This window comes from Sphingobium sp. (assembly GCF_035511395.1).
GTDB lineage: Bacteria > Pseudomonadota > Alphaproteobacteria > Sphingomonadales > Sphingomonadaceae > Sphingobium.
Genome location: NZ_DATKFP010000042.1, coordinates 1 through 56,338, shown reverse-complemented (window position 1 = coordinate 56,338; position 56,338 = coordinate 1). Strand labels below are relative to the sequence as shown.

Genomic DNA, 56,338 nt, shown 5'->3' with positions numbered 1-56,338 from the left:
GCGCTGGTGGATCATGCGGGCGACCAGTTCCTTGCCGGTGCCTGTCTCACCCTCGATCAATATGTCGATATTGGTGTCGGCCAGTGTCGCGACCATGTCGCGCAGCCGCTCTATTGCCGGAGAATGGCCGATCAGTGGCGATGGGACGGCATTGTCCACCATCGCGCGCAGGCGCCGATTTTCGATCACGAGCAGCCTTTTCTCGCTGGCGCGCCCAACTGATGAGATCAGGCCGTCGGGATCGAACGGCTTGGTAAGGAAGTCCCAGGCGCCCGCTTTCAGCGCATCGACCGCCATCGGCACATCGCCATGGCCCGTCACCAGTATCACCGGCAGTTCCGGGTCGCGGGCCTGCAATGCCTGAAACAGATCGATGCCCGACATATGCGGCATACGGACATCGCTGACCACAATGCCGGGGAAATTGCCGTCGACAGCATCCAGTACGTCGACGGATCGGGCGAAGGAGCGGACCTGATAGCCGGCCAGCGCCAGCGTCTGGGCCATGGCGGCGCGCAGATCATCATCATCGTCGACCAGGACGATCTGGCGCGGGGGAACGTCGTTCATGCGCGTTTCAAGCTCAGCTGAAAATGGGCGCCCGTTTCAGAGGGCAGAAGGCGTAGCGACCCGCCCATGTCGGCCATGATGTCGCTGGCGATGACGAGTCCAAGCCCCAGGCCGGACGGGCGGCTGGTGACAAAGGGGGTGAAGAGCTGATCATGCACCGATGGATCGATACCCGGACCATTGTCGATCACCGAGAGCAGCACCGTCTCCGCGTCCAGTGCGACGGCCAGGCGAATGGCCGGTGTGGCGCTGCCATCCAGCGCTTCCAGTGCATTCTGCAAGAGATTGACCAGCACCTGCTCCAGTCGGATCGTGTCGGCCATGACGCGCAACCCGGCAGGCAGGTCGGGCAGTTGCAATTCGACCCGTGCCAGCCGCGATCTGAGAATCAGCAGGCTGCCCTCGATCGGCCCGGCGAGCGGGATGGCGTCGATCGCACCGGTGGCCTTGCGGGAAAAGCCGCGCAATTCGGCGGTGACTTTGCCGATCCGGTCGGTCAGCCGCTCGATCGCCGCCATATTCTCGGCCGCTGCTCCCGTATCGCCGCGCGTGATCAGCAGCCGGCCATTGGCGGCATAGCTGCGGATCGCGGCGACCGGCTGGGCGGTTTCATGGGCAATCCCGGCCGTGATCTGGCCCAACGATGCCAGGCGATTGGCCTGGCGCAACCCTTCGCGCAGCGTATCGGCGCGCGTTTCGCTGGCGGCGTGCTCCTCCATTTCGCGGCGCAGTTCCTGCGTCCGGGCAGCGACCATTGCTTCCAGCTCGATGGTCCGCGCCGCAGCCGTGGCGGCATGTTCGGCCCGGCGATGGGCGCGTTCGCGCAGAACCCAGATACCGCCCGCCAGCAGCAGCAGCAGCAGCAGTGTCGCCAGCCGCACCGTGCGCACGATGCTTTCCACGCCATGGAGCGGCGTCAGCATGTTGAGCTGCCAGCCCGGTTCGCCAGCGGGTACCGATTGCCACAGCAGGCGGCGGCGCGGATCATCGGCTGGGCTGACGATCTGACGGCCGTCGGCATCGCCCATACCGTGCAGCGAAACGGGCAGCAGCGATCCACGCCCGGACTGAAGTTCGGCCCGGAAGCGCTGCTTCGACTGGGGCGAGAGCGGATGAATGGTGGTGAAGCGCCAGTCGGGCCGGCTGGTGATGAGGATAATGCCTTCCCGACTGGTGATGAATGTGATCTCGCCCAGCCGCGCCCATTGCTGTTCGATCCCGTCAAACTCCAGCTTTACCACGACATAGCCGCCGCCACGCGAGCGCCGGGACAGATACATTCCGGGCCGATCGCTGATCGTGCCGAGGGCAAATTGTGCGCCCGATCCATGGGCGGCGGCGAGCTTGAAATAGTTGCGGAATGAATAGTCCTGGCCGACGAAGCTGCGCGCGCTGTCCCAGTTGCTCGATGCGACGGTGCGGCCCGATGCATCGAGCACATAGATTTGGGCGGCGCCGGTGGTGCGCGCCAGCGCCTCCAGCTTGTGGTCCAGAGCCCGCAATGCCGTCTGCGATCCGGTCAGGCCAGCGACCAGATCGCTATCGTCGGACAGGGCGACGGGCAGCAGGCGAAAACGTTCGATCTCGCTCTTGAGATAGGCCTGGCGCAGGATCGCGGCACCGCGCGTCTCCGCGCTCAGACGGGCGATGGCGTTGCGCTCGGCGACCTTGCCCGACACCCATAAAAGGCTGCCGGCCACACCCAGGAACAGGGCGATCCACAGGATGCGATTCGGGAAACGGGCACCGTCCATGTGCGTCCATATCGCGACCAGGGGTTTTGTGCAAATTGTTGCACATGCATCGGCGCGGCTGGGCAGGAATATGCACTTATCGGGCGGTCAAAAACCAAGGGAAAGCATTTAAAATATTGAATTAAAACGATATAATTTAACTCCTCCTACAATTTGTTCCGTATTTGCCATGCCCCGATACTGGCCGCATCAATCCCCGACCCGCCCAATCAAGAAGGCGGGAAGGCTTTTGGCGAGGGCCAGAAAGACCTGTCATGCAGATTTCCTCTCTTTCAGATGCGTCCGCCGTTCGGCGGCCCTGGTATTTCCATCTCTATGCGCAGGTGCTGCTGGCGATCATCGCCGGCGTGGCGCTCGGCCATTTCGCGCCCCATCTGGGCGAGGCGATGAAGCCGATCGGCGATGCCTTCATCAAGGCGGTGAAGATGGTCATCGCCCCTGTCATTTTCCTGACGATCGTCACTGGGATAGCGGGCATGCGCGACATCGCCAGCGTCGGTCGCGTCGCAGGCAAGGCCTTTGCCTATTTCCTCTTCTTTTCCACGCTGGCTCTGGTCGTCGGGATGATCGTCGCCAATGTGGTGCGGCCGGGCGCTGGGCTGAGCATCGATCCCGCCACGCTCGACGCCAGCAAGGTCAGCGAATATGCGCAAAAGGCGCATGACAGCACGTTGACCGGCTTCCTGACCGGCATCATCCCGGACAGTTTCCTGTCCGCCTTCGTCAGCGGCAACATTCTTCAGGTGTTGTTCGTCGCGATTCTGTTCGGCGTCGCGCTGGCGCTGATCGGCGATCGTGGCGCGCGCGTGCTCGACCTGCTGGAAGATGTCTCGACCGCCGTGTTCAGGCTGGTCGCCATCGTCATGAAGGCGGCCCCGGTCGGTGCGTTCGGCGCCATGGCCTTCACCATCGGCAAATATGGTGTCGGCACGCTGGCGAACCTCGCCCTGCTGGTCGGCACCTTCTACCTGACATCGGCATTGTTCGTCGTCGTGATCCTGGGTCTGGTCGCGCGCCTGTGTGGCTTTTCCATCTTCGGCCTGATCCGCTACCTGAAGACCGAACTGCTGCTGGTACTCGGCACCTCCTCTTCGGAAAGCGCGCTGCCCGCGCTGATCGAGAAGATGGAGCGGGCCGGTTGTCCCAAGTCGATCGTCGGCCTGGTCGTGCCGACCGGATACAGCTTCAACCTCGACGGCACCAATATCTACATGACGCTGGCCGCATTGTTCATTGCGCAGGCGACTGGCGTCCATCTCTCTCTGGGAGATCAGATCCTGCTTCTGGGCGTGGCCATGCTGTCGTCCAAGGGAGCGGCAGGCGTGACCGGGGCGGGCTTCATCACGTTGGCGGCGACCCTCTCCATCGTCCCTTCGGTGCCCGTCGCCGGCATGGCCCTCATCCTGGGTGTCGACCGTTTCATGAGCGAATGTCGCAGCCTCACCAACTTCATCGGCAACGCGATGGCGACCATCGTCGTGTCGCGCTGGGAAGGAAAGCTGGATCAAGCGCAATTGCAGGCCGCGATGCGAGGCGAGGGCAGGGCGTCATCCCCGGCCGCGCCCGCCATCGCCCGCGCCGTCCCGGCGGAATGAGGCGCAGCCACCATGGTTCGTTTCTCCCGCGCGGCCACGCGCCGCCCCGTCGCCGTCTCCGCTCTCACCCTTGCTACCCTGTGCGCCAGTCCCGCACGGGCGGACGACATGCCCGCTGAGCCCGCCAGCCTCTATCCCGCCGATGCCGTCGGCGAAGGATCGGCGTCGGGTGGCTATGCCCTGTCGCGCTGGGCCGAGGACTGGCGTGGCAAGGCCGATCCCAAACAGCGCGACGACCTGTTCGATCGTCTCAAATATCTGCCGCTGGACGATGATGGCGACATCTACCTGACGCTCAGCGGCGAGGCGCGGGTGCGGGTCAATTACACCACCAACCTCAACCTGCGGAATGCCGGTAGCCAGCGGCAGGACATCAACCGGCTGGTCGGCGGCGCCGACCTGCATGTCGGGCCGCATCTGCGATTCTATGGTGAACTGGCCCATGGCGGCATTTCCGGCGATAATATCGGCGCGCCGTCGGGATCGCTGCGCAACGATCTGGTGCTGCTCCAGTCCTTTGTCGAAGCGAAGGGGCGCGTCGGCGGCATGGACCTGGGCCTGCGCTATGGGCGGCAAGAATTCACCGATGGTCCCAATCTGCTGACGTCGCAGCGGGACAATAATACGATCCGCTATGCGCTGAACGGCGTGCGTGCCTGGGCTCGGACGGGATCGCTGCGCATCGACGCATTCGATTTCAAGCCGACCGCGCTCGGCAATGGCGGCACCGGTGACGACAAGGTCGAGCAAGGACGCCGCTTTTCCGGCTTCACCGCCGGCGTCCGGATTCCGGAAAGGGCGCTGGGCGGATCGGAACTCTATCTCGATCCGTTCTTCTGGCGGCTGCGCACCAGCGAAGCGCTGTGGGGCGGCGTGACCGGCCGGGTCGAGCGCTTCTATGCCGGCGCGCGCCTGTGGGGGGAGGTTGGCCCGGTCAATCTCGACTGGACCGTCAACCACCAGTTCGGCGATTTCGACGGTCGCGACATCAGCGCCTGGCAGCTGTTCTTCAGTCAGAGCTACAAGCTGCCTGGCGACCTGCCGATGGCGCCGCGCATCGGCTTCCACGCTGACTATGCGAGCGGCGGCGGGACATTCGCGGGCGGCACGCTCAAGGCCGCCTACGCCCCGTTCGGCAACAACGTCTATTACAGCTATCAGCTGTGCATGACGCCGACCAACCTCAAGACGCTGGCTCCCAGCCTGACCCTGTCGCCGCTCAAGGGCGTGAAGGCGACGATGGAATATCAGTTCGCCTGGCGCGCCGCTGAAAATGATGCGGTCTATCGCGCCAACAAGTCGATCTTCGCCGGGACCGAGGCTGTGCCGGGGTACAAGATCGGCGAATCGATCCGCGCGCAAATCAGCTGGTCGATCACCCCGCGCCTGTCCTTTATCGGACGTTACGAGCATCTGGATGCGGGACCGGTGCTCAGCCGCGCCGGCTATGGCAACAGCGATTATCTGGCCGGCTGGCTGAGCTTCCGATTCTGATGGCGATGGGGTGGTGCGCATGACCTGACGGACGAGATTGGCGAACGCGTATCCGGCCGCCCGGCCCCTTTCCACGCATATTTGGAATCCAAGATCATGACCTCCTCCTCCAGTCCGGCGGCATCGCGCCGCCGGCCTTTGTTCAAGAAGATCCTATTCGCCCTTGCCATCCTCCTCCTGGTGCTGGCGATCGCCGCTGCTGCCTTCCTGTTCCGGCCGATGGCCTCGCCCGCCGGCAAGGCGGCCGCCAATGACAAGCCGGTCGATGTTCTGGTGATCGGCGGCGGCATCATGGGCGTGACGCTGGCCACCTATCTCCAGGAAATGGAACCGGGCTGGCGGATCGATATCTATGAGCGGATGGACAAGGTCGCGCAGGAAAGCTCCAACGGCTGGAACAATGCCGGCACCGGTCATTCGGGCTTTGCAGAGCTGAACTATACGCCGGAAAATAAGGACGGCTCGATCGCGACCGAAAAGGCCGTCGATATTGCCGAGCAGTTCGAAATTTCGCGCCAGTTCTGGTCGCATGAGGTGACGCAGGGCCGTTTGCCCAAGCCGACCGACTTCATCAATGCGACCCCGCACATGAGTTTCGTCTGGGGCGACGACAATATCGCCTATCTGCACAAGCGTCGCGATGCGCTGGTGAAGAATCCACTCTTCTACGGGATGCAATATTCGCAGGATCCCGCACAGATCCGCCGCTGGGCGCCGCTGGTGATGGAAGGCCGCAACCCGAAGCAAAAGGTGGCGGCGACGTTCATGCCGCTCGGCACCGATGTCAATTTCGGCGTCATCACCACCCAGTTGACCAAGGCGCTGACCCGCAACCCCAATTTCAATCTGCAATTGGGACAGGAGGTACGCGGCCTGCATCAGAATGCGGACAAGACGTGGAACGTCACCGTTCATGACCTCAAGACGAATAGCGACAATGTGGTCAAGGCGAAGTTCGTCTTCATCGGCGCCGGCGGCGCCTCTCTCAAGCTGCTGCAAATGTCGGGCATTCCGGAATCGAAAGATTATGCCGGCTTCCCGGTCGGTGGCCAGTTCCTGGCGTTCGAGGGACCAGCGGCCACCAGTCGCCATAATGTGAAGGTCTATGGCAAGGCGGAGGCCGGCTCGCCGCCCATGTCGGTGCCGCATCTGGATGCACGCAAGCTCGACGGCAAGTCGGTCACGCTGTTCGGTCCCTTCGCGTTGCAGAGCACGAAGTTTCTGAAGAATGGGTCGTCGCTCGATCTCTTCGCGTCCATCTACAAGAATAATGTCGGCGGCATGTTGAAGGTCGGTGCGGAAAATCTGGACCTTGTGCGCTATCTGGCGGAGCAGGCGACGCTGACCGATGGCCAGCGCCAGGCCGAACTGGTCAAATATTACCCCAATGCCAAGCGCGGCGACTGGAAGCTGATCACCGCAGGCCAGCGCGTGCAGGTGATCAAGCGCGATCCCAGGAAAGGCACGGTGTTGCAGTTCGGGACGGAAATCGTCACCGACAAGGATGCCAGCATAGCGGCGCTGCTGGGCGCATCGCCAGGTGCCTCCACTTCGCCGGCGATCATGCTGCAAGTGATGCGCCGGGCCTTCCCACAGCAGATGGCGACCAGTTGGAAGCCCAAGATAGCGGCAATGGTGCCTTCCTATGGCCAGAAGCTCAACGCCAGCCCGGAACTCACCAACCGCGTCCGCCGCATGACCAGCCAGACGCTGGGCCTGCCCTATATCGAGGTGCCTGCAAGGCTGGCCGGTGCGGCACCCGGCTCCGCTGTCGAGACGCCGGCCAAGCGCAACCTCAATCAGGAGCAGCAGGCGCTGTAAATATTGTCGGATAAGGGGGCGGGGGCCAAGTTTCCACGCCGGAGGGCTAGCGCCTTGCCCCCTTTGTCCGGATCAGGCCGCGAGCGCAGGTCAGCGATACTATTGCCATGAGCGCCGAAATTCACACCGGCCTGGACTGGCGGGAAGCCAAGGAAAAGGTCAGGCTGGATCACTTCGGTGTTCCGACCGACAAAAGGAGCCTGTCACGTCCGGATGGGCGGGGATGACTAGGGCATGATCCGATCGGCTTGGATCAGATCATGCCCTAATGTCCTTTCTGGCGGGGCCGAGGATGCCATGATCCAGCAGAGCGATCTTGCCGGAAAACCAACATCTACCTGCGTCTGTAACGGAAATACCAGACTTCATGGCCGATGCGGCGGGCCTTGGCTTCGTAGCGGGTTTCGGGCCATCCGCCGGGGCGGTTCTGGAAATCCGTCGGCTCGCTCGCCAGCCAGTCGAAATCGGGATGGCCGTTCATCACCATCAGCGCCCAGCGCAGATAGACCGGATGGTCCGTGCCGAAGCGGAATTCGCCGCCGGGCTTCAGCTTCCTTGCGATCATCGCGACCGGGCCGAGGTTCATCATCCGGCGCTTGGCGTGGCGCGCCTTGGGCCAGGGGTCGGGATGGAGAAGGTAGACGAAGCTGAGCGCCCCATCTGGAATGCGGGACAGGACGTCGAGCGCATCGCCCATGTGCAGCCGGACATTGCCCAGCGCCTGGTCGCGGACATGGCCGAGCGCCTGGACGACGCCGTTCAGGAAGGGTTCGCACCCGATGAAGCCATGGTCGGGCAGCATGTCGGCGCGATAGGCCATATGCTCGCCGCCACCGAAGCCGATCTCGAAATGGAGCGGGCGGTCGTAACCGAACAGGTTCGCGGCGGTCACTTCGCCTTCCGCCGGGACGGAGACGGCTGGGAGCAAGGTATCGACCAGTTCCTGCTGGCCCTTGCGGAGCTTCGGCCCCGACTGGCGGCCATAGAGGCGGTTGAGGGTCGTGGGATCGCCGGATTTATGCGCAGTCATGGGGCGCGCGCTTAGCGGGCGAGGCGGCGCGGGGCAAGCAGGACTATGTCAGAGGCTTAGCAGCGGCCACAGCACCATCAACAGGCCGATGAGGCTGGCGAGGAAGAAAAGGGTGCGCACGGCCGGCACGCCGAAGCCGTAGAGCGGCAAATAGACGATGCGCGCGGCAAGCCAGATCCAGCCGCCCAATGCCGTCCATTCGCTGGTCCGGGTGGTGATCACCACGCCGATCAGCGCGACGATGGCGATCGGCAGCGTCTCCATATAATTGGCCTGCGCGCGGGACAGGCGTCCGGCGAGCGGGTTCATCGGCGGCAGATGTTCGTCGCGCGCGCCCATGTTCCACCTGGCGCCATATTGTTTGGTCTTCACATGGGCGGCGGCGAAGATGTGGACGAGGAGCAGGATCATGCCCCAGGCGAGAATCGTCAGTTCCACAGGCATGCGTTGCTTCCCCCTCCGGTTAGAGGGGGAAGCTATGCCAAGACGGCAAAGGCAGCAACAGATGTCCGTTCAGAGAGTGAAGCCGACCCTTGCGATCAGGCTGGCGCCCGCATGGGCGCTGTCGGGTGCGTCGATGTCGGTGTCGGCATAGCGCAGGCCTGCGGACCAGCGGCCCTGATACCAGTCGAGCGCGACGCCATGGTCCCAATAGGCGCCGTCGGGACGCAGGCGCGCGGCACGGAACGTATCGCGCACGTCGCCCGACGATCGGCCGACATGGCCCGACAGGGTGAAGGGCGTGCCGGGAATGGCGAGCGCGCTGCTGGCCGAGACATAGAGATTGTCGCCGCCGATGGCGGACTGGCGCGGGGCGTAGCGAGCGCCGAGGTCGATACTCGCCGGGCCGAGCGCGAACCCGGCGATCGCGCCGACTTCGCCATAACCCTGATGAGAGGCGCCGGGGAAGAGATGGTAGCGGCCCTCTGCGGTCAGGCGCCAGCCGCCGAGTTGCTTTGCATAGGTGGCGCCAAGATCCAGCACGGCGTCGGCGCCGCCATGGCGGTCGCTGCCCCAAAGGGTGGTTGCCGCCCCGTCGAGGCTGAGGCCTTGCGCGACGGGTACGGAAACGCTGCCGCGCAGCACCGGGTCGCCGTCGCTCCAGCTAAGGCCGCGGCGGCGGTCTTCGCTGGCAGCTTCGAGGGAAATGGTCGGGCCGGCCGCATATTGGGCGGCGGCCGGAACGGCATGGCCAGCGAGCAGAAACGCTCCCAGCCATGCCAGGCGGCAGTGACGATCAGTTGGATGCAAGATTACGTACCGAGTCCAGTTCAGCCAGAAGGGGCGCGCGGTCGGCCTGCGCCACCGCGACCAGATGCGCCTCTATCTTTTCCTGATGCTGGGCAAGGTTACGCTCGCCCGAATTGCGACCGGGCGTGCAGGCACCGGCTTCGCTGCCCGAGAAGCGCTTGTCGGTGGCGATGGTGCGGGCCAGGGCCGGGCCATGGTCCAGCTTGCGGTCGACGACGATGGTCGCCGTCCACTGGCACCGCTGGGCATCCATGCGGTTCGGGGTCTTTGCGCCGATCGTCTTGGTGCGCATTTCCGCGCGGGCGGTGTAGGTCGCGCCGACCTGCTGGCCGTGATGTTCCATGGAAACGCTGTGGGTCGCGGCGGCGGCCGCGAGGGCGATGATCAAACTCATGTCATTCTCCTGCTATGACGCCGCACTTTGCTGTCCGGTCGTCACGCACGGATTTAGGTTTCCACTGTTGCTGGTTGTTTTCCGGATGATGATGAATGGCGACATGAAGGTCGGTTGCGGCAATGCGCCGGCCTCATTCCGTGGGAGCGCGGGTCACTACCATCATCGGCAATTCGGCCCTGACCTCGAAGCCCAGCGTCCGGTAAAGCGCGATCGTCCTGTCATGCGCGGCATAGGCGTGAAGGAAGGGCGCCTCACCCCGCTCCAGCATCGCCTGTATCACGACGCGCATCAGCGCGCCGGCAAGTCCGCGGCCGCGCCAGTCGGGATGGGTGCAGACGCCGCTGACTTCGGTGAAGCCGGGCATGCGCATCCGCTCCCCCGCCATGGCGATCAGTCGGCCGCCCTCACGCACGCCGATGAAGCGGCCGAGCCGGTGCGTCCGGGTGCGAAAGGGGCCGGGCTTGGTCAGCAAGGCGAGGTCCAGCATGTCGGCTGCGTCCGCCTCGCCAAGCTGAACCCAATTGGGCGAGGGACTCTTCGACGGGGACAGGCTGGACGCCACCATTTGCGCCAGCAGGGCGCTGCGCGTCACGGACAGGTTAGGCGGTGGTGCGCCCGCTGCATCCTTGCCGATCAGCCATAGCTCGCCATCCGGTGGGATCAGGTCGTGCAGGCCCGCTCCATTGCCATCGACGGTCGCGGCGAACGGGCCATGGTCGGGATCGAGGCGCATGGCCTGATCGTCGCCTTGTGCCAGCGCGGACCAGCCGGAGCGCAGCGCGTGCCAGATGGGTTGATCGAGCGGGTGGATAGGCGCCTCCGGTCAGGGTTGGGCATCGGCCATAGACCGGACGCGCGGCGACAGGCAATCGCCGATGCAGGACATGATGCTGTCATGATGCCGGGCGAGTTTGGGAAAGGGGCTTGGGACGGCCAGGCGATCTTGCGGGATCGATGCCGTCCATTCATGGTTGACGGGATAAGGCATTGGCTAGGACATGGAGCGTGAATGGCTGATCTGTTCGGGGCGTTCATCAAGGCCAGCAAACTGGTGCGAAAGCGGCGACCCCTGTCGGCCGCCCTGGCTCTCCAGAAAGCGCTGTCGCCGGCTCCGGCAAAACGCAGTCGCGCGAAGACGGCAAGCCCATCCAAGGCGGCCAGCGCATCCGGGAGGAAAGGGACGGCGCGGAAGAATTTGCCCAGGCCCGCACCGGGAACGTTTCTGAGCGACGAATATCGCTGCCGCCATGGCACGATCGAATACCGACTCTATACCCCCAGGGGGAGCGACCGCCGCCGGTTGCCTCTGGTAGTGATGCTCCACGGCTGTTCGCAGACGGCGACGGATTTTGCCGCGGGTACCGAGATGAACAGGCTGGCGGACGAACTGGGCGTGCTTGTTCTTTATCCGCAGCAATCGCCCAAGGCCAATCTGGGGCGCTGCTGGAACTGGCACGACCCGGTCAATCAGGAGCGGGGCAAAGGCGAGCCGGCGATCATTGCAGGCTTGACGCGCCATGCCATCGCGCTGGGCCGCGCCAATGCCTCACGCGTTTATATAGCGGGCATTTCCGCCGGCGGCGCGGCGGCGGCGATCATCGGGGCGGCCTATCCCGACCTCTATGTCGCGGTCGGCGTCCATTCGGGCGTGGCGCGGGGCAATGTCAGGTCGCTGAGCGGCGCCATCGCCGCCATGAGGGGCCGCAATGGCTCCGGCCCGACGGGCAAGCTGCCGCGCCAGTTGCCGACCATCGTCTTCCATGGCGACAATGACCGGGTCGTCCACCCGTCCAATGCCGGTGGCTTCCTGACCAATCTGGAACGATCGACCGCAGGCCCGCTGATATCGCGCGCCCATGCCGGTGTGTCGCCGGGAGGCCGCCATTATTCGCGCCGTATCCATCGCAGCCATGCGGGCGAGATATTGCTGGAGGACTGGACCATCCATGGCGGCGGCCACAGCTGGTCCGGGGGGAGCGCGGCCGGATCGCATACCGATCCGGCCGGGCCGAGCGCATCGCGGGAGATGCTGCGCTTCTTCCTGTCGCGCAGGCGTTTCCTCTGAAGCGCGCTTACGCCTTGGTCAGATAGAGCTGGCGTAGCTTGGCGATGTCGGCCTCCGACAGGCCCATCTCGTCGCGCAGATAGCCGCGCGCGCCATCGGGATGCGCGTCGATCCTGTCGAGAACGGCGTCGATATAGAGGCGGTCGGCCTTGCCGAAGGCCTGGAGCACTGGCGCGGGCAGCGACATCCACGGCTGGGCGGCGGGGGAATTGGCGCTCTTGGCCATCATGGCGCTGGCATCGAGATATTGGTTGGTGAGCAGGTAATCCTGCTCGATCGTCGCGCGGGGCACGCCGAGGGCGGTCAGGATCAGCGCGGCCGCGACGCCGGTGCGGTCCTTGCCCGCCGAGCAGTGGAAAACCAGCGGCGCGTCGCCCGCGAGCAGTTGCTGGAACATCCGGCGATATTGCGAGGAAAAGGTCGCCATGATCTTGGGATAGCTGGCTGCCATCACCTCCTGCGCCTGATCAACGGTCCAGTTCTTCATGTCGGCGTTCGGCATCAGACCCATGTCCTTTGCCGCATAGTCATCGGCAAGCATGGTCGGGGCATGATCGCCCTGCCATTTGGTCGGTTCCGCCTGGCGCTCCTCGGTCGAGCGGAAGTCGACGACGGTCTGGATGCCGACCCGGTTCAGATAGACATAATCCTGCGCCGTCAGTTGATACATGGTGCCCGAACGGAACAGCTTGCCCCATTTGACGCTGTGCCCGTCGGCGGTGCGATAGCCGCCGAGGTCGCGGAAATTGCGGCTGCCGGCGAGGGGCAGAAGGCGCGGATGCTGTTGCGTGGCGGCGGTGCTTTCCGCCAGCGCGCCGGTGGGCAGCAGCGGCTGCGCAACGAGGGCGAGGGCGGAGATCGCAGCGAGGCGGTGGAACTGAAGATATTTCATCATGCTCTTCCTTTGGCTGGCGTCAGAATTTCACGGTGGCGGAGACGCCCACGGTGCGGGGATCGTTGAAGATGCCGTAATAGCCGAGCGACGAACCGCCATTGGCCTTCACGAATGTATATTCCTCGTTGAACAGGTTGCGCGACCAGAGCGCCAGTTCCATCGACGGGCCGCCATGGGGCATGCGGATATCACCCAGCGAGATGCGTCCGTTCACGATGAAGGACGAACCGGTCTTTGTCGGATCGCTCGCCATCGAATATTGAGACGCGGAGTAATTTCCGTCTAGGTGGAAGTGCAGCGTCGCGTTCGGCAGCGGCACCTCATAGTCGATGGCGCCGCTGGCGGCATGTTTGGGAGTGTAGACGGTATAGACCTGGACCAGTTTGTCGGCCTGGAACGGGTTGGGCGCCGGCGGCAGGTGGACGTCGGTATAGGCGTAGGATCCGGTCAGCGTCAGGCCTTCCAAGGGTGTAACGGTCAGGTCCGCCTCGATCCCCTTGATGCGGCCATTGCCCTGCGCATTGGTCGTTTCGATCGTGGTGCGGGTGCTGTTGAGGACCGGCGCGATGAAGTCGATCTGCATGTCCTTGTAGGACGAGGTGTAGGCCGCGATGTTGAAGCGTGCATGGCGGTCGAAAAACTCCGTCTTCGCGCCGATTTCGAAGGTCGAGACCGACTCCGGACCGAAGTGTCGATAGGTGAGCGAACGGCTGTTGGCGCCGCCCGCCTTGTAGCCGGTGCTCCACTTGCCATAGACATGCATGTCCTGCGTCAGGTCGACCGCCAGGTTCACCATCGGGTCGAAACGATCCCAGGAAGCATCGAGCGGATAGTCGACGCTGACGCCGTTGACCTTGTCCAGCGAGCCCGTCTTCTTGTCATGGGTAAAGCGGCCGCCCGCGGTCAGGTGGGCGATGTCGTTCAGCATCGCCGGAGTCCAGGTCGCCTGACCGAAGACGCCGATGCTGTCCGTCTCCGCATGGCTGGCGCGATCGGGGAAGGGCGAGGCGGCGGTCGGGTCGGGCAGGATAGTGTAGCTGGTGCCGTCCGCATTCCACTGGTTGGTGTAGGGCGTCCAGGCGTTGTCGTTCACGTCTTCATGATAATAGAAGCCGCCTACCACGAAATTGACCTGCGGCAGTGTGCCGATGACCTGCACTTCCTGACTATATTGCTTCTGCCATACGTCGGCGAGGCTGAAGCGGCTGAATTTGCTGTTGTTACTGTAGCCGGGAATGAAGACACCCATATTGGCCGCGCCATTGTCGTTCTGGGTCTGGCTGAGCTTGCGGAACGAGCTGATCGATTTGAGTTCGATCTGCGGCGCTACGGTCCAGTCGAGGGTCAGCAGATGGCCATGGGTCTTGCCGACGGCCCATGGCTGGGGCACGCCGATATTGGCGACCCTGGCCCGGCCGGGCTGCATCTGGAGCAGCGGGCCGGTGGTCTTCGTAAGCAGCTGAACATAATAAGGTGTGGTCTGGTCGCGCGAAATGTCGAAGGAATAGAGCGCGTTGAAATTGCTGGTCGGTTCCCACAGGACACCGGCATGCAGGCCCTTCTTGTTATAGGCGTTGAAGTCATGCTCGCCCGCCAGTGGATTGTCGACCGTGCCGCCGCGCCTGGTGATGAGGCCGTCCAGCTTGATGCTGACATTGCCGATGCTGGGCAGGTCGAGGTGGGCGCTCGCCTCGCGGCCCTCGAAGCTGCTGGCGCCGACGCTGGCGCGCAGGCCGAATTCGCCGCTGGGCTTCTTGGTAATGATGCTGATCGCGCCGCCTTCGGTGTTGCGGCCGAATAGAGTGCCCTGCGGCCCCTTCAGCACCTCGATCCGTTCGACATCGTAGAGCGCCGAACCCAGGCCCTGGGCGCGGCCCATGAAGACGCCGTCGATATAGACGCCGACGCCCTGGTCGCGGCTCGGCTGGTTGGCGTCACCCAGCGTGCCGATGCCGCGCATACCGACCGTCAGCGCCGAACTGCGCGAGAACATGGGGGCGATACGCAGCGTCGGGATCGACCCGTCCGCCAGCGATTCGAGCGATATGACATGACGATTTTCAAGATCGGCGGCATTGAGCACGGAAATGGAGATCGGCGTCTTCTGGAGATTGGTTTCCCGCTTCTGCGCGGTGACGGTGATTTCGCCCAGCCCCGCGCCCGCATCGTCGAGCGGCGTGGGCGTTTCCGCATAGGCCGGCGAGGCCAACATCGCGCCGCAAAGGGCCGAACCGGCCAACAGCATGGGAAAGTGACGTGGGCTGAACTTGATGGACATTGAAAGGCTCCCCGAACTTGGTCGAGCGGGCCTCTAGAACGGTTGTATTTCATGTCTGTGACGTTTGTAACACGCCTTCGCTGGGTTGAAATACTGGCCTGTATCAAGAAAAATGCCGCTATGCTGGCTCTCCATCGTTCAATAACGATGGTCCAGTGCGAGAATATTTTTCTGAACAGCGACCGTCAGCGCCATAACTGGTGCAAGGCACATTGAACGGATTCACATCCGTGTAACAATTGTATCCTCATCACCATACAGTCTGTCGATGCAGGAAGAAGTCACTACACCGGTCGGGCGCGGACTGACGGCATGGCGTGAAGACGGTGGCTGCGTGCAAGCAAGCCCCGTCTATCAAGGCGTCAGGCCCTGCGACAGCGGATGATCGGACCGCGTGCTCGACCCTGAAATGGTCCGGGCCGGCCGACAGGCCAGCAACGCTCAGCGCGAACGCGGGGTGCGCAGCGCGGACAGGACTCCGCGTAGGGTGCGGACTTCCAGATGGTTCCAGCCCGGCTTGGTCAACAGATTGCGCAACGTGCGCTTGGTCGCGGGCGCGCGGTCGGGCGGGAAGAAATAGCCGGCATTCTCCAGCAGCGTCTCGAACTGGACGATCATGCCCTCCAGTTCCTCCTGCGGCGCGGGTTCGCCAAGTTCCGTGACGGTGGGCTGTGCCAGGTCCGCCTGTTTCGACCATTCATAGGCGCACAGGATCACCGCCTGCGCCAGGTTGAGCGACCCGAACTCCGGATTGATCGGCACGGTCAGGATCTTGCGGGCGAGCGCGACATCGTCGGTTTCCAACCCTGAGCGTTCGGGGCCGAAGACGAAGGCGCTGCGCCCTTCTGCGGTGTGGATTTCGCGGGCGGCTTCCTCAGGCGTGACGACCGGCTTGGTGACGCCGCGCTTGCGCACGGTGGTGGCGTAGACATGGGCGCAGTCGGTCACCGCGTCGGCCAGCGTCTCATAGACCTGCGCGCCGTCCAGCACCCCGTCCGCGCCTGCGGCCGCCGGGCCAGCATCGGGATTGGGCCAGCCATCGCGGGGCGACACCAGCCGCATTTCGGTCAGCCCGAAATTCAGCATCGCGCGCGCCGCCTTGCCGATATTCTCGCCCAGTTGCGGGCGGACGAGGACGATGACGGGGGGGAGGGGGGTGGTTTCGGTCATATTTCCGTTCGTCCTGAGTAGGGGCTGAGCCTGTCGAAGCCCCGTATCGAAGGATTTGCGCGCCGCCAACCGGATGGCATCCCAATCGCCAGCGATCAGCGCTTCCTTTTTCCTCCGGGACCAGCCCTTGATCTGCTGTTCAGAGGCAAGCGCTTCATCGCGTGTGCCGAACTCTTCGCTCCAAACCAGCGTGATTGGCCTGCGATTTTGCGTATATCCTGCGATTTCGCCCGACTGGTGCTGCGCAATGCGTGCCTCCAGATTGTCGGTGTGGCCCAGATAATAACTGCCGTCCGCACAATGCAGCATATAGGCATGAAAGCTCATCGCGCAGTCCTTCGATACGCCATTTCGACTTCGCTCAATGGCTACTCAGGACGAACGGCTGTGGGAAGAGCGGGTGCGGTGGGATAGCTTCGCTCAGGCCGCACGGGCTGGACGGAATAAGCTCTCGCTCACTCCCGCCCGACTTCCTTCACCGTGCCGGCGAATTCCTCGAAATCCTTCGCGTCGGCGAAGTCCTTGTAGACGCTGGCGAAGCGGATATAGGCCACGCTGTCGAGGCGTTTCAGCCCCTCCATCACCATTTCGCCGATCGAGCGGGCGGGGACTTCGCCGTCGCCGCTGGTTTCCAGCTGGCGCTGGATGCCGGAGATCAGCTTTTCGATCCGGCTGGGATCGATCGGCCGCTTGCGGCAGGCGATGCCGATGGAGCGGGCCAGCTTGTCACGGTCGAAGGCTTCCTTGCGCCCCTCGCTCTTCACCACCCAGATGTCGCGCAACTGGATGCGCTCGAAAGTGGTGAAGCGCGCGCCGCAGGCTTCGCACTGGCGGCGACGGCGGATGGCGGCGCCATCCTCCGTCGGCCGGCTGTCCTTCACCTGGCTGTCTTCATGGGCGCAGAAGGGGCAGCGCAAGCGGGCTTACCCTTCGTAGATGGGGAAGCGGGCGCAGAGCGCCGAGACGCGCTCGCGGACATTGGCTTCCACGGCGTCGTCGCCATGCTCGCCCCCAGAGGCCTGGCTGTCGCGCAGACCTTCCAGCACGTCGGCGATCATGTCGCCGATCGCCTCGAACTCCGCCACGCCGAAGCCGCGGGTGGTGCCGGCGGGCGAGCCGACGCGGATGCCGCTGGTCTTGGTCGGCGGCAGCGGGTCGCCCGGTACGCCATTCTTGTTGCAGGTGATGAAGCTGCGCTCCAGCGCCTCGTCCGCATCCTTGCCCGAAATGCCGTAGGGGCGCAGGTCGATCAGCGCCAGATGCGTGTCGGTGCCGCCGGAAATGACGGCCAGGCCGCGCTGCTCCAGCCTGCCGGCCAGCGCCTTGGCATTGGCGACGATCGCCTGGGCGTAGGTCTTGAACTCCGGCTGGAGCGCTTCGCCGAACGCGACTGCCTTGGCGGCGATGACGTGCATCAGCGGGCCGCCCTGAAGGCCGGGGAAGATGGCCGAGTTGATCTTCTTCGCGATCGCCTCGTCATTGGTCATGATCATGCCGCCGCGCGGACCGCGCAGGGTCTTGTGCGTGGTGGTGGTCACGACGTCGGCATAGGCGAAGGGCGAAGGATGGGCGCCGCCGGCGACCAGCCCCGCAAAGTGCGCCATGTCGACCATGAACAGCGCGCCGACCTTGTCCGCGATCGCACGGAAGCGGGCGAAGTCGATCGTGCGAGGATAGGCGCTGCCGCCCGCGATGATGAGCTTGGGCTGGCATTCGATCGCCTGCGCCTCGACCGCGTCATAGTCGATCAGGTGGGTGTCTTCGCGCACGCCATATTGCACGGCGTTGAACCACTTGCCCGACATGCTGGGCTTTGAACCATGGGTCAGGTGGCCGCCGGCATCCAGCGACAGGCCCATGATCGTCTCGCCGGGCTTGACCAGCGCCAGCATCACGCCGCCATTGGCCTGCGCGCCCGAATGGGGCTGGACGTTGACGAAGTTGCAGCCGAACAATTGCTTGGCGCGGTCGATGGCGAGCTGTTCCACCACGTCCGACGGGGCGCAGCCCTGATAGTAGCGTTTGCCCGGATAGCCTTCGGCATATTTGTTGGTGAAGACGCTGCCCTGCGCTTCCAGCACCGCCTTGGAGACGATGTTTTCCGACGCGATCAGTTCGATCTGGTTCTGCTCGCGCTTCAGTTCCTGCTGGACGCCGCCGAACACGGCGGGATCGGCATCGGCCAGGCCGCGCGTGAAATAGCCTTCGGAACGGATGTCCGACAGGGTGGGCTGGGTGAGGGTCTGGGTGCTCATCTCAAGTCCTTTCAGAGCGCGGGCTGGGACAGTTTATCGACGCGGCCGGCATGGCGGCCACCGCCGAAATCGGTGGTGAGGAAGGCGGTGACGCAGGCCTTGGCCATATCGATGCCGGTCAGGCGTGCGCCCATGGCGAGGACGTTGGCGTCATTATGCTCGCGCGACAGGGCGGCCGATAGCGGCTCGCCGACCAGCGCGCAGCGGCAGGCGGGATTGCGGTTGACCGCGATCGAGATGCCGATGCCCGAACCGCAAAGCGCAATGCCGCGCTCCGCCGCGCCGGATGCAACGGCTGTCGCGAGCTTGTAACCAAAGTCGGGATAATCGACGCGGTCGGCCGTCGCCGGACCCAGATCGTCGACATCATGGCCTTCGTCGCGCAGCCACTGGGCAAGTTCCGCCTTCAGGTCGACGGCGGCATGATCGGAAGCGATAGCGATTTTCATGTGAGAAGCGTCCCTTCACCGAAAGGGTGATTCGTTTCTGCGCGCCTCATAGGGGCAAGGAACGCCAATTGCCACAGTCCAGCTTGATCCCTATGGCATCCTTATGGCTGGCACCATTTTATCCATCCTGATGCTTGCGGGCGTGTTGCTCACCGGCGGCGGTATTTACACCATCGCGAAGAAGCGCGACCGAAAGCGCGGTGCGCTGATGATCTTCGCGGGGCTGGTGATGTTCGCCAATGTCGCGATCACTGCGATACCGGGACCGGACCTGCCGGTGCTGGAGCAGCGCTAAAGCGTTTTCGAAGCAGGTGGAGGCACCTGCTGACTCGGAAAACGCGTCAAATCACTGCCAGAGCGGATTGCCAGCGAGGCCAGCAGGTCGGTCTGGGTGATCAGGCCCTGTAGCCGCTGCTCGGCGTCGACCACGATCGCGGCGCGGCGGGTGCCGCTGCTTAAAGGACCGATCAGGCGGGCGACGGGCGTGTCGGCATGGACCAGCAGCGGGCGGCGGGCGATGTCGCCGGCCTGCATACCATCCCTGCCAAGATCGAGCGCGCCGATGATGCCCTGCACGCGTCCGGCATCGTCGAGCACCGGCAAAGAGAGCAGGCTGCGCTCCTGCATCAGCATACGCACCTGCGCGATCGGCTGGTGCGAGGGCACATGGATCACGTCGCGCGACATTATCTCGGCGCAGGGCACGGTGCCGTGCAGCCGCTCGGCGGCGCGCAGTTCTGCGTCGGCCAGAAACTGACGCAAATCGGCTTCATCGACATCGAGGGTGTCGCCGAAGCCGTGCAGGGCATCCGCGATATCCTGCACGGAGGGGCCGGCGCGCAGCAGCGGGGCTGGGTCGGTCGTGCCATGGGGGGCGGGCGCCCTGGGCGCGGCATGGGGATAATTATGGCCGGCGATCCGGTGGAAGAGGATGGCGACCACGAGCAGCAGCAAGGTGTTCACGCCCACCGGCACCAGTGCGAACATGTAACTGCTGGCGACGCCCTTGGCGCCCAGTGCTGCGGACAGCGCAACCGCGCCGCCGGGGGGATGAAGGCAGCGGAGCAGCGACATGACGGCGATCGCCGCTCCGACCGCCAGCGCCGCGGCGAGCGTCGGATCGGGCACGGCCTTCGCCACGGCGATGCCGACCAGGGCGGAAATGACATTGCCGCCCAGAACAGGCCAGGGCTGAGCCAGCGGACTGGCCGGCACCGCGAAGAGCAGCACGGCGGACGCGCCCATCGGCGCCACCAGCAGCGGATGAGCAAGGCCATTGCCCAGCATCAGGCCGCAGAGCAGGCCGGTGACGGCAATGCCGCCGATCGCGCCGCTGGCTGCCTTGAGACGGTCGAACAGGCTGGGGCCGGCCGGGCCGGCGGGGATGAAGGCGCTGTAATAGCGGCTCCAGATCAGGCGGCCGTGTTTTTGCGGGGCGTCGGACATGGCGCTCCGCTAGAGGTGCGCGGGCGTGGGGCCAAGCGGGAAAATTCTCGGCCCGTTCAAGCCCCGCTATCGTCCCGTCATCGCCCGCGCATTGGCGAGGAAGGTGCGCCCGATGCGGATTTCGCCGCCATCGGCAAGCGAGGCGAACCAGACGCCGCTGCCATCATGGCGCAGCCGTGCGATATGTTCGCGCCGGACGATGTGCGACCGGTGCAGGCGGACGAACTGCTGCGGGTCGAGCCGCTCCTCCAGCGAACTGATCGTCTGGTGGAGAAGGTAGCTGTGCTGGGCGACATGGAGACGCATATAGTCGCGCTCGGCCTCGATCCGGTCGATCTGGTCGGTGGCGATGCGGATCAGTTCGGAGCGGTGCGGCACCCAGAATTCCTCGGCCCATTCCGGCTGCGGCTCGCTGGTCGTCGCAGCGGCTTCGGGCAACTGGTTGCGCAGGGCGATTTCCACCCGGTCGATGGCGCGGGTCAGCCGGTCATGGGCGACAGGCTTCAGCATATAGTCGACCGCGGCCAGATCGAACGCCTCGACCGCAAACCCCTCGAACGCGGTGACGAAGATCACCGCCGGGCGGATGCCCAGCCGCCCCACGGCGCGCGCCACGCCGATGCCGTCGAGCAGCGGCATGGCGATGTCGAGCATGACGAGATCAGGCTTCAGTCCTTCGATCAGGCGCAATGCCGCTTCGCCATCGGTGGCGGTGCCGACCAGCGCGATACGCGGTTCGCGGGCGCAGAGCATCTGGAGGCGCTCGATCGCGAGCGGTTCGTCATCGACGATCATGGTGCGGATGGACATGGGCGGTCAGCAACCCCGGCGGATGATGGGAAGGGTGAGGAGGACGGCGAAGCCGGCCTTTTCGCGCGGACCATAGACGATGCGGCCCTGATCGCCAAAGCGCGCGGTCAGCCGGTCGCGCACATTGGCGAGGCCGATGCCGCTGCCCCGATCCCCATCGCTGGGCGGGTTATTGCCATTGTCGGTGACGTTGATGTGCATCAGGTCGCCATCCTCGCGCGCGGTGATACGGATTTCCACCGGGCTGGAGGTGCGTGAGACGCCATATTTGATCGCATTTTCGACCACCGGCTGGAGGATGAGGCCGGGCACGCAGGCGTTGAGCAGGGAAGGCGGAATGTCGATGACTGTGGTCAGGCGTTCGGGAAAGCGGACCGCCTCAATATCCAGATAGAGTTTCTGAAGATGCACTTCCTCTTCCAGCGGCACGTCGTCCAGCGGATCGCCGGTCAGGCTGGTGCGGTAGAAATTGGACAGCGACATGATCATCTGCTCGGCTTCGTCGGGGCGGTTGCGCATGACCAGCGTCGACAGGGAATTGAGCGTGTTGAACAGGAAATGCGGGTTCACCTGATAACGCAGCGAGCGTAGCTCTGCCTGCTGCGCCGCCTGTTCCAGCTGCGCGGCGCGGCGCTCGGTGCTGCGGGCCTCGGCTGCGTAGGAGAGCGCGAGATAGAGGCCGGCCCAGGCCGACAGGAAGAAGAAGCGGCTCATCGCATCCTCGACGATGCCGATCAGGACGTAATTCTCCTCCTCAATCGCCTTCTTGTGCAAGTCCGCGTCGGAAAAGAGCGACATGGGATCGTAGACGTTGAACATATAGTAATTGGCCGCCGCCATGGCGAAGGCGAAGGGTATGGCGAGCGAGAAGGCCGCGATGACCCGTATCAGCAAAGGTCGCCGGTCGAAGCGGCGCAGCACCAGATAGAGGATCCAGGTGACGATGATGCCGATGACCGCCACCACCATCCGGCGCGCGGCCATTTCCATCTGCGCATCGAAGCCGACGACCAGCGCGCGCAGGCTCACAATCAATGTGTAGAACAGCCAGAAACCCAATATGGAATAAAGAGCGACCGCAGGAGAGACGCCGCGTTCGCCGTCTTCGGAAACATTTGTCATCCATCCTGTCTACGCGCGCCCGTGCCGCTTGTCGCCCTGTCTGACGGTAGCTGGTCGAACGGCTTTGCCTGTTGGTCGAACGGCCAATAGCGGAACCGCTGCTGACGCCTGCCCGTTGATCGGGTGAAGCGCCGTTTCATATGGCGCGGAAGGAGCGAGACATGACCGACAAAAGCGATATTCGCCCGCACAGCCGTGAGGAAGCCGGCGATGTGCGCGAGACCGATCGGCAGAACCATGCCGTCAGTCGTGAGGAGAAGTTGGAGGAGGGGCTGAAGGACTCGATGGACGCGTCCGATCCGCCCGCAACGACCAAGCCGGGCGACCATGGCGATCCGGTTCCTTCTTCGGGTTATACGCCACAGGATTGATGGCCGACCGGAAAATTTATGTTAGTCTGCAAGGGCGGAAGAGCAAAAAGGCCGCCGCATATGAGAGGAGCGATTGATCCATGCCCACATCCTGCACCCCAGCCGTCGAACGCATCGCCCGCGTGCTTGCCGGGCGGCATTTGAGCCAGAACGGCGAGGGCAGCGATCCCCATGCGGCCGGTGCGGTGGACGCTGCCTGGCCCAATCATGTCGATGACGCTTATGCCATATTGCATACGCTGCGGGAGCCGGACGCGGACATGGCCCAGGCAGGCGATGTGGCAGTATGGCGCAGCATGATCGGCGCGGTACTCGATCGGCGGCAGGGCGCGTAAGTCTTTTACTAACCATTTGAAGTCATTGGGGGCGGTCGGAGAACTCCCCCAATGCCCAATGCCCACTACAGTATAAATTTCCGCCATGACATCGGCCTGATGGATGTCGCCTGGCATCGATTTTTCACCGCCGATGATGTCGGTCCCTATGCCGACGAGTGCAAGGTGCGATTCGTCACCGAAGGGTTTAAGCCCGGCTATCTGCTGCGCATGGACATGAGCGAAAGCGCTGTCCAGCCGCAGGAGGCGGTCGCGATGTTCAGGACTCATTTCGACGGCTTTCCCCACGCCCGCCGGATCGCGGTCGTGACCGCCAGCGCCATTGCGCGGATGCAGGTCCGCCGGGAAATGACCCAGCCCTATCTGCGCATATTCGGTACCGCCGATGAGGCGATGGCATGGCTCATGGAAGACGGATGCGTTCCGGTCTGATTTCTGTCATCATCCTGTCGCACAAGGATGATTTTCATGTTGCGCTGCACAAAGAAATCTGATTCCTTGTGAATGACGATGGAATGGGCGCTTAAGCCTTGAGTAACCATGGGGGGCGCATGTTCCGTCGTACGACTTGAAGTCGGAGGGCAAGGACATGGGCACGAGTGCAAGACCGGCGGATGGGGCAGTAACCCTGGCGGAGTTGCGTGAATTCGCGAGCTTCCCGTCTGCCACGCAACGCTATATCCGCAGATCGCTGGACATAGGGCTGCATCGCCGCGACGCGATGAAGCTCTGGTCGCGCGACATGGTGGAGGAGGCGTCGATCCGGGCACAGGCGCGGATTTACGGCCGCCTCGACGAGATCAAGATGCGCGTGCCCGATGACAGCGGACTGGAGCAGGTGGAGCCGTTTATGGCGCCGCTGGTGACGATTTCCGCCTTCGACCTGGGACAGGACCGGCTGTGCAGCTTTTCCGCCTATCGTTTCCTCTATGAACGGCTGTTGGGCGCGGGCGCGCGGCCATGGCTGCCGGGCGCCTTCTGTGCGGCGGCGAGCCTGCCGCATCTCCATCCCGAAAAGCGGCGCGCGCTGCTTCAATCGATCAGCGAGGCGGCGGCGACGGCGGTAGGCTGGTCCAACCGCGAGCCGACCTTCTACCCGGAATGGGTCGAGAAGGTCGACATGAGCAAGGCGAACTGATCAGGAGGCCATTCCATCCGGGGGGAGGAATGGCTGGCAGGAAGCGGCGCGACAGCATCGGCCGGTCGCGTCCTTTTTGTGTCCGTCATCTGGATCGACAAAAAAAGGGCCGCCCGACGGGCAGCCCTCCATGATCGTCAGGCTCGATCCTCAGCGGATCGGCGAGTCGGGCGACAGGCGCATGTCGAGATAATTGTCGACCGACTTCATAAGCTGGTCGAGTTCATGCTCGAAGAAATGGTTCGCGCCCTTGATCTCGTCATGATGGATGGTGATGCCCTTCTGGGTGCGCAGTTTGTCGACCAGCTTCTGGACGGCGCTCGCTGTCACCACTTCGTCCGACGTGCCCTGCACGATGATGCCCGAAGAGGGGCAGGGGGCAAGGAAGGAGAAATCGTACATGTTGGCGGGCGGTGCGACCGAGATGAAGCCGCGGATTTCCGGGCGGCGCATCAGTAGCTGCATGCCGATCCACGCGCCGAAGGAGAAGCCCGCGATCCAGGTGGTCTGCGCTTCGGGGTGGAAGCTCTGCACCCAGTCGAGCGCTGCGGCAGCATCGGAAAGCTCGCCGATACCATTGTCGAACGTGCCCTGGCTGCGGCCGACGCCCCGGAAGTTGAAGCGCAGCACGGCGAAACCGCGCTTCACGAAGGTCTTGTAGAGCGCCTGGGTGATGCGGTCGTTCATCGTGCCGCCGCCCTGCGGATGCGGGTGCAGGATCATGGCGACGGGCGCGCGCGGGCGGGGCGGGGGGCTGAAGCGGCCTTCGAGGCGGCCTTCGGGTCCGGGAAAGATTACGTCGGGCATGGCACCTGTTATGGTTCTGGGCCACCTTTTGGGGCGGCGGGGATAGGATCGGTGCGCACGCCAAGGCTTGCGCTGGCGCGGCGCGGCAAACCGCCTATATAGATGCCGCCGCCATTTCCGCAATCAATGAGTAACTTCCGCTTGGCCGCCGACCGTCTTTATCTCGATCATGCCGCGACCACCCCGATGCTGCCACAGGCGCAGGCGGCGATGGTGGCGGCGCTGGCCAGTTGGGCCAACCCGTCCAGCCCCCATGCCGACGGCCGCGCCGCGCGTGCCGTGCTGGAGGAGGCACGCGCACGCATCAAGGCGGCGTTGGGGTGGAGCGGGCATGTCCTCTTCACCTCTGGCGCGAGCGAGGCGATCGCGATCGCGCTGACGCGGGCGAAGGCGGGGCGGGTCGTCACCTCGCCGGTGGAGCATGACGCCGTGCTGCGCGTGACCAAGGACGCGGAGCGGCTGGCGGTGGATGGTGATGGGCTTGTCATTATCAACAGTCATTCCCGCGAAGGCGGGAATCCATCTTCTGTCCCATCCCCGAACACCACGCCGGAAAGGGATCCCCGCCTTCGCGGGAATGACGGAGTGAGGGAAGGGGAGGCGCTTCTCGCCATCCAGCATGTCAATAACGAAACCGGCGTCATACAGCCGCTGGATCAATTCGACCGCGCCGGCGCGGTCCTCTTTGCGGATTGCGCCCAGAGCGCGGGCAAGCTGCCGCTCCCTGACGCCGACATGATCGCCATCAGCGCGCACAAATTCGGCGGCCCGCCCGGCATCGGCGCGCTCCTCATCGGCGACCTCGCCCTGATCGAGCCGAGCGGCGGGCAGGAGCAGGGCTATCGCGCCGGAACCGAAAATCTCCCCGCCATCCTCGCCATGGCCGCCGCGCTGGAGGCGCGCAGCGACTGGCTGGAGACAGCGGCGGCGCTTCGCGCCCGGCTCGACGCGGGCATGGAAGCAGCCGGCGGCACCATCGTCGCGCGCGATGCGCCGCGCCTGCCCGCCATCGCCAGCTATCGGATGCCGGGCCTGTCCGCCCGCGCGCAGCTGATCCAGTTCGATCTCAAGGGCATATCGGTGTCGGCGGGCAGCGCCTGTTCGTCCGGCTCGCTCAAGACCAGCCATGTGCTTGGCGCGATGGGATGGGACGATGTGGCCGCGTCCGAAGTGGTGCGCGTCAGCTTCGGGCCGCAGACCGGGGAAGCGGATGTGGATCGTTTCCTCGACACCTGGACCGGGATGGCGGAAAAAGCGCGGCGATGATCTATCTCGACTATCAGGCGACGACGCCGCTCGCGCCCGAGGCCTTCGATGCCATGGTTCCGTTGCTGCGTGACCAGTTCGCCAATCCGCACAGCGCTCATCGCCTTGGCCGCGCCGTCGCCGCGCAGGTCGAACTGGCGCGCGACGAGATCGGCCGGCTGCTGCCTTCGGGGGGGCGGCTGCTCTTCACGTCCGGCGCGACCGAGGCGCTCAACATCGCGATCCAGGGCGCGCCGGCGGGCGGTATCGTCACCATCGCCACCGAACATGCCGCCGTGCTGGATACGGTAGAGGCGATGCGGCGGGCTGGGCGGGATGTCACCATCCTGCCGGTCGGGGCGGACGGGCTGGTCGACATGGATGCGGCGCGCGCGGCGATCCGCCCCGGCGTTTCGCTGGTCGCGGCGATGCTGGTCAATAACGAGATCGGCGTGATCCAGCCGGTCGAGGCGCTGGCCGCGCTTGCGCATGAGGCCGGCGCGCTGTTCCTGTGCGATGTGGTGCAGGGCTATGGTCGCGTGCCGGTGCCGCAGGGGTGCGACATGGTGGCGATCAGTGCGCACAAGATCCATGGTCCCAAGGGCATAGGCGCGCTGTGGCTGCGCGACGGAGCGAAGCCCGCTCCGCTGATCCATGGCGGCGGGCAGGAGGGTGGCCTGCGATCCGGCACACTTTCGCCCGCGCTCTGCGCCGGGTTCGGCGTCGCCGCCCGACTGATGCGCGAACGGGCGGAGGAGGATCGCGCCCATGTCGGGCACTTGGCCGCCCTAGCGCGCGATCTGTTCGCCGACTGGACGATGAACGGCTCCGCGACGGCGCGCTATCCGGGCAATCTCAACCTGCGGCGCGACGGGATAGACGGCGCGCGGCTGTTGTCTCATTGCCGCAATATTGCTTTTTCATTGGGAAGTGCTTGCGCAAGCGGGTCCGGGCGGCCTAGCCATGTGCTGCGCGCGCTGGGGCTGACGGATGGCCAGGCGCGCGGATCGGTGCGGATCGGCTTTGGTCGATATACGACACCGGCGGAGCTGGAGAGGGCTGCGAGGGAATTGAACGAAGCGGCAGTTGCACAAGCGGCGCCGTGACAAGGGAGCGTCGCACCAATGACCAGGGTCACCTTCATCAGCGCTGACGGCGAGCGGCGGCAGGAGGTCGATGCGCCAGCCGGATCGGTCCTGCTGGAGATCGCGCAGGCCGCCGGCCAGCCGCTGGAGGGGACATGCGAGGGGCAGATGGCCTGCTCCACCTGCCATGTGATCGTCGATGCCGATGATTTTGCGAGGTTGCCGCGCGCCAGCGACGATGAGGAGGATATGCTCGACCTCGCCGCCGCCGCGACCCGCACCAGCCGCCTGTCGTGCCAGATCGTGCTGGACGCCGCGCTCGACAGGCTGACCGTCCGTATTCCAGGCGAATCCTATAATATGCAGGGCATGTGATCCCACCGATGAAGACATTGACCGCCCTGGCCGTGCTGACGCTGCTGGCCGCCCCCTCGATCGCCGCCGACAGGAAGAAGGCGCCGCCCAAGGTGCCGGAGCCGACCGGCCGGCTCGATTCGCTGATGCCGGCCGCGCCGCGCTATCTCGTTCCGCAATCGGCGCTGACGTCGGCGCGCAATCCGGCGGAGATCGAGAAGGAAACCGGCGGACGGCTGGGCGTGGCGCTGGTCGACCGGAGCGGGGCGCTGTTGCTGGGCTTCAACCGGGACGAGCGCTTCGCCATGTGCTCGACCTTCAAGGCGCCGATGGCCGCCGCCGTGCTGCTGGGCGCGGAGGGCGGCAAGTTCGGGCTGGAGGGAGAGATACCCTTCAGCGGCGACGATATTCTCGACTATGCGCCGGTCGTGAAGAAGAACAAGAAGCGCGGCCGCATGAGCATGGGCGAACTGGCGCAGGCCGCCGTGGAGGTGAGCGACAACAGCGCCGCCAACCTGCTACTGCCGATGCTGGGTGGACCCGCTGGCCTCACGTCCTTCATGCGTGCCCATGGTGACAGCATGACGCGCCTCGACCGCAACGAACCGACGCTCAACGAAAATGCCGAAGGGGATGAGCGCGACACCACCACGCCTGCGGCCATGGCCGGGCTGATGGGGCGGCTCTTCTTCAAGGACATGAGCCAGGAAAGCGCCGACAAGCTGCGCGCGTGGTTCAACGCCAGCAGCACTGGCGACCATCGCATCAAGGCGGGCCTGCCCGAAGGCTGGACCTCCGGCAGCAAGACCGGCACCTGCGGCACCGCCTATAATGACGTGGCCTTGGTCAAGTCTCCAGCGGGCGACGAATATATCCTTGCCGTCTATCTCGACCGGCCGACCGTGGATGCGAAAAAGGCGGAAGCGGCGATTGCGGAGACGGCACAGGCGGCGTTGGCCTTCGTCGCCAAGGCGCAGAAGAGCGGGTTGGAGTAGGGGCGGTCGCTTCTGGAGAGGGCGGGAAGCGACCACTTGTTGCCCATACCCCGGCAATTGATTTGCCAAAAAGCGGACCTTGCACGGCCTTTCGAACGTCGGCATTTAATTGGCAATGCAAACGGTCTCATTTCAAGCCACACCAGAAGACTTGCTCGGAGCTTATAGGCTCAATTTCCGAGTGACACTCAAGTCAAAACGGGTGATCCGAGCCTATGTGGGGGGAGGTGCAGCACTTGCTGCGATCGCGATGGCAGCTGCTTGGCAATGGGATATTGTTTCTGTTCCAATCGCCGCTGCAATTGGCCTTGGATACTGGATTACGTTCCTTTCATTGATCTTTTTTTCGGCCTATCTGCGGCTTCCTCGCCAAGTCAGACGCATCTTCGATCAACAGAAGTCCTTGCAAGACAATACTACTGTAGAATGGTCGGAAATTGGCGTCTCGTTTACTTCATCCCGTGGCCATTCTCAGTTCTCATGGTCGGATTTCGTAAAAATCGTAAAGGGGCAGGACACCATTATCCTTCGTCAAAGCGATGCCCTCATGAATTTTATCCCCAGCCGGGCCCTGTCACAGGACCAATTAGATTCGTTTCCGGTGACGGTGTGAACCGCCTACTGCTCAGATAGCATCCAAGCTCAGGTCTGCTTTCTCGTATTGGTTGTCTGAAAGCAGACGATCCACAAACCACCCTTTTTCGTCATTCCCGCGGAGGCGGGAATCCATCTCCTGACCTTGCATCTGTCTCTGGGCTGGAGAGATGGATCCCCGCCTCCGCGGGGATGACGGTATAAAATGACCACCCACTTTCAGCCGTTCCGCCCCCTGCACCCGGCCCTCGAACACCCTGATCGCACCGAAGAAATCCGATCCCCCTTGCCAACCCGTCATCACTTCGCCATATGCCGCGCCGGGAGTCGGGCGGACGTGATCGTCGCGAACCGGGTCAGGTCCTGACGGAAGCAGCCACAGTGATTTCGTCACGGGTCGTTCCGGCTCCTACTTTTCCAACATCGTCGTTTCGCTCCAGACGCCAGGCCATGTCCATCGACTTGCGTCAGGACAGGCTTCGACAAGCCTCGCCCGAATGGCTGGAGCATTTTCAAGTTGACCGTTTACGGCCAACGTCTCGGAAAATGCGGCATCAAAGGAATAGAGCGTTTTCGCTCAATGTGAAAACGCTCTAGAACCGATCCCCATGTCCGATTCCCCGCAGCCTTACCGCGTCCTTGCGCGCAAATATCGACCGCGCAGCTTTCATGAGCTGATCGGCCAGGACGCGATGGTCCAGACGCTGGGCAATGCGATCAAGCGCGGCCGGCTGGCCCATGCCTTCCTGATGACCGGCGTGCGCGGGGTGGGGAAGACCTCCACCGCGCGCCTGATCGCCAAGGCGCTGAACTGCATCGGGCCGGACGGGCAGGGCGGCCCGACCATCGATCCGTGCGGCGTGTGCGAACCCTGTCTGGCGATTGCCGAGGGCCGCCATATCGACGTGGTCGAAATGGACGCCGCCAGCCATACCGGCGTCGACGATGTGCGCGAGATTATCGAGGCGGTGCGCTATGCCGCCGTGTCGGCGCGCTACAAGATCTACATCATCGACGAAGTCCATATGCTCTCCAAGAACGCCTTCAACGCGCTGTTGAAGACGCTGGAGGAGCCGCCCGCCCATGTGAAATTCCTGTTCGCCACGACCGAGGTGAACAAGGTGCCGGTGACGGTGCTGTCGCGCTGCCAGCGCTTCGACCTGCGCCGGATCCCGGCCGAGCTGCTCGCTGCCCACTTCGCCCATGTGGTGGAGGCGGAAAGCGTCGCGGCCGAACCCGATGCGCTGTCGCTGATCGCGCAGGCGGCCGAAGGTTCCGCGCGTGACGGCCTGTCCATCCTCGATCAGGCGATCGCCCATGCGGAGATGGGGCCGGATAGCGAGGAGAGCGCGCCGCTCGTCACCGCCGCGCAGGTGCGCGAGATGCTGGGCCTGTCCGATCGCGGCTCCACGCGCCGGCTGCTCGGCCTGCTGCTGGAGGGCGATACCGGCGCGCTGCTGGGCGCGGTACGCGATCAATATGCGCTGGGCGTCGAGCCGCTGGCGCTGATGCGCGGCCTGCTGGAACTCACCCATGCGGTGACGCTGGTGAAGGCCGGGCGCGATATTTCCAGCCCCGGCCAGTCGGCCGAGGAGCGGGAGGCGCTGGCCGAATGGGCCTCGCAACTCGGTTTCGCACCGCTCCACCGGCTCTGGCAATTGCTGCTCAAGGGCCATGACGAGGTGGCGAGCGCCGTCCTGCCGATCGAAAGCTGCGAAATGGCGCTGCTGCGCGTGATGCATGCCGCGACCATGCCCGATCCGGGCGAGATTGCGCGGATGCTGCGGGAGGGCGGTGTTCCGGCCGCTGGGCCAGCGGCGACCAATGGCGCAGCGACCGGGCCATCTGCGGCGCCGGTTGCGCGTCTGCCCGCGACATTCGCCGACCTGATCGAGGCCTTCTGGCAGAAGGGCAAGGGACAGTTGGCGCAGGAACTTCATGACTGTGTGGGCGTCGTCCGCTTTGCACCGCCGCAGTTCGACTATCGCGCGACGCCGCAACTGCCCGCCGACTTCACCGCGCGCCTGCTGCCGGCGTTGCGCGAGATCACCGGCACGGTCTGGCAGGTGGCGCAGGCCGAGGGCGGCGAGCCGACTCTGCTGGAGCAGGAGCAGTGCAAGGCGGCGGATGCCCGTGCGGAGATTTTGGAGACCCCGGTGGTCAAGGCGGCGATGGCGGCCTTCCCCGATGCCGAGCTGGATGACACGCTCGAACAATGGAGTGCTTGAAACATGAAAGATCTGAATGAAATCCTGGGCATGGCGAGCCGTGTTCAGGAAGAGTTGCAACGGGCGCAGGACAATCTGGACAAGCTGGAAGTCGAAGGTGCGGCGGGTGGCGGCCTCGTCAAGATCCGCGCATCGGCCAAGGGTCGTATCCTCGGCGTATCGATCGACGACAGCCTGCTCGCCCCATCGGAAAAGCAGATGCTGGAAGACCTGATCACCGCCGCGCTCAATGATGCGCGCAAGAAGGCGGATGAAGTCAGCAACGCCGAAATGGGCAAGATGACGGCCGGTCTTCCGCTGCCCCCCGGATTCAAGCTGCCTTTTTGATTGCAATCTTGCGATCACTCGCGGTTCATTGTTGCTATGATATGACCATGGCTGATTGATTGACGCGCCGGGCATCCCCATAAAGGCGATGAACCGCAAGGAAGGGCCGCTTGTTCTGGCCCCGGAGAGTGAATGACTACGCAATATCCCCTTCTGCCACTGCGCGACATCGTCGTCTTCCCGCAGATGATCGTCCCACTGTTCGTCGGTCGCGACAAAAGCGTTGCGGCGCTTGAAGCGGCGATGGAAGGCAATAAGGAAATCTTCCTCGTCTCGCAGCTCGACCCGGCCGAGGATGATCCGGGCCGCGACTCGCTCTATGACACAGGCGTCGTCGCCGTGGTGCTCCAGCTGCTCAAGCTGCCCGACGGCACCGTCCGCGTGCTGGTCGAAGGCAAGCATCGCGCACGGCTGGAACAGATGGAGGCGCGCGACACATATCTGGTCGCCGATGTCGCCGACGTCGAGGAAATCGCCGCCGAAGGGCCGGAAGCCGCCGCGCTGATGCGCTCGGTCGCCGAGCAGTTCGAGAATTATGCGAAGCTCAACAAGAAGCTGCCGGCCGAAACGCCGGTGCAGCTGCGCGAGATCGAGGATGCGGGCCGGCTTGCCGACGCCGTGTCGGCGAACATCAACGTCAAGGTGTCCGACAAGCAGTCGCTGCTGGTCGAGGCCGATCCGGTCAAGCGCCTCGAAATGGTCTTCGCCTTCATGGAAGGCGAGCTGGGCGTGCTCCAGGTCGAGAAGAAGATTCGCGGGCGCGTGAAGCGCCAGATGGAGAAGACCCAGCGCGAATATTATCTGAACGAGCAGCTCAAGGCGATTCAACGCGAGCTTGGCAATGGCGAGGGTGAGGAGGGCGACGAACTCGCCGAACTGACCGAGAAGATCGCCAAGACCAAGCTGAGCAAGGAAGCGCGCGCCAAGGCGACGGCGGAGCTGAAGAAGCTCAAGGGCATGCAGCCCATGTCGGCCGAAGCCACGGTCGTGCGCAACTATCTCGACGTGCTGCTGGGCTTGCCCTGGGGCAAGAAGGGCAAGGTCAAGACCGACCTCAAGAAGGCGCAGGACATCCTCGACGAGGATCATTTCGCGCTGGAGAAGGTCAAGGACCGGATCATCGAATATCTCGCCGTGCAGGCGCGCACCAACAAGCTGAAGGGGCCGATCCTGTGCCTCGTCGGCCCTCCGGGCGTCGGCAAGACCTCGCTCGGCCGTTCGATCGCCAAGGCGACCGGGCGCGAGTTCGTGCGCCAGTCGCTGGGCGGCGTGCGTGACGAAGCCGAGATTCGTGGCCATCGCCGGACCTATATCGGTTCGCTGCCGGGCAAGATCGTGTCGAACCTGAAGAAGGCCGGGACGATGAACCCGCTCTTCCTGCTCGACGAGATCGACAAGCTGGGCCAGGATTTCCGGGGCGATCCGGCGTCGGCGCTGCTGGAGGTGCTGGACCCCGAACAGAATAGCAAGTTCCAGGACCATTATCTGGAGATCGACGTCGATCTTTCAGACATCATGTTCGTTACGACTGCCAACTCGTTGAATTTGCCGCAGCCTCTGCTGGACCGCATGGAGATCATCCGGCTGGAGGGCTATACTGAGGACGAGAAGGTCGAGATTGCGGAGCGGCACCTGCTGCCCAAGCAGATCGACGCCCACGGCCTCAAGGACGGCGAGGTCGAAGTCACCGTGCCGGCGATCCGCGATCTGATCCGCTATTACACCCGCGAAGCCGGCGTCCGTACGCTGGAGCGCGAGATGGCGCGTCTCGCCCGCAAGGCGCTGCGCAAGATCCTGGAAGGCGAATATGACAAGGTCGTCATTACGCCCGACAATCTGGCAGACTATGCCGGCGTGCAGAAATTCCGTCATGGCGTGGGTGAGGAGGAGAATCAGATCGGTGCCGTCACTGGGCTGGCCTGGACCGAAGTCGGCGGCGAGCTTCTGACGATCGAGGCCGTGACCGTGCCCGGCAAGGGCGTGATCAAGACGACCGGCAAGCTGGGCGAAGTGATGAACGAATCGGTGCAGGCCGCCTTCTCCTATGTGAAGGCGCGCTCGCCCGGCTATGGCATCAAGCCGAGCCTCTTCAACCGCAAGGACATCCATATCCACCTTCCCGAAGGTGCGGTGCCCAAGGATGGTCCTTCGGCGGGCATCGGCATGGTCACGACCATCGTGTCGACCCTGACCGGCATCCCCGTCCACAAGGATGTGGCGATGACCGGCGAGGTAACTCTGCGTGGTCGCGTGCTGCCGATCGGCGGCCTCAAGGAGAAGCTTCTTGCGGCCCTGCGCGGCGGCATCAAGACGGTGCTGATCCCGCAGGAAAACGAGAAAGACCTAGCGGAAATTCCGTCCAACATCCGCGAGGGGCTGGAGATCGTTCCGGTTTCGCACGTCGATGAAGTGCTGGCCCGTGCGCTGGTGTCGAAGCCCGAGGCGATCGCCTGGACGGAGGAGGACGACCTCGCTGCCCAGCCGCCCGCAGCGGCGGGACGTGATAGCGATCCCACGCTTCGTCACTGACACCGGGGGTAAATGGCGGAACTCCTTGGCTTTGGCCTGATAAGCACTTCAATGTGCAAAATCGGGCCAGAGCCGGGGAAAACGTCGCTTTCCCTTTGACAGGCGCTTGAATCCACGCCTTATTGCCGCCCCTACGCCGCGATTCCTAACAACCAAACAGCACAAGGGGGTTCCCAAGGCATGAACAAGCAGGATTTGATCAGCGCGGTTGCTGAAAGCAGCGGCCTTAGCAAGAATGACGCGACCAAGGCCGTCGAAGGCGTGTTCGACGCCATCACCGGCGCTCTGAAGAAGGGCGACGAAGTTCGCCTGGTCGGTTTCGGTACTTTCTCGGTTTCGCAGCGCAAGGCTTCGACCGGCCGCAACCCGCGCACCGGCGAAACCATGACCATCAAGGCTTCGGCGCAGCCGAAGTTCAAGGCCGGCAAGGGCCTGAAGGATTCGGTCAACTAAGGGTTTGGGCGCCTGCTTCCGGCAGGCGCTCGCTCTGACCAATTTTACCGGCATCGCGGCCGGAAAGTTTTCAGGAGAGTGACGCGATTTTGAGGGGCGACCCCGGAAGCGCGATGTGCCGTTAGGGAAGGGGTGAAGATGTCAGCGCATCTTCACCCCTTTTTCCTTTTCCGCGCTCTCGACGGGCCGGACAGGGGACGATAGGGAAGGGGCATGACGCTCTGGAAACGATTGGCTGGGATCGCCCCGGCTCTCGCGCCGGCGCTGGTCCTGGCGGCCTGCGCAGGCGGCAATTACCGCCCCGTCAGCGACAATCCCGTCCGCATCGGCCCACCTTACAAGGTGCGGGGCACCACCTATGTTCCCGCCGTCGACGCTCGCTATGACATGCTCGGTTATGCCAGTTGGTATGGATCGGAATCGGGCAATCGCACCGCCAACGGCGAACGCTTCCGGGCCAAGTGGATCACGGCAGCCCATACCAGCCTGCCGCTGCCCAGCTATGTCGAGGTGACGTCGCTCCAGACCGGGCGGACCATAGTGGTGCGGGTCAATGATCGCGGGCCGTTCGCCGGGCGCGGGCGGATCATCGATCTGTCGCGCGGCGCGGCGGAGGAACTGGGCATTCGTGCGCTCGGTCATGCCGCCGTGCGGGTGCGCGTGGTCGACGCGTCGGAGAAGGACCGCGCCCGCCTGCGCAAGGGCAAGCCAGCGCGGGAACGCCCCATGGTTCCGGCAGGCACGCTCGCCAATCTGCGTGCGCAGTTGCAGGCGACGGGGTTTTGAAAGGCCGTCCTTCCTTTACTTCACAGTGAAATTCGCGCCTTTGCAATAAAGTCGTCATTGGGCGCTTGACGGGGGAGGGTGGGCCGCATATGTGGCCCTTCTCGCGGGGCCACGGCCCCTGTGGCGGTCGTAGCTCAGTTGGTTAGAGCGCTGGTTTGTGGTACCAGAGGTCGCGGGTTCGGATCCCGTCGATCGCCCCATTTCTCCCCAAAATCGGGAAATTGGACAGGCCTGTAGAGCAGCAGCTAACAGGCCTTTTTGTCATGTGCGCTCTTGCTCGCAGCGCGCCCAAAATGCGCCCAACGAAAAAGGGCGCCCCTTGCGGGACGCCCTCTCTTTCTACCAGTCGATGTGATCGATCAGAAACTGGCGATCAGAAGCTGGCCTTGATCATGCCGCCGATGATGCGCGGCTCGTTGATCATGCCGGTCAGGTTGTTGAAGTCGATCGCGCTGACGGCGCGGATCTGGTTGGTGATGTTGCGGGCGAAAGCCGCGACCTCATAGCCATGATCCGACTTGTAGCCGATCTTGAGACCGCCTTCGAGCAGCGAGCGCCCCCGGAACTCGGCGGCCGAGTAGAGGAAATAGTTCACGCTGCTGCGATAGGCCCAATCGGTGAAGGCGAACACCTCGCCCGCGCCGACAGGGATGCCGTAGCGCAGCGTCGCATTGGCGATATAGCGCGGCGCCTGGGGCAGGTCGTTGCCATCCAGATAGCTGTAGGTCGTGCCGCCATCGACGAAGGTGCTGCCCGTGGGCGTACACATGCCAGAGCCGCAGACCGCCACGAAGGCCGCATTGTCGCGGATCTCGGTGAAGTTGTAGCTGCCGCCCGCCGTCAGCGTCAGGTTGGGGATAGGCTGTGCCTCGACATTCGCCTCGACGCCGTAGCCGACCGCCTTGTTGACGTTGATCAGGCGCGCCGAATTGCCAACGCCGCCCACTGCGGTCAGTTGCAGGTCGTCCGTGTTCCAGTAATAGGCCGACAGGTCGAAGCGCAGGCTGTTGCCGATCGCGCCCTTCACGCCGCCTTCATAGGAAATGGTCGTCTGCTTCTTGGCCACCGAAGGCACGCTGAAGAACGTCACGCGGTCCTGGATCGCCGGACCCTGATAACCGGTGGCGACACGGGCATAGAGGTTGACGTCGGGGCTGAGCGCATAGGTGGCGCTGACGTCCCAGGACAGGTTCTTGCCGCGCGCGGTGTTGCTGAGCGGCAGGTCGACGGCGATCAGCTGGCTGGAGATGGTGCTGGCCGCCAGCGCGGGATCGAGCGTGATCGTGTCGCGCTTGTTGTCGCGCGTGTAGCGTACGCCGCCGCGCACCGTCAGGGCGTCCGTCAGCTTCGCTTCACCCGACGCGAACACACCGATATTCTCGTTGGTGTTGTTGTGCAGGATGTTGCTGATCTTCGTGCCCGCCAGATCATAGCTATATTCGGTATATTTCAGGCGCTGGTGGAAGAAATAGGTGCCGGCCTGAAGGCGGATGCCGTTCATGTCGTCGGTGGCGAAGCGGAATTCCTGGCTGAATTCCTCCGGCTTCACGCCGTTGCCGGTGTTGGAATCGAACGTGCCCACGCCCAGGTCGCCGAAGGTGCAGCCGGTATAGGGATAGCAGCCGCCGCCATCGATATCGCCGGTGCTTTCCACCGATGCCTTTTCAAAGCCGGTGGTGGAGAAGAAGGTGCCGACGCCGTCCAGATGGACCTGCATGCGCAGATTGCCGCCGCCCTGCTTCATCGACTGGCTGGTGCGGCCGTCCAGGTTCACATGATCCTTGTCGAAGCCGTCGACGAAATGATTGCTGCCCGGCTGGAAGATATTGGCGCGGAACACGCGCGGGCTGCCCTTGAGGTCGCGATAATGGCCGCTCAGCACCGCCTTGAAGTCGCCCGATTCATAGGCGAGCTGAAGGCGGCCGGCGACGTCGCGATAGCCTTCCAGCTCGGCGTCGGCATTGCCGCCTTCATTGTCGTTCTTTACCCAGTCGTCGCGGCGCTGGAGCAGGCCGGACAGACGGAAGCTCAGGCCATCGGCGATCGGGCCGCTGATCGCGCCTTCGGCATTGACCGTGTTGTAGGTCGCCCAGGATGCGGTGGCATAGCCGGTATAATGGTCGGTCGGCGCGGCGGAACTGAGCTTGACCACGCCGGCGGGTGTGTTGCGACCGAACAGCGTGCCCTGCGGCCCGCGCAGCACTTCGACGCTGGCAAGGTCGAATACGGGGAAGCTCTTGAGCATCGGATTTTCGAGCGCGACATCGTCATAGACGACCGACACCGGCTGGGCGGCGTTGGGATCGAAATCGGTATTGCCGAGGCCGCGAATGTAGAAGCGCGGGAAGGTGCGGCCGAACGAGCTTTCGACCAGGAGGCTCGGCGTGCGTGCCGACAGGAAGCGGATGTCGAGGCCGCTGCTGTTGAGCGCGTCAAGCTTCTCGCCGCCGATCGCGGTGACGGCGACGGGCACGTCCTTGGCATTTTCCGCGCGGCGCGAGGCGGTAACGACGATTTCACCCAGGCCTTCTTCGGCGGCTGCGGCTGGATCGGTCTGGGCATGGGCGGCGCCGACGGGCGCCAGAGCGGCGGCGAGCGAAATCGCAAGCGCGCCGCGCGAAATGCTAGTGAAGATCGGCATATATGACATGGTGGAGGCCCCTTTTTCCCTGGCCCTGCATCCCGCTCCCTGCGGAGTCCCGTTGTTCGGATCGTTGGCGCGACGCTATGCGCGCTTTCCGTGAGGGGCAAGAAAAGCTGACGCCATTTTGTCGCAAATTAGCAACGGTCTTGCCAAAAAGTGACATGTCGGCACGGACGCGGGCATCGATCCGATACGCGCAAACAGGGCTGCGCAGCGCGCGTTCGCCCCCTCCGGCGCCGTGAAGGATCGGATCGAACCATTCACGTCCGCTTTTGTCTTTTGATTACCGCCTTCTGCGCACCGTCGGCTGTTTCAGCGGAGTTCAGAATGCTCTATATCGCCGCGATGGACGACGCACGCGACAAGGGGCTGACCCTCAATCCGAAATATGACCGGGACGGGCTGATCACGGCCGTCGTGACCGATGACGCCAGTGGCGAGGTGCTGATGGTTGCGCATATGAACGCGCAGGCGCTGGCGCTGACGGTGGAAACGGGGCTGGCCCATTTCTGGTCGCGCAGTCGTCAGTCGCTCTGGAAGAAGGGCGAAACGTCCGGGCATATGCTTCAGGTGCGCGACCTGCGCATCGATTGCGATCAGGATGCGGTCTGGGTGAAGGCGGTGCCTGCTGGCCCCACCTGCCATACCGGCGCGCGTTCCTGCTTCTTCCGCCGGGTCGGTCCGGAGGGTCTCAGCAGCGTCGATGCGGCGGACTAGCCTCGCGCTTCTGACCCTGCTGGCTGCGTGTCAGCAACCTCCGGAGCGCAGCATTGCCGCCCCGGACAGCAGCGGCACGTCCGTATCCGGGCTGGAGCGCGCGGCAATCGAAAGCGGCGCGATCGCCGACGCCAGCAAGATTTCGCCGGTCGGTCTGTTCCAGCGCAGTCATGAGGCGGGACGGGATGCGCTCTGCGTCATTCCCGGCAAGGACGGGCAGTATCGCTTCGGGCTGGAGGCGGTGTTCGGCGAGGAACCCAATTGCCGCGGCCATGGCAGCGCGCGCCGGGCTGGGGACAAGCTGATCCTCAGCTTCAAGGGCGGCGACCGCTGCATCATCGTCGCCCAATATGATGGCGATCAGGTCGCGCTGCCCGGCGTGGTCGACATGGCTTGCGCGGACCTTTGCGAAGGGCGCGGCTCGCTGGAGGGCGTCACCTTCCCGCGCATCGCCAACGACGCCGCCAGCGCTCTGCGCGCGCGCGATCGGGGCAATGATCCGCTTTGTGAGACTTAAAGCCTTTTCTAAGCAGGTGGAAACGCAGTTCGGCGCAGCCAATCACCTGCTGACTCGGAAAACGCGGTAAAACCAAGATCTAGAGCAGCCGAGCCGATGCAATCGGATCGGAATCTGCTCTAATATCCGATATAGCGCCCCGGCCGGTGGTTCACGACCAGCACGGCGTTCATCGCGGCGGCGGACAGGATCGACAGGCCGAACCGGTCGAGGCTGAGCACCGGCAGCGACAACAACAGGATCACGATGTCGCACAGCATCTGCGTGCGGCCGGCATTCCAGCCGCGCGACCTTTGCAGGGTCAGCGCCACGACTCCGACACCGCCGACGCCCGCGCCATGGCGGGCGATGGCAAGGATGCCGAAGCCGATGATCGATCCGCCGAACAGGGCGGCGAAGAGCGGGCTGATCTTCGCGACCTGCATCGCCCAGGGCATGGTGAGGCCCAGAGCCATGATCGCGACATTGGCGAACAGCGTCTTGAGGCCGAAGGCAGCGCCCATCGCCTTGCCCGCGAACAGGAAGAAGGGGATGTTGATCAGAATGAACAGCGCGGCCGGCGACCAGGGAATGAAATAGGACAGCAGCAGCGCGATGCCGGCCATGCCGCCTGTCACCAGGCTGGCCTGTTTCAGCAGCATGATCCCCATGGCGATGAAGGCGCAGCCGATCGCGATGGCATAGCCATCCTCGGCAAGGCTGTGGGGACGGGCAGACGGCGTCGTCTGTGACGGGATGACAGGAGGCATGGGCGAAGTCCGTAAAGCGGGAGCGCCCTGGCCATCCTCCTGTTATTTTGTTGCGTGCCGCTATAACAACATTACGAGCGTCTGAAAAGAGGGTCAGCCGCCATTATCGACCTGCGCCGGGCCGAAGGCGTCGATCGCCTGGAACAGCCGGGTCAGCGCTTCGCGTTCCTCCACGCCGATTTCCGGCCGCCACACTTCGAACAGCAGCACCACGCGCGTTTCCTGACTGCGGTTCCAGGCTTCATGCTCGATACTGTCGTCGAAGATCAGCATCTCGCCCTTGCGCCAGGCCCGCGTTTCCGCGCCGACGCGCAGCGCGCAGTCGTCCGGCACCAGCAGCGGCAGGTGGCATATGAGCCGGGTGTTGAGCAGACCGTGATGCGGCTGGATATGGGTGCCGGGCTTCAGCAGCGACCAGAGCGCGATCGGCGACCGGCTGTCGATCACTGGCATCGGCGCATGGGCGAGGGCGGCCATCACGGCAGGACAACGGCAGGCATTCTCCTCGACCGGCGCGCCATTCTGCCAGAAATAGAGCGCGCCCCAGCTTGGATCGTCGCGCAGCGGATTATTCGGCGCGGGACGATCCGCGGAGGTCTGGACATAGGGCGCGAACTCCGCCTCCTTTGCGCGCACCGCTGTCAGTTCGTCGACGATGGCGTCGGTCATCGCCTCCATCGGCGCGACCCAGTCGAACTCCTCGCGCTCGTAGAAAGCGCGCTGAGGCAGGCCGGGGAAGTAGAACATGCTCGGCTGTTGCAGGTAGAGGTCGCGCTTGCCGAGCAGCAGATCGGTGGCGTGGGCGATGCGGGGCAGGGGCGGCAGGTCACGAATCGCGGCGCTCAGATGATCCTCGAACCGCTGGCTCGACTGCGCGATGCTGGCCTGCGCCTGCTGGAGCAGCGGCTGGAGCGGGGGCGGCGCGCCGGTCGCGGCCGCCTGTGCCAGCGCTGCGCGAAACCAGCTGATCGACCCGCGCTCATCGCCCCGGCGCAGCGCATTCTGCCCCATGCCGAGCAGGGCGGGCAGATTGCGCATGTCGCTGTCGAGAATGCGGCGGAGCGCAGCGGCTTCGCCATCCAGGTCGCCACCGCGATTGCAGGCCTGCGCCATCAGCATCGCTGGCGGATCGGCCATTTCCCGCAGGGTCGCAAGCGCCACGGTCGCATCGCCCCGGCGCAGTGCGGCCATCGCCGCCTCGGCCAGCATCGTCTCTCTTACCTGATCGTTCATGCCCCTGCCTTATCGGGCAGAAGGGCAGGGCGAAAGCGGCTTATTCGGCCGCGACGGGCACCAGATCGTCCGGGCCGCGCTCCAGCATGATGGCGAGCAGGAAGACGGCAAGCCCGCCCAGCGCCAGCACGCAGCCGATCCAGCCAGTCGACACCAGCCCATAGCCTGCCGCGATCGACAGGCCGCCCAGCCAGGGGCCGATCGCATTGGCGACGTTGAAGGCGCTGTGATGCAGTGCCGCCGCCAACGTCTGCGCATCGCCCGACACGTCCATCAGCCGCGCCTGAAGCGGTGTTCCCAGGCCGCCGCCGATCCCGATCAGGAAGACGATCAGGCTGAGCGTCCAGATGTTGCCCGCCATCAGCGGGAACAGCGCCAGCGACGCCGCGCTCCACAGCAGGACACCGATGACGGTGCGGTTGCGCGCCTTGTCCGCCAGCCACGCCACGGCCAGATTGCCCAGCGTCATGCCGACGCCGAAAATCGCCAGGATCAGCGGAACATAATGTTCCGACACATGGGTGACTTCGATCATGGTCGACGCGACATAGGTGTAGACGGCGAACAGGCCGCCAAAACCGATCGCGCCGGTCAGCAGCGTCAGCCACACCTGCCCCTTGCCGAGCGCGGTCAGTTCGCGCATCGGGCTGGCCTTGGGATCGCCGGCGTCGCGTGGCGCGTAGAGCGCGACCAGCGTCACCGTCGCCACCGCCAGCGCGGCGACCACGAAGAAGCCCGATCGCCAGCCCAGCGCCTGCCCCATCCAGTTGGCGACCGGCACGCCCAGCACGGTGGCGACGGTCAGGCCGGACATGACCTTGGCGATCGCCAGCGTCCGCTTCTCGATCGGCACCAGGCTGGCGGCGACCAATGCGGCGACGCCAAAATAGGCGCCATGCGGCAGCCCCGACAGGAAACGGAACAGCAGCATCCAGTGATAGCTGGGCGACAGCGCCGACAGGGCGTTGGCGACGGCGAACATCGCCATCAGGCCGATCAGCAAGGTCCGGCGTGGCAGGCGTGCGGCAAAGGCGGCGATCACCGGCGCGCCGGCCACCACGCCCAGCGCATAGGCGCTGATGGCATGGCCGGCGGTCGGGGCGTCGATCCCCAGATCGCGGGCGAAGAAGGGCAAGAGGCTCATCGAGGCGAACTCGGTGGTGCCGATCGCGAAGGCGCCCACCGAGAGCGCAAACAGGACGAGCGCGGGGTGCGCGTTCTGGGAAGGGGCGCTCATGGCAAGCTCCATGCTGCAATGCAAAATATACGGAAGCCCCGCAAATGGGCCTGATGACAGCGTCGGTCAACCCTGCATTCGTATGAGATTCCTGCAACTGCACGCCCATATCGTGCAATCGGGAAACATTCGCGCCGGTGGCCGGATCGGCTATAGGGCGGCCGTTATGACAGGGAATGATGGACAAAAGGGGCGCGGTACCGCGCTCGCGGGCGTTGGGGCCGGCGCGGGGGCGGTGCTGCTGTCGCTCACATCGATGAATCTGGGCGCGGCCTTCGCCAAGACGCTGTTCCCGCTGGTCGGCGCCTATGGCATCGCCGCGCTGCGCATCGATCTCGCCGCAATCCTGCTGTTGATTTTTCGCCGGCCCTGGCGCCGTCCTGTCCCACGCGCCATGCGCTGGCCGCTGTTGGCCTATGGCGCGACGCTCGGCCTCATGAACCTGCTGATCTATCAGGCCTTCGCGCGCATTCCGCTCGGCATTGCCATGGCGATCGAAGTGACGGGGCCGCTGGCGATCGTGCTGTTCGGTTCGCGCCGGCCGCGCGATTTCCTCTGGCTGGGCGCAGCGGTGGCAGGGCTTCTGCTGCTGTTGCCTCTCCGCGCGGACGCGCCGCTCGATCTGCTGGGCGTTGCCTTCGCGGCTGGCGCGGCGGCCTGCTGGGCGACCTATATCCTTACCGGCAAGCGCATTTCCGGTGCGCTCGGCGGGGATGCCGTCGCCTGGGGCATGCTGGTCGCCGCGATTCTCGTCATGCCGATCGGCCTGGCCCATGCCGGGCCGGCGCTGTTCACGCCATGCGTGCTGCTGGTCGGCCTTGGCATTGCGCTATTGTCGAGCGCCATGCCCTATTCGCTGGAGATAGAGGCGATGCGGCGCCTGACCGCGCCTGTCTTCGGCCTGATGCTGAGTTCCGCGCCGGCGGTGGGGGCGCTGGTCGGCTTCGTCGTGCTGGGAGAGCGTCTGACGGGCATGCAGTGGATCGCGATCGCCTGCATAGTGGCGGCATCGGGCGGCAGCGCGCTCACCGCCGGGCACAAGCCCGCGATCGAGGATGCCCCGCAATAAGGGAGCGATGTTACCCGCCCACCTGCGCCTTGCTTACGTCCAGCATCTTGCCATTGGTGATGACGGCGACGTCGCCCACTTTGGTGACGGCGAACAGCTTCTTCGCAAATTCCACCGGCACGCCGATGCAGCCATGGGTGCCGCGACCATATTCGACGTCGCTGCCATGGATGAAGACGCCGTCGCTGGTCAGGCGCTGCGCATAGGGCATGGGCGCGTCATAAAGGTTGGACACATGGTCGGCGTCCTTCTGCGTGATCGGGAACGCGCCCTGCGGACTGGGCTTGTCGGTCGCGCCGTAGAGGATGACCGCCGCGCCGATCTCATATCCCGCGCGGAACACCGACAGTGTCTCGGCCTTCAGGTCGATGGTGATGATGACCGGCCCGGTTGTCGGTGCGCCCGTGTCGTCCCAGGCATAGTCGCCATGGCGGAACGGCCCGTCGATCTTCAGCACGCGCTTCACCGCCAAGGCGCGCGGATCGATGTCCATCGGCTGGTCGCTGCGCCGCTCCATCGGCTTGGTCGGGGCAGGGAGTGGGGCAGCGGCGGGCCTGCCCTCCGCCACGTCCGCCGATGCGGCATCCTGCGCTGCGGGGCGGTCGATCCACTGCATCGCCAGCAGCGCGGCACCACCCAGACCCAGGCCAATCGCCAGCTTGGGTCCGGCGCTTTTCGCCAATGTCTTGAACAAACCCGCCATAGTCGCCCTTATGTCTCCAGTCGCGGCGGAACATAAGGGCGAAAGGTTAAGTTCAGCCTTCGCGTGCCACTTCCGCTGCCGCGATTGCGGTCAGGTTCAGGATGCCGCGCGACGTGACGCCGGGCGTCAGCACATGGATCGGTTTGGACAGGCCCATCAGCATCGGCCCGACCGTCGGCGAACTGGAGGCGGCCGACAGGGCGGTCAGCGTGATGTTCGCTGCGTCGAGGTTCGGCATGACCAGCAGGGTGGCCGGCCCCTCGAAGCGGGAATCGGGGATCAACCGCTCGCGCAGCGACTGGCTGAGCGCGGCGTCGGCATGCATTTCGCCATCCACCGCCAGTTCGGGCGCGGCTTCGCGCACCAGCTTGAGCGCCCGGCGCATCTTGCGCGCGCTGTCGGTGTGCGATGCACCGAAGTTGGAGTGCGACAGCAGCGCCACGCGCGGCGCCAGCCCGAAATGCTGCAATTCGGCCGAAGCCGCCAGCGTCATTTCCGCAATCTGTTCGGGCGTCGGGTCCGGCACCATATGGGTATCGGTGATGAACAGCGCGCCCGCGTCGAGGATCAGGCCCGACAGCGCATAGACGCGGCTGTGGCCGGGCACCCGGTCGATGATGCGCAGCACATGTTCCACCTGACCCCAATATTCGGAGCGGCCGCCAACCAGCGCGGCATCGACGCGGCCGGTGCGCAGCAGCATGGCAGCGGTGATGGTCGGGCGGCGATAGACATGGCGCAGGATTTCGTCCGCCGGCACGCCCCGGCGCGAGGCGACGGCGCGGTAGGCCTCCACCAGTTCGCCCATGACGAGGTGATCTGTCTCCGGATCGACCAGATCCACATCCTTGTCGAGGTCGAGGCTGAGGCCCAGTTCCGGCAACTTCTGTTCCAGGATGCGGCGGCGGCCGACCAGCGTCGGGCGGACGATGCCTTCGTCCAGTGCGTCGCGCACGGCGCGCAACACGCGCTCATCCTCGCCTTCCCCGTACGCGATGCGGGTCTGGCTGCCGCGCGCGGCTTCGAACACAGGCAGCATCAACTGGCCCGAACGCGTGGCCTTGTGGGTCAGGCTGCGCTTGTACTCGTCAAGGTCCAGCGTCTTCTTCGCGACGCCGCTGTCCATCGCCGCCTTGGCGACGGCGACCGCGATCTCGCCGATCAGGCGCGGGTCGAAGGGCGTCGGGATGATATAGTCCGCGCCGAACACCAGCTTGCGCCCGCCATAGGCCTGGGCCACGCTGTCATGCGCGGGCTTGCGGGCCAGGCTGGCGATGGCGTCGGCCGCCGCGACCTTCATCGCTTCGTTGATCTGCGTCGCACCGCAATCCAGCGCGCCACGGAAGATATAGGGGAAACACAGGACGTTGTTGACCTGGTTGGGATAGTCCGAACGGCCGGTGGCGATGATCGCGTCGGGGCGAACCTCGCGCGCGGCTTCGGGGCGGATTTCAGGCTCCGGATTGGCAAGCGCGAAGATCAGCGGATTGGGGGCCATCAGCGGCAGCCATTCCGGCTTCAGCACGCCCGGTGCCGACAGGCCCAGGAACAGGTTCGCGCCCGGCAGCACGTCGGGCAGGGTACGCGCATTGGTGTTGCGGGCATAGCGCGCCATATTGGGCAACATGCCTTCGCGACCCGAATGGATGACGCCGTCCTTGTCGGTCATCGTCACGTTTTCGATAGGCAGGCCCATCGACACGAGCAGGTCGACGCAGGCCAGCGCCGCCGCGCCCGCGCCTGATGTCACCAGTTTCGCGTCGGCCAGCGTCTTGCCTTGAAGCACCAGCGCGTTGCGCACGGCCGCCGCGACGACGATGGCGGTGCCATGCTGGTCGTCATGGAAGACCGGAATGTTCATCCGTTCCTTTAGGCGCTGCTCGATCTCGAAACATTCGGGCGCCTTGATGTCTTCCAGATTGATGCCGCCAAAGGTCGGCTCCAGCAGGGCGACGGCCTCGACGAACTTGTCCGGGTCGATGGTGTCGACTTCGATGTCGAACACGTCGATGTCGGCGAATTTCTTGAAGAGGACGGCCTTGCCTTCCATCACCGGCTTGGATGCCAGCGCGCCGATCGCGCCCAGGCCCAGTACGGCGGTGCCGTTGGAGATGACCGCGACCAGATTGCCGCGCGCGGTATAGTCCATCGCCTTGTCGGGATCCTCGGCGATCTCGACGCAGGGCGCGGCGACCCCCGGCGAATAGGCCAGCGCGAGGTCGCGCTGGTTCACCATGCGCTTGGTCGGCTCGATACGGAGCTTACCGGGCTGGGGATAGCGGTGATAGTCTAGGGCGGCGCGGCGTGTATTATCGTCCATGTGATGGGGCCTTAGTGACTGCGTTCCGCTAGGGCAAGCCAGAGCGTTCCCAGGGTGGTGTCGGGACATAAACTGTAACAAGAAAATCGATGAAGGCGGTCATGCTGCGCGGCGGGTTGGCCTGCGACAAGTGTACCGCAAACAGGCCGACGTCGCTCGATCCTTCATGCGCGGGCAGGATTTGCTGCACGTCGCCGCGCAGCAAGGCTTCGCTGATGTCCCATAGCGACCGCAGCGCGATGCCGCCGCCCGCCAGCGTCAGTTCGCGCACCAGTTCGCTGCTGTTTGTGCGGACATGGCTGCGTCCCTCGATGCTCACCGGTCCCTTCGGCCCCACCAGTCGCCAGGGCATCTGTCCTTCGGCGGCGAGCAGGCGATGGTTCTTCAGGTCGGCGATCGTCTGCGGCGTACCATGCTGCGCCAGATAGGCAGGAGATGCGCAGAGGATGCGCCGGTTGGTCGCCAGTCTCTTCGCCGCCAGCCCCGGCCCCGGATCGGCGGTGATGCGGATGGCAAGGTCGGCGCGGCTCTCGATCAGGTCGGCGAAATCGTCCGACAGGTCTACGGTTAGCTCCACCTTCGGATGCGCGTCGATGAAGCGCTGGAGATAGGGGGCGAGGTGCATACGCCCGAAAGAGGTCGGCGCGGTGATGCGCAGTGGTCCACTCGCTACCGCCGATGCGCCTGACACGCGCCGCTCCGCCTCATCCAGCGCCGCCAATATGCCGCGCAGATCGGCATGGAGCCGCTCGCCCGCCGGGGTCAGCGCCAGCCGCCGGGTGGTGCGATGGACCAGCTTCGCCCCCAGCCTTTCCTCCAGCCGCGCCAGCCGCTTGGACATCATCGCTGGCGAGATATGCAGCCGCCGCCCGGCCGCCGCCAGCCCGCCTTCGTCTACGACGGTTACGAACAATTCATGATCGGGGTCCATCATATTCGTTCACCAGAAGAATGACTGTCTTCGAATAATAGCGTCTACACGGCATAATGCGAAGAGATTATGAAGGGCGCAACCAAGGAGTGGATCCATGACCGACCGCATGATCGAAAAGGCTGGCCTTCAGGTCGCCGAGCAACTGGCCGATTTCATCGACAGCCGCGCGCTGCCCGGTACCGGCATCGCGTCCGACGCCTTCTGGACCGGTGTCGCCGACATCTTCGCCCGCTTCGCGCCGGACAATGCGGCCCTGCTGCGAAAGCGCGACACGCTCCAGGCGCAGATCGACAGCTGGCATGAACAGCGCCGGGGTCAGCCCCACGACGCGAACGCCTATCAGGCCTTTCTGCGCGAGATCGGCTATCTGGTTCCCGAACCCGCGCCGTTCGCCATCGGCAGCGAGCATGTCGATGACGAGGTCGCCCGCCTGGCCGGTCCGCAGCTGGTCGTCCCGATCCTCAACGCCCGCTTCCTGCTCAATGCCGCCAATGCCCGATGGGGCAGCCTCTATGACGCGCTCTACGGCACCGACGCGATCCCCGGCGCGGCGGCAGGGAAGGGCTATGACGCGGCCCGCGGTGCGCAGGTCATTGGCTGGGCCAAGGCATTTCTGGATGACGCCATTCCGCTGGCAAACGGCGGCTGGGCCGATCTGTCGAGCGACGACATCATCCTCGCCGATCCCTCGCAGTTCGTCGGCAACAGCGAAAAGGGCAAGCTGTTCCGCCACAACGGCCTGCATATCGAAATCGTGTTCGACCGCGCCCACCCGATCGGCGCGACCGACCCGGCCGGCATATCCGACGTCATCCTGGAATCCGCGCTGACGGCGATCTGCGATCTGGAGGACAGCGTCGCCGCCGTCGATGCGCAGGATAAGGTCGCCGCCTACGCCAACTGGCTGGGCCTGATGCGCGGCGACCTGACCGAGACGTTCGAGAAGGGCGGAGCGACTATGACCCGCGCGCTCAATCCCGACCGCGCCTACACCACGCCCGATGGCAGCACGTTCACGCTGCCGGGCCGCAGCCTGCTGTTCGTCCGCAATGTCGGCCATCTGATGACCAATCCTGCCATCCGGCTGGCCAATGGCGACGAAGCCCCGGAAGGCATATTGGATGGCATCGTCACCAGCCTGATCGCGCTACACGATCTGGCGAAGGATGGCGGCAACAGCCGCGCGGGCAGTGTCTATATCGTCAAGCCCAAGATGCACGGGCCGGAGGAAGCCGGTTTCACCAATCGCCTGTTCGACGGAATCGAGGACATGCTGGGCATGGCCCGCCACACGATCAAGGTGGGCGTCATGGACGAGGAACGCCGCACCTCGGCGAACCTCGCGGCCTGCATCGAAGCGGTCCGCGACCGCATCGTCTTCATCAACACCGGCTTCCTCGACCGCACCGGGGACGAGATGCACACGTCGATGCAGGCCGGCCCGATGATCCGCAAGGGCGAGATGAAGGCGAGCGACTGGATCACCGCCTATGAGGATCGCAACGTCCAGATCGGCCTCGCCTGCGGCTTGTCCGGTCGGGCGCAGATCGGCAAGGGCATGTGGGCCGCGCCTGATCGCATGGCCGACATGCTGGAGCAGAAGGTCGGCCACCCGAAAAGCGGCGCCAACACCGCCTGGGTTCCCTCACCGACCGCCGCGACCCTGCACGCGACCCATTATCATCGCATCGACGTCTTCGCCCGTCAGGCGGAGCGTGCGGCAGAGGGGATCGCGCCGCTCGACAAACTGCTGACCATCCCCGTCGCTGTCGGCCGCAACTTCTCCGAAGAGGAGATCGCGCAGGAACTGGACAATAATGCGCAGGGTATCCTCGGCTATGTCGTCCGCTGGGTCGATCAGGGCGTCGGTTGCTCCAAGGTTCCCGACATCCATGACATCGGCCTGATGGAGGACCGCGCGACCTTGCGCATTTCCTCGCAGCATATGGCCAACTGGCTGCTGCACGGCATCTGCACGCCGGATCAGGTCGACGCTGCGCTCAGCCGCATGGCGGCCAAGGTCGACGCGCAGAATGCGGGCGACCCGCTCTATCAGCCGATGAGCGGGCGGGAAGCGGAAAGCCTCGCCTATCAGGCCGCCCGCGCCTTGGTGTTCGAAGGCGTCGAGCAGCCCAGCGGCTATACCGAACCGCTCCTCCATGCCTTCCGCGCGAAGAAGAAGGCGCAAGGCGCTTTGGAGGACGCCTGATACTGCCTCCGTTCGTTTCGAGCGAAGTCGAGAAACGCTAGCGCAATCCCAGCCGCTTCCCGACACGCTCGAAGCGAACGGATGTTGTGGCGCACCCAATGCTGCGTTAGCCATTCCGCCCCGCAGCATGGAAAGGCCGCGCCATGACCATCATCGTCCATCATCTGAACAACAGTCGGTCGCAACGCATCCTGTGGCTGCTGGAAGAACTGGGCGAACCCTATGAGGTTCGCCGCTACGAACGCGACCGCAAGACGATGCGCGCGCCAGAAAGCCTGCGCGCCATCCATCCGCTCGGTCGATCGCCGGTGGTTGAGGTGGACGGCCACCGGCTGATCGAGACCGGAGCGATCATGGAATATCTGGTCGCCCGAGCCGGCGGGCGCTTCGGCGCGCCAGCCGATGCGGAAGGCGCGATCCGTTGGCGCCAATTTCTCCATTATGCCGAAGGGTCGATGATGCCGCCGCTGCTGGCGTTGCTGGTGGTCGGCAAACTTGGTCTGCTCGGCCGGCCGGCGCGGCCCACGGTGCAGGGGATGCTGGACGATCATCTCGACTGGCTGGAAAGCGAACTGGCGACCCGTCCCTATTTTGCCGGGCCGGATTTCTCTGCTGCCGACATGATGATGAGCTTTCCGATCGAAGCGTCGCGGGCGCGCGGCGGGCTTGACGAATCGCGTCCGCATCTGGTCGGGTGGCTGGAAAGAATACAGGCGCGGCCCGCCTATCGGTGCGCGCTCAAGACCGGGGGACATTATGCCTACGCCTGACCGCCGCACCCTGCTGCGCACCGCCGTCGCCGGCATTGCCACGTCGCTCATAAGCCCGCGCCTCTTCGCGCAGGAAAAGGCGAGCGAGGCGCTGAAATCGCTTACCGGTACCGCCACGCCGATCGGCAAGACAGAGCGCGCCGATCGCCTCGCCCGCGCACAGGCAATGATGCAGGCCGCCGGCATCGACGCCTTGCTGGTCGAGCCGGGCGCGAGCCTCATCTATTATACCGGCGTCCGCTGGCACCGCTCCGAACGCCTGACCGCCGCCGTCATTCCGGCCAGCGGTCCGCCGCTCATCATCTGCCCCTTCTTCGAAAAGCCCTCGATCGACGAATCGCTCGCCATTCCCGCCGATGTGCGCGTCTGGCAGGAGCATGAAAGCCCCTATGCCCCGATCGCCGATTTCCTGACGGCAAAAGGATTGGCCAAGGGCCGCATCGGCATCGAGGAAACGGTCCGCTATTTCGCGGTCGATGGCCTCAAGGCTGCGCTCCCCGCTGCGACCCTGGTCAAAGACCCCGTCACCCGCGCCATCCGTATGCGCAAGACGGCGGCCGAGATCGCCCTGATGCAGAAGGCCACCGATGTCACCATGGCCGCCTATCGCTGGACCTACCCGCAGGTGAAGGCCGGGATGAGCCCCGCCGACATCGGCGCGCTGATGAGCGCCGCGACGAAGCAGCTGGGCGGGCAGGTCGAATTCAACCTCATCCTGCTGGGCGAAGCGGCCGCCTATCCGCACGGCTCCGGCAAGCCACAAGCGGTGCGCGCGGGAGAGGTGGTTCTGATGGACTGCGGCTGCACGGTCGAGGATTATCAGTCCGACATCAGCCGCACTTTCGTTTACGGTGCTGCCCCCAGCGCGCAGCAGCGCAAGGTCTGGAACGACGTGTCGCAGGGCCAGAAGATCGCCTTCGCCGCGGCGAAGCTCGGAACACCTGCCGGATCGGTCGATGACGCGGTGCGCGGCTATTATGAGAAGCTGGGCTACGGTCCCGGCTATGCGTTGCCCGGCCTGTCGCACCGCACCGGCCACGGCATCGGCATGGAGGGGCATGAGCCGGTCAACCTCGTTCACGGCGAGACCACGAAGCTGGACGTCGGCATGTGCTTCTCCAACGAACCGGGCCTTTATCTCCCCGGCACCATGGGCGTCCGCATGGAGGACTGCTTCCACATGACCGCGCAGGGGCCGGCATGGTTCTCGAAGCCGCCGGTATCGATTGAAGAGCCGATCGCCTGACAAACTCCCGTGACCCCGGCCTTGAGCCGGGGTCACGCTTTTTGCGTTGGTAGGAAGAAGCGGGATCCCGGCTCAAGGCCGGGATGACGAAGTGCTAAGAAGTCCGGTTTGCAGCAACAGCAGGAGGTGGAGATGGCCAAACCAATTTCTACAAGATTCGCTGTTCGATCCGAAGACGAAGTGGCAGCAATCGCGCACCTCCGGGCGCGAGGCTGTTCGCCCATGGGAGTGGAGAAAGATGACGACGATCTCAGTATTCTGGTCTTTGCGCCAATTGCGGACGATCTGATGCTTGGATTGGCGCAGGCGCTGCCAATGCACTTGAGCGCAAAAATTGGTATTGTGATGGGAAATCGTCCTCTGTTTGACTGAGAGCAAGCAAAGGGAACTGACGGCTTCAGCTAATGGCCCGATAATCTGATCGCCTCGCCAATCACTCACGACAAAATCCCCCGCTTGTGCGGCGGGCCGCTTGCCACTAAATCGCGCGCATGACCTCGACCAACGACATTCGCCGCTCTTTCCTCGACTATTTCGGGGCCAACGGCCACACCATCGTTCCGTCGGCGCCATTGGTGCCGCACAACGACCCGACGCTGATGTTCGTGAACGCCGGCATGGTGCCTTTCAAGAATGTCTTCACGGGTCTGGAAACGCGCCCCTACAAGACCGCGACGTCGAGCCAGAAGTCGGTGCGCGCCGGTGGCAAGCATAACGACCTCGATAATGTCGGCTATACCGCGCGTCACCATACCTTCTTTGAAATGCTGGGCAATTTCAGCTTCGGCGACTATTTCAAGGAACAGGCGATCACCCATGCCTGGACCCTGCTGACGAAGGAATGGGGGCTGTCGCCCGACAGGCTGACCGCGACCGTCTACCACACGGACGACGAGGCGTTCGACCTGTGGAAGAAGATCGCCGGCCTGCCCGAACATCGCATCATCCGCATCCCGACCAAGGATAATTTCTGGGCGATGGGCGACAGCGGTCCCTGCGGTCCCTGCTCGGAAATCTTCTACGACCATGGCGATCATATCTGGGGCGGCCCTCCCGGATCGCCGGAAGAAGATGGCGACCGCTTTGTCGAGATCTGGAACCTCGTCTTCATGCAATATGAGCAGGAAGCGAACGAGATCGTTTCGGAACTGCCCAAGCCCTCGATCGACACCGGCATGGGCCTGGAGCGCATCGCCGCCGTCATGCAGGGCGTGACCGACAATTATGACACCGACACGTTCAAGGCGCTGATCGCCGAGAGCGGCGCATTGTCGAAGACCGCCACGACCGGCGAGCACAAGGCGAGCCACCGCGTCATCGCCGATCACCTCCGCTCGACCAGCTTCCTGATCGCGGACGGCGTGCTGCCCGCGAACGAAGGCCGTGGCTATGTCCTGCGCCGCATCATGCGCCGCGCCATGCGCCACGCGCACATCATCGGCGCGAAGGAGCCGCTGATGTATCGCCTCGTTTCCAGCCTGGTTTCGGAAATGGGCGGCGCCTATCCCGAACTGGTCCGCGCCCAGCCGCTGATCGAGGAAACCCTGCTGCGGGAGGAAACCCGCTTCCGCAAGACGCTGGAAAACGGTCTGCGCCTGCTGGACGAAGCGACCGTCGACCTCACCGAAGGCGGCACGTTGCCGGGTGAAACCGCGTTCAAGCTCTACGACACCTATGGCTTCCCTTATGACCTGACCGAGGACGCGCTGCGTTCGCGCGGCCTGACCGTCGACCGTAGCGGCTTCGACAGCGCGATGGCGGAACAGAAAGCCGCCGCGCGCGCTGCATGGAAGGGGTCTGGCGAAAAGGCGTCGGACGAAATCTGGTTCGACATCGCCGAAAAGGCGGGCAATACCGAGTTCATCGGCTACGCCTCGACCGAGGGCGAGGGCGAGGTTCTGGCCATCGTCAAGGACGGTGTGAACTTCGACAGCGCAACTGCTGGCGAGACCGTCACCATCGTCACCAACCAGACGCCTTTCTACGGCGAAAGCGGCGGCCAGATGGGCGACGCGGGTGTCATTTCGTCGCAGGGCGGCCTGTCCGCCAAGGTCGAGGACACGTCCAAGCCGCTCGGTCGCCTGCACGCGCATCGCGCCACGATCGAGGCCGGCAGCGTCAAGGTCGGCGACACCGTCCATCTGGTAGTAGATGTCGAGCGTCGCGACCGCGTCCGCGCCAACCACAGCGCCACCCACCTGCTGCATGCAGCCCTGCGCAACGAACTGGGCGCGCATGTGACGCAGAAGGGCAGCCTTGTCGCGCCGGACCGCCTGCGCTTCGACTTCTCGCATCCCGAAGCACTGACCCATGCGCAGATCGCCCGCATCGAAGCCGATGTGAACGCGCATATCCGCCATAATGACGAAGTGACGACCCGCCTGATGACCCCGGACGACGCCATCGCGGCGGGCGCCATGGCGCTGTTCGGCGAGAAATATGGCGACGAAGTTCGCGTCCTTTCGATGGGGAAGGGCGATGCGCATAGCTACTCGGTCGAACTATGCGGCGGCACCCATGTCCGCGCGCTGGGCGATATCGCCCTGCTCAAGATCGTGTCGGAAAGCGCCGTTTCGTCGGGCATCCGCCGGATCGAGGCGCTGACCGGAGAGGCCGCGCGCCTTTGGCTCACCGAACGCGACGACAAGCTGCGCCAGACCGCCGCCACGCTCAAGACGACGCCGGAAGACGTGCCCGCGCGCATCGCCGCGCTGGTCGAGCAGAGCCGTAAGCTGGAGCGCGAACTCGCCGAAGCGAAGAAGGCGCTCGCCCTTGGCGGCGGCGGTTCGGCGCAGGCGGCCGGGCCGGAGAAGGTCGGCAACATCGACTTCCTGGGTCAGGTCATCGACGGCCTCGACCCCAAGGAACTGCGCGGCATCGTGGACGGCAACAAGAAGACGCTCGGCAGCGGCGTGTCCGCTGTGCTCGCCGTAATCGACGGCCGCGCCACCATTGCGGTGGGCGTGACCGACGACCTGATCAGCACGTTCAGCGCGGTCGATCTCGTCCGCGCGGGCGTCGAAGCGCTGGGCGGCAAGGGCGGCGGCGGTCGTCCCGACATGGCGCAGGGCGGTGGTCCCGACGGTGACAAGGCGCAGGCGGCGATCGACGCGGTCAAAGTCGCGCTCGCCAGCGTCCCGGCCTGATCAGGATAGGGGCGCATCAATCATGCGCCTCTCTTCACACGCCCATGATCCGGCCCCTGTCGTTGGCGGTTCTCGGCCTGCTCTTCGCTGCGGGATCAGCCATGGCGGCTGACGCACCGGTCGCCGTCACGATCACATCTCCTGAGCCTTTGCCCGCCGCCCATGATCGCGCGCGCCTGTTTCTGGGCGGCAGCATCGATATGGGCAAGGCGACCGACTGGCAGCGGGATATGATCGCGGCGCTGGCCGGTGACCGGGTGGCGATCCTCAATCCCCGCCGTCAGGACTGGAACCCCGCGTGGAAGCCCGTGGCGAGCGACTCCCATTTCCGCGAGCAGGTGGAATGGGAACTGGCCGCGCTCGACAGCGCGGACATCATCATCCTCTATTTCGCACCGGGATCGCAAAGTCCGGTGAGTCTGCTTGAAATGGGGCTGCACGCCCGATCGGGCAAGCTCATCATCTTCTGCCCCCAAGGCTTCTGGCGGAAGGGAAATGTCGACATCACCGCGCGGCGCTATGGCGCGAAACAGGTGTCGTCCTTCGTGGAATTGCTGGCCGAGGTCCGCGCGCGCATCGCAACCATCAACGCGGCTTCAGCGTCGAAGCGGGATCAATAATTCACCCCGCCGCACAGAATGTTACCGGTGCCGCGATTGTCCACGGTGCAGGCCGGCTTGCCGCCGATCGTCACATCGCCTGATCCGGTCGCGACGATTTTCGCGTTGACGTCCGCGGTCAGGACGATGCTGCCTGGCCCGTCATTGACCACATTCGCCTGCCGCGCACGCAATGGCTCGGCGGCCACAGATCCCGGCCCGCTGACCCGCACATTGGCAACACCCGCGCGACCGGTCAGCGTTGCGCGTCCGCCGCCGGACAAGGTCAGGTCCAGCCGGTCAAGCTGCATGTCCCCGACGCTCACATCGCCATTGCCGGCCAGCGCCAGTTCGCCTTGCAGCCCCTTCATGCGATTGATGGCGATCGAGCCGCCGCCGTTCAGGACGACGCGCCCGACCATTTCGGTCGACAGGCGCAATGTTGCCGCTCCAGCGCTTTTCTCGCCGGCGCGGGGACGTTCCATGCTGACGACCAGAAGGCGCCCGGACACGTCGACCTTCAACCGGTCGAGCGCGCCCTGATCGCCCTCCGCCCGCGCGGACGTGCCACCACCCGTGGTCAGCACCACTGTCAC

General features: G+C 64.5%; 53 protein-coding genes, 1 tRNA gene and 1 other RNA gene (1 of these 55 cut by a window edge). 30 read left to right on the top strand and 25 right to left on the bottom strand.

Annotated elements, in window-relative coordinates; genetic code table 11:
• Positions 1 to 570 carry the 5' portion of a sigma-54 dependent transcriptional regulator gene (locus tag VMR39_RS02355; RefSeq protein ID WP_325413960.1) on the bottom strand. It extends 750 nt beyond the left edge of the window, so 570 of the gene's 1,320 nt are visible here — the first part of the coding sequence; the start codon lies at positions 568 to 570; its stop codon lies beyond the left edge, outside the window.
• Positions 567 to 2,324: a sensor histidine kinase gene (locus VMR39_RS02350; RefSeq protein ID WP_325413958.1), complete on the bottom strand. Its 1,758-nt coding sequence runs from the start codon at positions 2,322 to 2,324 to the stop codon at positions 567 to 569. Before VMR39_RS02350 ends, VMR39_RS02355 begins: the two co-directional genes overlap by 4 nt.
• Positions 2,325 to 2,578: 254 nt before the next feature.
• On the opposite strand from VMR39_RS02350, the gene VMR39_RS02345 reads away from it, so the two are divergent.
• The 3 genes from VMR39_RS02345 (at position 2,579) to mqo (ending at position 7,234) form a co-directional block, all read left to right on the top strand.
• Complete coding sequence (locus VMR39_RS02345) at positions 2,579 to 3,919, top strand: dicarboxylate/amino acid:cation symporter (protein WP_325413956.1); 1,341 nt, start codon at positions 2,579 to 2,581, stop codon at positions 3,917 to 3,919.
• A gap of 12 nt (positions 3,920 to 3,931) precedes the next feature.
• Entirely contained in the window at positions 3,932 to 5,413 is a 1,482-nt protein-coding gene (locus tag VMR39_RS02340; RefSeq protein ID WP_325413954.1) for an alginate export family protein, read from the top strand.
• A gap of 96 nt (positions 5,414 to 5,509) precedes the next feature.
• On the top strand, positions 5,510 to 7,234 hold the full coding sequence (mqo, locus tag VMR39_RS02335; protein WP_325413952.1) for a malate dehydrogenase (quinone): 1,725 nt from the start codon (positions 5,510 to 5,512) through the stop codon (positions 7,232 to 7,234).
• Positions 7,235 to 7,568: 334 nt separating this feature from the next.
• Here the strand turns inward: mqo and trmB are convergent, their stop codons facing one another.
• The 5 genes from trmB to VMR39_RS02310 form a co-directional block, all read right to left on the bottom strand.
• Positions 7,569 to 8,264 carry a tRNA (guanine(46)-N(7))-methyltransferase TrmB gene (trmB, locus tag VMR39_RS02330; protein ID WP_325413950.1) on the bottom strand — a complete coding sequence of 232 codons (696 nt, stop codon included), beginning with the start codon at positions 8,262 to 8,264 and terminating at the stop codon, positions 7,569 to 7,571.
• A 48-nt stretch (positions 8,265 to 8,312) separates the two neighbouring features.
• The gene (locus tag VMR39_RS02325; protein ID WP_325413948.1) at positions 8,313 to 8,708 is read right to left on the bottom strand and encodes an MAPEG family protein; all 396 of its coding nucleotides are present in this window, start codon (positions 8,706 to 8,708) and stop codon (positions 8,313 to 8,315) included.
• Between the two features lie 69 nt (positions 8,709 to 8,777).
• Positions 8,778 to 9,515 (bottom strand): TorF family putative porin, encoded by a 738-nt coding sequence (locus VMR39_RS02320; RefSeq protein WP_325413946.1) that lies wholly within the window; start codon positions 9,513 to 9,515, stop codon positions 8,778 to 8,780.
• On the bottom strand, positions 9,502 to 9,909 hold the full coding sequence (locus VMR39_RS02315) for a hypothetical protein (protein ID WP_325413944.1): 408 nt from the start codon (positions 9,907 to 9,909) through the stop codon (positions 9,502 to 9,504). The genes VMR39_RS02320 and VMR39_RS02315 overlap by 14 nt, the downstream gene beginning before the upstream one ends.
• Before the next feature lie 133 nt (positions 9,910 to 10,042).
• The gene (locus VMR39_RS02310) at positions 10,043 to 10,723 is read right to left on the bottom strand and encodes a GNAT family N-acetyltransferase (protein ID WP_325413973.1); all 681 of its coding nucleotides are present in this window, start codon (positions 10,721 to 10,723) and stop codon (positions 10,043 to 10,045) included.
• Between the two features lie 198 nt (positions 10,724 to 10,921).
• Between VMR39_RS02310 and VMR39_RS02305 the strand changes: the two genes are divergently transcribed.
• Positions 10,922 to 11,977, top strand: coding sequence for an alpha/beta hydrolase family esterase (locus VMR39_RS02305; protein WP_325413942.1), 1,056 nt, complete (start codon positions 10,922 to 10,924; stop codon positions 11,975 to 11,977).
• Between the two features lie 7 nt (positions 11,978 to 11,984).
• Here the strand turns inward: VMR39_RS02305 and VMR39_RS02300 are convergent, their stop codons facing one another.
• From VMR39_RS02300 to rpiB, 6 genes are all read right to left on the bottom strand, one after another.
• Complete coding sequence (locus VMR39_RS02300; protein WP_325413940.1) at positions 11,985 to 12,869, bottom strand: tyrosine-protein phosphatase; 885 nt, start codon at positions 12,867 to 12,869, stop codon at positions 11,985 to 11,987.
• A 22-nt stretch (positions 12,870 to 12,891) separates the two neighbouring features.
• Positions 12,892 to 15,150, bottom strand: coding sequence for a TonB-dependent receptor (locus tag VMR39_RS02295; protein ID WP_325413938.1), 2,259 nt, complete (start codon positions 15,148 to 15,150; stop codon positions 12,892 to 12,894).
• Between the two features lie 441 nt (positions 15,151 to 15,591).
• Positions 15,592 to 16,647, bottom strand: coding sequence for a TrmJ/YjtD family RNA methyltransferase (locus VMR39_RS02290; RefSeq protein WP_325413936.1), 1,056 nt, complete (start codon positions 16,645 to 16,647; stop codon positions 15,592 to 15,594).
• A 128-nt stretch (positions 16,648 to 16,775) separates the two neighbouring features.
• Positions 16,776 to 17,237, bottom strand: coding sequence for a transcriptional regulator NrdR (gene nrdR, locus VMR39_RS02285; RefSeq protein WP_325413935.1), 462 nt, complete (start codon positions 17,235 to 17,237; stop codon positions 16,776 to 16,778).
• Positions 17,238 to 17,243: 6 nt separating this feature from the next.
• On the bottom strand, positions 17,244 to 18,575 hold the full coding sequence (gene glyA, locus VMR39_RS02280; RefSeq protein WP_325413933.1) for a serine hydroxymethyltransferase: 1,332 nt from the start codon (positions 18,573 to 18,575) through the stop codon (positions 17,244 to 17,246).
• Positions 18,576 to 18,586: 11 nt separating this feature from the next.
• A complete protein-coding gene (gene rpiB, locus VMR39_RS02275) occupies positions 18,587 to 19,024 on the bottom strand; it encodes a ribose 5-phosphate isomerase B (RefSeq protein WP_325413931.1) in 438 nt (145 codons plus the stop codon).
• A gap of 103 nt (positions 19,025 to 19,127) precedes the next feature.
• Here rpiB and VMR39_RS02270 point away from each other — a divergent pair, with 103 nt between their 5' ends.
• Positions 19,128 to 19,319, top strand: a complete 192-nt coding sequence (locus VMR39_RS02270) for a hypothetical protein (RefSeq protein ID WP_325413929.1) — start codon at positions 19,128 to 19,130, stop codon at positions 19,317 to 19,319.
• Here VMR39_RS02270 and VMR39_RS02265 read toward each other — a convergent pair.
• The 3 genes from VMR39_RS02265 to VMR39_RS02255 form a co-directional block, all read right to left on the bottom strand.
• A complete protein-coding gene (locus VMR39_RS02265) occupies positions 19,316 to 20,470 on the bottom strand; it encodes an HPP family protein (protein ID WP_325413926.1) in 1,155 nt (384 codons plus the stop codon). The genes VMR39_RS02270 and VMR39_RS02265 overlap by 4 nt on opposite strands.
• Before the next feature lie 66 nt (positions 20,471 to 20,536).
• Entirely contained in the window at positions 20,537 to 21,280 is a 744-nt protein-coding gene (locus tag VMR39_RS02260; protein WP_325413924.1) for a LytTR family DNA-binding domain-containing protein, read from the bottom strand.
• Positions 21,281 to 21,286: 6 nt separating this feature from the next.
• A complete protein-coding gene (locus VMR39_RS02255) occupies positions 21,287 to 22,402 on the bottom strand; it encodes a sensor histidine kinase (protein WP_325413923.1) in 1,116 nt (371 codons plus the stop codon).
• A gap of 161 nt (positions 22,403 to 22,563) precedes the next feature.
• Between VMR39_RS02255 and VMR39_RS02250 the strand changes: the two genes are divergently transcribed.
• The 4 genes from VMR39_RS02250 to VMR39_RS02235 all read left to right on the top strand — a co-directional run bounded on the left by VMR39_RS02250 (position 22,564) and on the right by VMR39_RS02235 (position 24,246).
• Entirely contained in the window at positions 22,564 to 22,773 is a 210-nt protein-coding gene (locus VMR39_RS02250; protein WP_325413921.1) for a hypothetical protein, read from the top strand.
• 80 nt (positions 22,774 to 22,853) lie between these two features.
• Positions 22,854 to 23,108, top strand: coding sequence for a hypothetical protein (locus tag VMR39_RS02245; RefSeq protein ID WP_325413919.1), 255 nt, complete (start codon positions 22,854 to 22,856; stop codon positions 23,106 to 23,108).
• Positions 23,109 to 23,159: 51 nt separating this feature from the next.
• Positions 23,160 to 23,540 (top strand): STAS/SEC14 domain-containing protein, encoded by a 381-nt coding sequence (locus VMR39_RS02240; RefSeq protein WP_325413917.1) that lies wholly within the window; start codon positions 23,160 to 23,162, stop codon positions 23,538 to 23,540.
• A 157-nt stretch (positions 23,541 to 23,697) separates the two neighbouring features.
• The gene (locus VMR39_RS02235; RefSeq protein WP_325413915.1) at positions 23,698 to 24,246 is read left to right on the top strand and encodes a hypothetical protein; all 549 of its coding nucleotides are present in this window, start codon (positions 23,698 to 23,700) and stop codon (positions 24,244 to 24,246) included.
• Between the two features lie 150 nt (positions 24,247 to 24,396).
• Here VMR39_RS02235 and VMR39_RS02230 read toward each other — a convergent pair whose 3' ends face one another.
• Positions 24,397 to 25,053 (bottom strand): alpha/beta hydrolase, encoded by a 657-nt coding sequence (locus tag VMR39_RS02230; RefSeq protein WP_179042312.1) that lies wholly within the window; start codon positions 25,051 to 25,053, stop codon positions 24,397 to 24,399.
• Between the two features lie 141 nt (positions 25,054 to 25,194).
• On the opposite strand from VMR39_RS02230, the gene VMR39_RS02225 reads away from it, so the two are divergent.
• The 12 genes from VMR39_RS02225 (at position 25,195) to VMR39_RS02170 (ending at position 35,849) form a co-directional block, all read left to right on the top strand.
• The gene (locus VMR39_RS02225) at positions 25,195 to 26,319 is read left to right on the top strand and encodes a cysteine desulfurase family protein (protein ID WP_325413912.1); all 1,125 of its coding nucleotides are present in this window, start codon (positions 25,195 to 25,197) and stop codon (positions 26,317 to 26,319) included.
• Positions 26,316 to 27,404, top strand: a complete 1,089-nt coding sequence (locus VMR39_RS02220; RefSeq protein WP_325413910.1) for a cysteine desulfurase family protein — start codon at positions 26,316 to 26,318, stop codon at positions 27,402 to 27,404. Before VMR39_RS02225 ends, VMR39_RS02220 begins: the two co-directional genes overlap by 4 nt.
• 18 nt (positions 27,405 to 27,422) lie before the next feature.
• Complete coding sequence (locus VMR39_RS02215) at positions 27,423 to 27,758, top strand: 2Fe-2S iron-sulfur cluster-binding protein (RefSeq protein ID WP_325413908.1); 336 nt, start codon at positions 27,423 to 27,425, stop codon at positions 27,756 to 27,758.
• Positions 27,759 to 27,766: 8 nt separating this feature from the next.
• Positions 27,767 to 28,732, top strand: coding sequence for an SGM family class A beta-lactamase (gene blaSGM / locus VMR39_RS02210; protein ID WP_325413906.1), 966 nt, complete (start codon positions 27,767 to 27,769; stop codon positions 28,730 to 28,732).
• 115 nt (positions 28,733 to 28,847) lie between these two features.
• On the top strand, positions 28,848 to 29,345 hold the full coding sequence (locus tag VMR39_RS02205; RefSeq protein ID WP_325413971.1) for a YcxB family protein: 498 nt from the start codon (positions 28,848 to 28,850) through the stop codon (positions 29,343 to 29,345).
• A gap of 300 nt (positions 29,346 to 29,645) precedes the next feature.
• Positions 29,646 to 29,743: signal recognition particle sRNA small type (gene ffs / locus VMR39_RS02200), an RNA gene on the top strand.
• 191 nt (positions 29,744 to 29,934) lie between these two features.
• Positions 29,935 to 31,554, top strand: coding sequence for a DNA polymerase III subunit gamma/tau (locus tag VMR39_RS02195; RefSeq protein WP_325413904.1), 1,620 nt, complete (start codon positions 29,935 to 29,937; stop codon positions 31,552 to 31,554).
• Positions 31,555 to 31,557: 3 nt separating this feature from the next.
• Positions 31,558 to 31,881, top strand: coding sequence for a YbaB/EbfC family nucleoid-associated protein (locus VMR39_RS02190; RefSeq protein WP_179042319.1), 324 nt, complete (start codon positions 31,558 to 31,560; stop codon positions 31,879 to 31,881).
• A gap of 132 nt (positions 31,882 to 32,013) precedes the next feature.
• The gene (gene lon, locus VMR39_RS02185; RefSeq protein WP_325413899.1) at positions 32,014 to 34,410 is read left to right on the top strand and encodes an endopeptidase La; all 2,397 of its coding nucleotides are present in this window, start codon (positions 32,014 to 32,016) and stop codon (positions 34,408 to 34,410) included.
• 180 nt (positions 34,411 to 34,590) lie between these two features.
• Positions 34,591 to 34,863: an HU family DNA-binding protein gene (locus VMR39_RS02180; RefSeq protein WP_024019962.1), complete on the top strand. Its 273-nt coding sequence runs from the start codon at positions 34,591 to 34,593 to the stop codon at positions 34,861 to 34,863.
• A 213-nt stretch (positions 34,864 to 35,076) separates the two neighbouring features.
• The gene (locus VMR39_RS02175; protein WP_325413897.1) at positions 35,077 to 35,649 is read left to right on the top strand and encodes a septal ring lytic transglycosylase RlpA family protein; all 573 of its coding nucleotides are present in this window, start codon (positions 35,077 to 35,079) and stop codon (positions 35,647 to 35,649) included.
• A 123-nt stretch (positions 35,650 to 35,772) separates the two neighbouring features.
• A tRNA-His gene (locus VMR39_RS02170) sits at positions 35,773 to 35,849 on the top strand.
• A 173-nt stretch (positions 35,850 to 36,022) separates the two neighbouring features.
• On the opposite strand, the gene VMR39_RS02165 is transcribed toward VMR39_RS02170, so the two are convergent.
• The gene (locus VMR39_RS02165) at positions 36,023 to 38,299 is read right to left on the bottom strand and encodes a TonB-dependent receptor (protein WP_325413895.1); all 2,277 of its coding nucleotides are present in this window, start codon (positions 38,297 to 38,299) and stop codon (positions 36,023 to 36,025) included.
• Positions 38,300 to 38,638: 339 nt separating this feature from the next.
• Between VMR39_RS02165 and hisI the strand changes: the two genes are divergently transcribed.
• Both hisI and VMR39_RS02155 read left to right on the top strand, forming a co-directional pair.
• Positions 38,639 to 39,010 (top strand): phosphoribosyl-AMP cyclohydrolase, encoded by a 372-nt coding sequence (gene hisI, locus VMR39_RS02160; RefSeq protein ID WP_325413968.1) that lies wholly within the window; start codon positions 38,639 to 38,641, stop codon positions 39,008 to 39,010.
• Positions 38,997 to 39,527: a hypothetical protein gene (locus VMR39_RS02155; protein WP_325413893.1), complete on the top strand. Its 531-nt coding sequence runs from the start codon at positions 38,997 to 38,999 to the stop codon at positions 39,525 to 39,527. The genes hisI and VMR39_RS02155 overlap by 14 nt, the downstream gene beginning before the upstream one ends.
• A 119-nt stretch (positions 39,528 to 39,646) precedes the next feature.
• Here VMR39_RS02155 and VMR39_RS02150 read toward each other — a convergent pair whose 3' ends face one another.
• From VMR39_RS02150 to VMR39_RS02140, 3 genes are all read right to left on the bottom strand, one after another.
• Positions 39,647 to 40,276, bottom strand: coding sequence for a YitT family protein (locus VMR39_RS02150; protein WP_325413891.1), 630 nt, complete (start codon positions 40,274 to 40,276; stop codon positions 39,647 to 39,649).
• Between the two features lie 93 nt (positions 40,277 to 40,369).
• Positions 40,370 to 41,509, bottom strand: a complete 1,140-nt coding sequence (locus VMR39_RS02145) for an aspartyl/asparaginyl beta-hydroxylase domain-containing protein (protein ID WP_325413889.1) — start codon at positions 41,507 to 41,509, stop codon at positions 40,370 to 40,372.
• 40 nt (positions 41,510 to 41,549) lie between these two features.
• The gene (locus tag VMR39_RS02140) at positions 41,550 to 42,758 is read right to left on the bottom strand and encodes an MFS transporter (RefSeq protein ID WP_414712438.1); all 1,209 of its coding nucleotides are present in this window, start codon (positions 42,756 to 42,758) and stop codon (positions 41,550 to 41,552) included.
• A 154-nt stretch (positions 42,759 to 42,912) separates the two neighbouring features.
• Between VMR39_RS02140 and VMR39_RS02135 the strand changes: the two genes are divergently transcribed.
• Positions 42,913 to 43,815: an EamA family transporter gene (locus tag VMR39_RS02135; protein WP_325413885.1), complete on the top strand. Its 903-nt coding sequence runs from the start codon at positions 42,913 to 42,915 to the stop codon at positions 43,813 to 43,815.
• A gap of 10 nt (positions 43,816 to 43,825) precedes the next feature.
• Here the strand turns inward: VMR39_RS02135 and VMR39_RS02130 are convergent, their stop codons facing one another.
• Genes VMR39_RS02130 through VMR39_RS02120 form a run of 3 tightly spaced genes read right to left on the bottom strand, consistent with a single transcriptional unit; the run spans position 43,826 to position 47,772 of the window.
• Positions 43,826 to 44,518, bottom strand: a complete 693-nt coding sequence (locus VMR39_RS02130) for a L,D-transpeptidase family protein (RefSeq protein WP_325413883.1) — start codon at positions 44,516 to 44,518, stop codon at positions 43,826 to 43,828.
• A 52-nt stretch (positions 44,519 to 44,570) separates the two neighbouring features.
• Entirely contained in the window at positions 44,571 to 46,838 is a 2,268-nt protein-coding gene (locus tag VMR39_RS02125) for an NADP-dependent malic enzyme (protein ID WP_325413881.1), read from the bottom strand.
• Between the two features lie 28 nt (positions 46,839 to 46,866).
• Positions 46,867 to 47,772, bottom strand: coding sequence for a LysR family transcriptional regulator (locus VMR39_RS02120; protein ID WP_325413879.1), 906 nt, complete (start codon positions 47,770 to 47,772; stop codon positions 46,867 to 46,869).
• Between the two features lie 94 nt (positions 47,773 to 47,866).
• Here VMR39_RS02120 and VMR39_RS02115 point away from each other — a divergent pair, with 94 nt between their 5' ends.
• The 6 genes from VMR39_RS02115 (at position 47,867) to VMR39_RS02090 (ending at position 55,763) form a co-directional block, all read left to right on the top strand.
• On the top strand, positions 47,867 to 49,981 hold the full coding sequence (locus VMR39_RS02115; protein WP_325413878.1) for a malate synthase G: 2,115 nt from the start codon (positions 47,867 to 47,869) through the stop codon (positions 49,979 to 49,981).
• A gap of 143 nt (positions 49,982 to 50,124) precedes the next feature.
• The gene (locus VMR39_RS02110; RefSeq protein WP_325413876.1) at positions 50,125 to 50,751 is read left to right on the top strand and encodes a glutathione S-transferase; all 627 of its coding nucleotides are present in this window, start codon (positions 50,125 to 50,127) and stop codon (positions 50,749 to 50,751) included.
• The gene (locus VMR39_RS02105; RefSeq protein ID WP_325413874.1) at positions 50,738 to 51,997 is read left to right on the top strand and encodes a Xaa-Pro peptidase family protein; all 1,260 of its coding nucleotides are present in this window, start codon (positions 50,738 to 50,740) and stop codon (positions 51,995 to 51,997) included. Before VMR39_RS02110 ends, VMR39_RS02105 begins: the two co-directional genes overlap by 14 nt.
• Positions 51,998 to 52,129: 132 nt before the next feature.
• On the top strand, positions 52,130 to 52,369 hold the full coding sequence (locus tag VMR39_RS02100; protein WP_325413873.1) for a hypothetical protein: 240 nt from the start codon (positions 52,130 to 52,132) through the stop codon (positions 52,367 to 52,369).
• A gap of 119 nt (positions 52,370 to 52,488) precedes the next feature.
• Positions 52,489 to 55,143 (top strand): alanine--tRNA ligase, encoded by a 2,655-nt coding sequence (alaS, locus tag VMR39_RS02095; RefSeq protein ID WP_325413871.1) that lies wholly within the window; start codon positions 52,489 to 52,491, stop codon positions 55,141 to 55,143.
• A gap of 44 nt (positions 55,144 to 55,187) precedes the next feature.
• Positions 55,188 to 55,763 (top strand): nucleoside 2-deoxyribosyltransferase domain-containing protein, encoded by a 576-nt coding sequence (locus tag VMR39_RS02090; protein WP_325413869.1) that lies wholly within the window; start codon positions 55,188 to 55,190, stop codon positions 55,761 to 55,763.
• Here VMR39_RS02090 and VMR39_RS02085 read toward each other — a convergent pair.
• Positions 55,757 to 56,338, bottom strand: a 582-nt coding sequence (locus VMR39_RS02085) for a GIN domain-containing protein (protein ID WP_325413867.1), incomplete at its 5' end; no start/stop codon positions are given. The two genes, VMR39_RS02090 and VMR39_RS02085, sit on opposite strands and share 7 nt — an antisense overlap.

Bases quoted from the DNA above. Each gene is read 5' to 3' on its own strand.
- VMR39_RS02235 (WP_325413915.1), top strand. From the start codon at position 23,698: ATGGGCACGAGTGCAAGACCGGCGGATGGGGCAGTAACCCTGGCGGAG.
- VMR39_RS02290 (WP_325413936.1), bottom strand. From the start codon at position 16,647: ATGAGCTTTCATGCCTATATGCTGCATTGTGCGGACGGCAGTTATTAT.
- VMR39_RS02105 (WP_325413874.1), top strand. From the start codon at position 50,738: ATGCCTACGCCTGACCGCCGCACCCTGCTGCGCACCGCCGTCGCCGGC.
- VMR39_RS02175 (WP_325413897.1), top strand. From the start codon at position 35,077: ATGACGCTCTGGAAACGATTGGCTGGGATCGCCCCGGCTCTCGCGCCG.
- VMR39_RS02350 (WP_325413958.1), bottom strand. From the start codon at position 2,324: ATGGACGGTGCCCGTTTCCCGAATCGCATCCTGTGGATCGCCCTGTTC.
- VMR39_RS02245 (WP_325413919.1), top strand. From the start codon at position 22,854: ATGCCCACATCCTGCACCCCAGCCGTCGAACGCATCGCCCGCGTGCTT.
- VMR39_RS02260 (WP_325413924.1), bottom strand. From the start codon at position 21,280: ATGTCCATCCGCACCATGATCGTCGATGACGAACCGCTCGCGATCGAG.
- VMR39_RS02145 (WP_325413889.1), bottom strand. From the start codon at position 41,509: ATGAACGATCAGGTAAGAGAGACGATGCTGGCCGAGGCGGCGATGGCC.
- trmB (WP_325413950.1), bottom strand. From the start codon at position 8,264: ATGACTGCGCATAAATCCGGCGATCCCACGACCCTCAACCGCCTCTAT.
- VMR39_RS02150 (WP_325413891.1), bottom strand. From the start codon at position 40,276: ATGCCTCCTGTCATCCCGTCACAGACGACGCCGTCTGCCCGTCCCCAC.
- VMR39_RS02305 (WP_325413942.1), top strand. From the start codon at position 10,922: ATGGCTGATCTGTTCGGGGCGTTCATCAAGGCCAGCAAACTGGTGCGA.
- VMR39_RS02255 (WP_325413923.1), bottom strand. From the start codon at position 22,402: ATGACAAATGTTTCCGAAGACGGCGAACGCGGCGTCTCTCCTGCGGTC.
- VMR39_RS02100 (WP_325413873.1), top strand. From the start codon at position 52,130: ATGGCCAAACCAATTTCTACAAGATTCGCTGTTCGATCCGAAGACGAA.
- alaS (WP_325413871.1), top strand. From the start codon at position 52,489: ATGACCTCGACCAACGACATTCGCCGCTCTTTCCTCGACTATTTCGGG.
- rpiB (WP_325413931.1), bottom strand. From the start codon at position 19,024: ATGAAAATCGCTATCGCTTCCGATCATGCCGCCGTCGACCTGAAGGCG.
- VMR39_RS02215 (WP_325413908.1), top strand. From the start codon at position 27,423: ATGACCAGGGTCACCTTCATCAGCGCTGACGGCGAGCGGCGGCAGGAG.
- VMR39_RS02240 (WP_325413917.1), top strand. From the start codon at position 23,160: ATGCCCAATGCCCACTACAGTATAAATTTCCGCCATGACATCGGCCTG.
- VMR39_RS02295 (WP_325413938.1), bottom strand. From the start codon at position 15,150: ATGTCCATCAAGTTCAGCCCACGTCACTTTCCCATGCTGTTGGCCGGT.
- VMR39_RS02130 (WP_325413883.1), bottom strand. From the start codon at position 44,518: ATGGCGGGTTTGTTCAAGACATTGGCGAAAAGCGCCGGACCCAAGCTG.
- blaSGM (WP_325413906.1), top strand. From the start codon at position 27,767: ATGAAGACATTGACCGCCCTGGCCGTGCTGACGCTGCTGGCCGCCCCC.
- VMR39_RS02165 (WP_325413895.1), bottom strand. From the start codon at position 38,299: ATGTCATATATGCCGATCTTCACTAGCATTTCGCGCGGCGCGCTTGCG.
- VMR39_RS02220 (WP_325413910.1), top strand. From the start codon at position 26,316: ATGATCTATCTCGACTATCAGGCGACGACGCCGCTCGCGCCCGAGGCC.
- VMR39_RS02110 (WP_325413876.1), top strand. From the start codon at position 50,125: ATGACCATCATCGTCCATCATCTGAACAACAGTCGGTCGCAACGCATC.
- VMR39_RS02195 (WP_325413904.1), top strand. From the start codon at position 29,935: ATGTCCGATTCCCCGCAGCCTTACCGCGTCCTTGCGCGCAAATATCGA.
- VMR39_RS02115 (WP_325413878.1), top strand. From the start codon at position 47,867: ATGACCGACCGCATGATCGAAAAGGCTGGCCTTCAGGTCGCCGAGCAA.
- VMR39_RS02270 (WP_325413929.1), top strand. From the start codon at position 19,128: ATGGCTGGCACCATTTTATCCATCCTGATGCTTGCGGGCGTGTTGCTC.
- VMR39_RS02315 (WP_325413944.1), bottom strand. From the start codon at position 9,909: ATGAGTTTGATCATCGCCCTCGCGGCCGCCGCCGCGACCCACAGCGTT.
- lon (WP_325413899.1), top strand. From the start codon at position 32,014: ATGACTACGCAATATCCCCTTCTGCCACTGCGCGACATCGTCGTCTTC.
- glyA (WP_325413933.1), bottom strand. From the start codon at position 18,575: ATGAGCACCCAGACCCTCACCCAGCCCACCCTGTCGGACATCCGTTCC.
- VMR39_RS02090 (WP_325413869.1), top strand. From the start codon at position 55,188: ATGATCCGGCCCCTGTCGTTGGCGGTTCTCGGCCTGCTCTTCGCTGCG.
- hisI (WP_325413968.1), top strand. From the start codon at position 38,639: ATGGACGACGCACGCGACAAGGGGCTGACCCTCAATCCGAAATATGAC.
- VMR39_RS02340 (WP_325413954.1), top strand. From the start codon at position 3,932: ATGGTTCGTTTCTCCCGCGCGGCCACGCGCCGCCCCGTCGCCGTCTCC.
- VMR39_RS02325 (WP_325413948.1), bottom strand. From the start codon at position 8,708: ATGCCTGTGGAACTGACGATTCTCGCCTGGGGCATGATCCTGCTCCTC.
- VMR39_RS02120 (WP_325413879.1), bottom strand. From the start codon at position 47,772: ATGATGGACCCCGATCATGAATTGTTCGTAACCGTCGTAGACGAAGGC.
- VMR39_RS02135 (WP_325413885.1), top strand. From the start codon at position 42,913: ATGACAGGGAATGATGGACAAAAGGGGCGCGGTACCGCGCTCGCGGGC.
- VMR39_RS02300 (WP_325413940.1), bottom strand. From the start codon at position 12,869: ATGAAATATCTTCAGTTCCACCGCCTCGCTGCGATCTCCGCCCTCGCC.
- VMR39_RS02345 (WP_325413956.1), top strand. From the start codon at position 2,579: ATGCAGATTTCCTCTCTTTCAGATGCGTCCGCCGTTCGGCGGCCCTGG.
- VMR39_RS02250 (WP_325413921.1), top strand. From the start codon at position 22,564: ATGACCGACAAAAGCGATATTCGCCCGCACAGCCGTGAGGAAGCCGGC.
- VMR39_RS02125 (WP_325413881.1), bottom strand. From the start codon at position 46,838: ATGGACGATAATACACGCCGCGCCGCCCTAGACTATCACCGCTATCCC.
- VMR39_RS02230 (WP_179042312.1), bottom strand. From the start codon at position 25,053: ATGCCCGACGTAATCTTTCCCGGACCCGAAGGCCGCCTCGAAGGCCGC.
- mqo (WP_325413952.1), top strand. From the start codon at position 5,510: ATGACCTCCTCCTCCAGTCCGGCGGCATCGCGCCGCCGGCCTTTGTTC.
- VMR39_RS02155 (WP_325413893.1), top strand. From the start codon at position 38,997: ATGCGGCGGACTAGCCTCGCGCTTCTGACCCTGCTGGCTGCGTGTCAG.
- VMR39_RS02265 (WP_325413926.1), bottom strand. From the start codon at position 20,470: ATGTCCGACGCCCCGCAAAAACACGGCCGCCTGATCTGGAGCCGCTAT.
- VMR39_RS02180 (WP_024019962.1), top strand. From the start codon at position 34,591: ATGAACAAGCAGGATTTGATCAGCGCGGTTGCTGAAAGCAGCGGCCTT.
- VMR39_RS02140 (WP_414712438.1), bottom strand. From the start codon at position 42,758: ATGGAGCTTGCCATGAGCGCCCCTTCCCAGAACGCGCACCCCGCGCTC.
- VMR39_RS02205 (WP_325413971.1), top strand. From the start codon at position 28,848: ATGCAAACGGTCTCATTTCAAGCCACACCAGAAGACTTGCTCGGAGCT.
- VMR39_RS02190 (WP_179042319.1), top strand. From the start codon at position 31,558: ATGAAAGATCTGAATGAAATCCTGGGCATGGCGAGCCGTGTTCAGGAA.